This is a genomic window from Spirosoma sp. SC4-14, assembly GCF_037201965.1.
Lineage (GTDB): Bacteria > Bacteroidota > Bacteroidia > Cytophagales > Spirosomataceae > Spirosoma.
Genome location: NZ_CP147518.1, coordinates 3,364,042 through 3,421,712, shown reverse-complemented (window position 1 = coordinate 3,421,712; position 57,671 = coordinate 3,364,042). Strand labels below are relative to the sequence as shown.

The window sequence follows — 57,671 nt, the reverse complement described above, 5'->3', positions numbered from 1 at the left end:
TTATCTCAAAACCCTGTTCTTTCAAATTGGTATTTCCAATCAGAAATCGCTAAGCTTGCAATAGTCATCACTACTAAATTACTGGTATACTAATTTCATTCTATTCGTTGTGTCCACCGATAAACACTATCAGGTTGCGTTAACCCTGGTTCCGGGCGTAGGCAGCATTCTTATCCGTCAATTAGTTAGCTATTGTGGTTCGGCAACCGAAGTTTTCCGTTCACCTCTGGCCCGTTTGATGAAGATTCCCGGCATTGGCGAGGTAACGGCACGCGCCATTCTAAAATCCGATGTTCTGACCGACGCGGAACGCATACTCAACAGGCTCGAAAAAATGAATGCCTCGGTTTTGTTTTATACTGACAAGGCGTATCCATCGCGGCTAAAATCCTTATATGATGCCCCTGCCCTGCTCTACGTTCAGGGATCGGGCAATCTGAATACAGCCCGCACGGTGGCACTGGTAGGTACCCGGCAGGCAACCGACTATGGTCGACGCATCACCAATGAGATTATTGACGTGTTAACCCCCTACGGCGCAACCATTATCAGCGGTCTGGCGTATGGTATCGATATTTCGGCGCACCGGGCCAGTCTGGTACACGGTGCGCCAACTATTGGCGTTATGGCGAGTGGGCTGGACATCGTTTATCCGAATGTGCATCAGAAAACCGCGCAGGAAATGCTTGTGCAGGGCGGTTTACTCACCGAAAGCCCACCTGGCACCAAGCCCGACGCGCACCTGTTTCCGGCTCGTAACCGCATCATTGCCGGGTTGAGCGACGCCATTGTGGTGGTAGAAGCGGCTGCCAAGGGAGGGGCCTTAATTACGGCAGAGTATGCCAACAACTACCACCGCGAGGTGTTTGCCGTACCAGGTCAACTCAATCAGGCGTTTTCGGCGGGATGTAATAAGCTCATCCGGGAAAATAAAGCACAGATTTATACCAGCCCCAGGGATATCATTGAAGCTCTCAACTGGGATATTACGCCCAGCACATCGGTACTAGCCAGAGATAAAGCGGGTTCGGCAAATACGCAGATAACGCTGCCCCTGGATATAACCGAAGAAGAAAGCCAGATTGTAGCCTTGCTCCGTCAGTCGGCTGATTTACATATCGATGACCTAAGCTGGAAGACCCAGATTCCGATGGGTCGGCTGGCGTCGTTGCTGCTGAATCTGGAGTTTCGGGGATTCGTCCGGTCATTGCCGGGGAAAAAATATTCGATTGTGTATGTCTAACCGGCTTATTGGTTTCCCGCTTACTTTTACAATCTGAATACTCAATCTTTGTCGCCCATGCATTTTCTCCGACTCCGCTTTACGGCTTTTTTTATTGCCTTCATCGTATCGCTTTTGCCAGCACCTGGTCAGGCCCAATCCAGCAAAAAAAAATCGGGCAATCCGGTTTTTCCGGGCTGGTATGCCGATCCTGAAGGTACCATTTTCAATAACCGATACTGGATTTACCCCACCTATTCGGCCCCCTACAACCAGCAGGTATTTTTTGACGCTTTCTCGTCGCCCGATCTCGTAACCTGGACAAAGCATAGCCAAATTCTGGACACGACAGCTATCAAATGGGCAAAGCGGGCCATGTGGGCACCGGCCATTATCGAAAAAAACGGTCAGTATTTTCTGTTCTTTGGTGCCAACGATATTCAGAACAACAACACCATGGGCGGCATTGGCGTGGCCGTGGCCGATAATCCTGCCGGTCCTTTCCGCGATTATCTGGGCAAACCGCTGGTTGGGCAAATCATCAATGGTGCGCAACCCATCGACCAGTATGTATTTAAAGACAAGGATGGACAGTACTATCTCATCTATGGCGGCTGGGGGCACTGCAACATTGTTCGGCTGAAAGACGATTTTACGGGTTTTTTGCCCTTTGCCGATGGAACTCTGTTTCGGGAAATAACGCCTAAAAGCTATGTGGAAGGCCCGACGATGTTTGTCAGACATGGGAAATACTACTTCATGTGGTCGGAAGGTGGCTGGACGGGCCCCAACTATTCTGTTGCCTATGCGGTTTCTGATTCTCCGTTTGGACCTTTTGAACGGGTTGGCAAAATTCTTCAGCAAGACCCCGCCGTGGCTACCGGAGCAGGCCACCATTCGGTTATTCAGGTTCCGGGTACTGACGAGTGGTATATTGTTTACCATCGTCGCCCTTTAACAGAAACCGACGGCAACCACCGCGAAACCTGCATCGACCGGCTTTATTTTGACGAAAAAGGCGCTATCAAGCCCGTTAAAATCACGGTTGATGGCGTTGAAGCCCGATCGTTAAAGTAATAGTTTCTGACGGTAACCATAGCCTAAATTTGACCGGTAAGACTGGCATGTGAGTAAGCAACTGATTACCTTTAAACTACTGCGAACCAACATAAAGTCAAACTAAACCACAAAGTAGTTATGGGCAAAGGCGATAAAAAGTCACGAAAAGGTAAGATTTCAATGGGCTCGTATGGTAAAACCCGACCGCAAAAACTGCATAAATCAACGGCTCCCAAGCCGGAACCCAAATCGGAAGCGTAGCCAGAGCACAGCAACTGCTGTACAATAGGTTCAAACAATGAACCCTGCCATGAATCATTCGTTGGCAGGGTTCATTGTTTTATACTGTTCTGCGGCTAAGGCAAACCGCTTTCAACGTGTTTTTGCTTTGTTGGGCCTGGCAGGTTTTGGCGGCTCAGGTTCCGATGGCTCCGGCGAAGGAACAGGTTCTTTACGACGGCCTCGCCCTTCCCAGAATGCAACAAAACCAATCAATCCAATCAGCAATACATTACAAACCAGATCGATCATATCGCCGGTTCGGGCCAATGGCGGATCAAATCGAAACTCAATCGTATGCTTTCCGGCCGGTACGCGCATCGCCCGCAGCACATAGTTAGCGCGGAGGTGCGGAGCCGGTTTGCCATCGATAAATGCCTGCCAGTCTTCATTGCCCCGGTAATAGACCTCCGAAAAAACCACCAGTCCATCACGAACAGCATTGGCCTGATAGATGAGTTTATCCGGACGATAGCTGGTCAACTCAATGGTGCTGCCGGTATGATCCATTGTGGCAGGCAAATTGCCCAGTTCGGCCGCAAACCGCTTATCGACCACAGCCGAATCGCGGGTGTTGAGGGTTTTCATGGCGGCCATTTCGTCGTCGGCACTGTTCACCTGCTGCACCGTTCCAACAAACCAGGCGGCTCCCAGCACATTCGGATTTGGCAAGGCAACTGGTCCGGCAGGAGCCTGTTGCGGATTGTTAGGATCGGACTGACCTTGCTGAATTACATATTTCGCATTCAGCATGTTCAGGATATTCAGGAAGTTCGACTGAAAGGCGAAGTTAATCAGCTCATTATAGCGACGAAGCCGGGTTGTGTTGTAGCCGCCAATGGACCGATGGAAATACGATGCCCGGTTGCTTTCCATAAACGACTCGGTCTGATCCATCACCCGGAAACCAAGGCTCTTATCCTGCAAAATCTGTTCATCGGCCGCTGTTGGCTCAAAGACGGCTGCAGCCTGTGCTTTCGTAACAAAATCGGCATTATTCAGAAACCGCTTATCGACCGCAAACAAATCGAAGATCACAATCGCCAGCAGAACCGGATAGAAAACCGCCGACTTGATTTTGTTGGTCAGAAACAACCACAGCGTTCCGGCAGCCAGCAAAATCAGAATAACCGACCGGAATGCATCGGCCCGCAACAGACTCTGCCGATCGGCAATGAGTGCCGTCTGAAACTCTTTAGCGGCTTCGCCAAAATACCGCGACAGCATATCGAGATCGTTAGGCTTCTGAAAGGAAAACAACGCGCCCCCTGCAACGGCCATCACCAGTGCCACCCCAGCCGTAAGTGCCAGACTGATGAATAATGGCTGGCGTAACTGAGGCAGGGTAAGTTTCTCGGTCACAATAGTCTGAACGCCCAGCGCAGCCCCGGCTGCCAGAAATAACTGTGCCAGACAAAGCGCCATCGTCATGGCCCGAAATTTATTCAGATAGGGCAGATAATCGAATAGCAGTTCGTTGAAGAACATCAGGTTTTTGCCCCAGGCGAGCATAATCATCAGCACGGCCGCACTCAGCAGCCACCAGCGGATAGGGCCACGAATCACGAACATCCCCAGCACAAACAGGAACAGCAGGGCGGCTCCGGCATAGGCTGGCCCGCCCAGAATAGGCTGATCCCCCCAATAGGTTGGCGCTCCTAACTCAGCCATTTGTTTGGCCGCTCCCGGATCGATACCCCGGTTCGTCATGGCTTTATAAAACTCCGAATCAGTCGTTAAGCCCCCGGCTGATCCACCACCGTATACGTTTGGGACGAGAAGGGTAAAGGTCTCGGCTTTGCCGTAACTATATAAAAAGGCATAATCTTTATCTAATCCCCCTTTCGATTCGCTACTGGGTGATTTCCCATCGGGATTGGTGATTTTGGCCGTTAGTTCCGACTTCCCACGAATGGTTTCCTGTGTATACTGATTAAGCACCAGCAGTCGCTTCCCGAAACTACCGGCCGCCAGTAGGCCAACTAATACCAGCGTTGCCAGCCCCAGACCAAGCTGACGTCCTTTGCCTGCGCGCAACAGCGCAATGCCTTCAATAAGGACATAGAGCCCAATGGTCATGAAGAGGTAATAAGTAATCTGAATGTGGTTGGCTCCCAGCTCCATACACATAAATAACCCCGTTAGCGCAGCCCCCAGCCAGTAGCGACCACGCAAGGCCAGGATCACCCCGGCCAGCATACCGGCACCGTAACCCAGCGCAAACAGCTTCGAGACGTGCCCCGCTTCGAGGCTGACAATACCGAAGGTACCAAAGCCATAGGCAGCCGCTCCCAGCGCCGAAAGCCAGGCATTACAGCCCAGTACAACCAGCAGAATATACATACTAAGCATGACCACGAAGATGATACTTGCCGTGTTGGGCAGAATACTGACTACCCCCATGACGGCCTTATAGACCAGAATATAGGGGTAATAGAAATCAATCATATAGCTGGGCATTCCGCTAAAGAGCGCATCGGTCCAGAGCGGTTTTTCGCCCGTTTGCTGGGTGATTTCCCGGATTTCGCGGGCGGCTGCAGATGCCTGCTGCACATCGGGCATGGAAAGCGTTTTACCCGAAAGTACTGGCGAAAAGTAGATGAGAGCCAGTACGAAAAGCCCCAGCACGGCAATCAAATGCGGGCGAAGGCCAGTATGCCGGAGCGGTTGAAAAGGGGGTTGATTGGTCATAAAAACAGACAGTACGTAGCCCAAAGATACGCGTTTGTCGTAAAACGGAGGTAGCTCCGGCCGGATTGTTGTTTTTACGTCCTATTCAGAATAGCTGCACCCTATACTTGTAAATACCTACAGGTCTGTCTGATTGATCCGACGTATAGCCCTATTGTTTCTACCATTCTATTCATAGAAGTTCCTGAGGAAGGTCGATCTACAATTTCAGGACTGCGGACCGAATTTAATTTCGATTCTCCTGAGCCTGCCAGATTAACAATGTAGCGTTCAGATGTGCGGTTTCTTTCAGTTTCATCGTGAGCATTTGCCGCTGAACCTGATACAATTCTTCGTTCACTGGTTTGGGGGGTTCGAACGCGGAAATTTTCGCGGTCAACTCCTTAATTTTCTCACGACGCTTGCCCTCTTCATAGTCGCTTAGACCTGTTTGATTCGTATGTTCGTATAGGTCTGCGCGGTGTCGTTCCAGTTCTGCTAGTTTCGCGCGGTACTTAATTTGTTCGGCCCGATGCTGTAGATCGAGTTGCCGAATCTGGTATTCGGTTGCTGAATTGTCGATGGCCATTTGCCGGAATCGTGCTTGATTCAGGAAATGACCAGATGATTCGTTGTCTTTGTTCATAATCGTATTTTCAAAATAAGCAGATCTTTCGTTTTAAATCTGCGTTTGCTGACCAACCTCTTGTCAATCTATCTGTTGGTGGAGTTTACCATGAAAGAAGGTAAATTAGTCGCTTATTTGATTGAAACCTGAGTTAACCGCATACCTAAAGCACGTACAGCATCCTCAATTTTCCTGGCCTGTTTGGCCGATGCGTTTTTCGTCCCTGAGGCATACTGCCGCATCAATCCTGAGTTGATACCCGCTAATTTGGCGACAGCGCTAATCTTTAACGCATCGAAAATCTGGAACAAAGTGGTCAGGTCATACTCGATTGAGTACTCAATGTCGTCAACCTTCACGTTTTTCCAGGATGAACTTTCCTGCCCTTCGTGCTGAATAAAATCAGCAATTAACATTTTTAAATTCTGAATTACCTCTTCTTCCATATTCGCAACGGTTGTCAATAAGAAATCGTCAGTACTTATACTTCCTGCAATCTCTTCATCATCTCCTTTTTCGATGACGATGCTTAAATGTTTTGCGTTCATTTTGTAATGAAATTAAGATATATACGTTTCAATCCATCTATTCGTGGAAGTTTCTCTGAAAGTTCAAAGACGGCCTCTTTGTGGCTAAAAAAGCTGTCCAATAGGTTGAAAATAATCGTCTAAGCCTTGACACGTAACGTGCCAAGGCTTATCTTTATAGTATTATACACCAACCGAAAAACTTGAAAAAGAAAGATTTAGACCAATTGGTTGCCTTACATACGAGGTTGCTAAGTTTGGCCAAACAACAACTCGACAACTTCTACGAAAATATGTCAGACGAGGAACAGGGGCGCTGGCTGAATGAATACCGCAAACAAAGCCAGATCCTTCGCTGGCTGAACGAGCAACTACCTGACTCAGACGAATAACTAACCGAGGCTTCGGCCCCATTTCCTATATATTTATGGCAACGACAACACTAACGCCCAATCTATCGGATACATTAGCTAATATACAGGCCAAAACTGAGGAAACATTAAAAGTCATTACCCCTTTGGGTTTTGTGCTGGATACTAGCGAATGGCTAACGATTACACGCTATGCTCAAAAATATGGAGTAACTACGCAATTAGTGAACAAATGGATAGAGCGTGAGGTTATCCCTGCCGATTGCGTAGAAACACTAACTGAACTCAATAATATCAAGCTGGTTAAAGACCAGGCTTACCGTTAACCGTGTAAACACGGTTGTTGTATGATGCCGAAATGCCCCCGCTTTTAGTGAGGGCTTTTTTGTTGTTGAGTAAGCCTGAATGATCGTTAAGTAAGTCACCCTGTACATAATCATACTGTTTCAATCCATCTATTCGGGGAAGTGCCTCTGAAAGCCCGGCTCGTATTGAGGTCGGGCTGTTTTTTTACCGTGTTTCAATCCATCTATCTGTGGAAGTGCCTCTGAAAGCAGATAACTCTGTTCCCTTTTTCATAATCGTATTTTGTTTCAATCCATCTATCTGTGGAAGTGCCTCTGAAAGAAGCCGCTTCTTTCGCGTGGAACTTCGAAAAAGTAGAATGTTTCAATCCATCTATCTGTGGAAGTGCCTCTGAAAGAGCTAACTTAAAACCGGCAGGCCAGACAGCCAACCGGTTTCAATCCATCTATCTGTGGAAGTGCCTCTGAAAGTTTTTAGGTCGTTGGCGTGACGGTCTGCCAGTTCCGGTTTCAATCCATCTATCTGTGGAAGTGCCTCTGAAAGCGTGTGTTCAGCACGAAGGTATTTACGCGGCTACCTAGTTTCAATCCATCTATCTGTGGAAGTGCCTCTGAAAGAGGATATGATGGGATTACGGATTGCTACCGAACTGGCTAAGTTTCAATCCATCTATCTGTGGAAGTGCCTCTGAAAGTGGTATCAGCTACCAATGCCTGAACCATCAGGGTACGTTTCAATCCATCTATCTGTGGAAGTGCCTCTGAAAGTGTATTCTTGAATTTTGCAATATTCCTTTTCAAGAAGGTTTCAATCCATCTATCTGTGGAAGTGCCTCTGAAAGATGAAAATAAACTCATACTGTAGACCAACCGAGTCCAGAGTTTCAATCCATCTATCTGTGGAAGTGCCTCTGAAAGGGCCAGGTCTACCGCCAAACATGACTACTGGTATGGGTTTCAATCCATCTATCTGTGGAAGTGCCTCTGAAAGGGCCAGGTCTACCGCCAAACATGACTACTGGTATGGGTTTCAATCCATCTATCTGTGGAAGTGCCTCTGAAAGTTTCGTCTCATTTTCGGCTTCATAACGAACCAACCCAGTTTCAATCCATCTATCTGTGGAAGTGCCTCTGAAAGCCATTCTTGTCAATCTGAATAATCGGGGTTGTACATCGTTTCAATCCATCTATCTGTGGAAGTGCCTCTGAAAGAGCCATTGCCCCTAGCATACGCAGAAACAACTTACCATGTTTCAATCCATCTATCTGTGGAAGTGCCTCTGAAAGATCCGGCACGATATGAGCAAGACAATTACCAACTACGGTTTCAATCCATCTATCTGTGGAAGTGCCTCTGAAAGAGGAAAAACGTACTGGGTGCCTGCTGTGCTGTTTCGGTTTCAATCCATCTATCTGTGGAAGTGCCTCTGAAAGCGTAATTTCTTGTGCTTTTCCCAGAAATGGAATGGCCAGTTTCAATCCATCTATCTGTGGAAGTGCCTCTGAAAGACAACAGCTATACGCCATAACCGCCGAGGCAAACGAGTTTCAATCCATCTATCTGTGGAAGTGCCTCTGAAAGCGTAATTTCTTGTGCTTTTCCCAGAAATGGAATGGCCAGTTTCAATCCATCTATCTGTGGAAGTGCCTCTGAAAGACAACAGCTATACGCCATAACCGCCGAGGCAAACGAGTTTCAATCCATCTATCTGTGGAAGTGCCTCTGAAAGTAGTACGCCTGTGCATGGGCTATATAGTACCACTTAAGTTTCAATCCATCTATCTGTGGAAGTGCCTCTGAAAGGTGTTATTAACTTGCCTGCCGTTGTTAATAATATTAGTTTCAATCCATCTATCTGTGGAAGTGCCTCTGAAAGCCTGGTAACCTCTTTAACCTCTTTGCCAGCATCGTGTTTCAATCCATCTATCTGTGGAAGTGCCTCTGAAAGTTTCATGTCGTGCAGGGACGGTCTAGCATGTTCGAGCTAGTTTCAATCCATCTATCTGTGGAAGTGCCTCTGAAAGCAGTGTAGTTTGCAGTTTTCCGACTGTCTGTGGGTTGAGGTTTCAATCCATCTATCTGTGGAAGTGCCTCTGAAAGAAAAATGAGTTGGTTGCAGAATTAGCGGCAATGCGGGTTTCAATCCATCTATCTGTGGAAGTGCCTCTGAAAGTTCACCTTAAACTATCGAACAATCGTGGGATATACCAGTTTCAATCCATCTATCTGTGGAAGTGCCTCTGAAAGAATAGAGCATAATAATCTAATCGAAACCATTGATACCCAGTTTCAATCCATCTATCTGTGGAAGTGCCTCTGAAAGAACTTCCCACAGAAGAAGCATGCAATGCGCTGGGCATGTTTCAATCCATCTATCTGTGGAAGTGCCTCTGAAAGGCACATGGTCGGTATTCTCGAACGTTCGACCAACAAGTTTCAATCCATCTATCTGTGGAAGTGCCTCTGAAAGAGGATTATACTCATTATCACAAGCGATTAACTGAATTAAGTTTCAATCCATCTATCTGTGGAAGTGCCTCTGAAAGGTCAGCCCAACCCTTGCACAACTGATAAATAGAATCAGTTTCAATCCATCTATCTGTGGAAGTGCCTCTGAAAGTCAGACCCCCCAAGTGGTCTCAGGAAGACCAGATGATGTTTCAATCCATCTATCTGTGGAAGTGCCTCTGAAAGAATAGAGCATAATAATCTAATCGAAACCATTGATACCCAGTTTCAATCCATCTATCTGTGGAAGTGCCTCTGAAAGATTCATCAGCCACAAGCATTTTTAATCCGGAAACAAGTTGTTTCAATCCATCTATCTGTGGAAGTGCCTCTGAAAGCTGCCCGATGTAATTTGTTTCGATGGAGTAAAGGGATGTTTCAATCCATCTATCTGTGGAAGTGCCTCTGAAAGGCCACGTGAGAGGGAAATCCTGATTTCCAGTGTAGAGTTTCAATCCATCTATCTGTGGAAGTGCCTCTGAAAGTTCTGGGATGGAGCCGCCACGAGGTACAGGAAAATGGGTTTCAATCCATCTATCTGTGGAAGTGCCTCTGAAAGGTCCACCCATCCCAGTCGATTGGCCTTTTCTATGCACGTTTCAATCCATCTATCTGTGGAAGTGCCTCTGAAAGCCGTACAGTCGGTTAATTTTCGGTTTGCCACTGAACGTTTCAATCCATCTATCTGTGGAAGTGCCTCTGAAAGACTGCATCCATGTTCTTGATTTGATCGAGCGTTACACCGTTTCAATCCATCTATCTGTGGAAGTGCCTCTGAAAGTTACCTCACGACCGGGCCGCGCAAATGTGTAGTGTAGTTTCAATCCATCTATCTGTGGAAGTGCCTCTGAAAGTTTAGATATTCGTGTTGCTCACGTTCGCTTAGGCAGTTGTTTCAATCCATCTATCTGTGGAAGTGCCTCTGAAAGTGTTGGGCGGTGGATTTACAAAATAATAACTGACTAACGTTTCAATCCATCTATCTGTGGAAGTGCCTCTGAAAGACTGAAACCCAGTCAGTTTGAACGTTCCAATAGTAATGTTTCAATCCATCTATCTGTGGAAGTGCCTCTGAAAGTTTGTGGTGTATGATTAGTTTTTGGTTAAGAAGGGTTGGTTTCAATCCATCTATCTGTGGAAGTGCCTCTGAAAGTAAGCCTGAATGGGTTTATACTGTAATTGCTCTGCCTGTTTCAATCCATCTATCTGTGGAAGTGCCTCTGAAAGGGCCTTTCTATTTCCGTACTTGCCGGAGAATTACGAGTTTCAATCCATCTATCTGTGGAAGTGCCTCTGAAAGCAACCGCAAGCCCGCAGCCGCCTAGCGAGCCGATGGGTTTCAATCCATCTATCTGTGGAAGTGCCTCTGAAAGACATCCAGTCGGTTTGGGTAGTCGGCACCGGATAGGGTTTCAATCCATCTATCTGTGGAAGTGCCTCTGAAAGGCTTCGTCAAAAGCAGATTTAAAGTCGTCACCCGTAGTTTCAATCCATCTATCTGTGGAAGTGCCTCTGAAAGCCGTCTAGACGCATAAACTCCTGTCTAATAATCGGTTGCACGTAAATCAACCCACCTCTTTTTAATCGAATCCAATAAGTCAATGAGCGTTTTTCAGCCAATTCAACTCCATTTTCCGGAAACATAACACTCAGTCTACCAGACAATTAAACCCACTTTTCGCACAAACAAAAATAAATTCGGACCCGGAACCGTACCAGACTTACTTAATACACAAATTTCGGTAGGTGCAAGATACGCAACGCGCCTTAGCTTTAGTCGCTTTCGGAAAGAAATTCCGGTCAATTATTTCCAGTATCGCCGTTGCCGCTTTCTGCACATCTGCTTTATTCTCGGCGGTAATCGGAATCTCTTCCACCCGATTCTGACTACGTGTATAGACCAGAAAACCACGTGTCACCGATCGCCCGAAGTTTTCTTCGATCAGCCAGGCATAACAGTATAATTGCGTCCGGTAGGTATCGTAAATCCGGTTTTTAAACTCCGCAAACTTGTAATCGAGCGGTGCCATCGTTCCGTCGGCCAATTCAAGCACTTCATCGACCCGACCGCGAATCAAATCATTCGTTAAATACTGGTCCAAATACTTATTCACCACGCCAAGCCGTCGGCGAAGGTAGTTTTTGTTCTGCTCCAGTCGCTCGTCGTGCAGGTGTCGACCCTTCATCACTTTATAATTGTGCTCCTCAAATTGCGGCACCGCCAGCACATATTCGAAATATGTGAAGCGTGGGCAGAACAAATACTCAATGATATGCGAAGGCGTGAGAGTCATAAAAAAAGTAGGAACGATTCCATTTGTCAGAAAAATAAAGCGCGAACCTCATCCGAAACCAGATTTTTGTCGAATGCCTGCCCAAGCAGATCCGTTTGTCGAAGCTCATCTTTACTCATAGGAAAGATGTACACTTTATCGCGGTCAACATCGATCAGATCTTCCAGCTTAAGCCGAAGCGTATCTTTTTCGTTTGATGTCAATGTGCCCAGAAAACAAGAGAATTGTACCCGATACAATCCAGCCTGCTTGCAAACTTTAGCCGCCTTTGTGCGACTACGATCCTTCTCAATATCGTATAAAACCCAGACGAGCATAATCTTAATAAGCGAAAGTATGAAAGAGCGAAGGAGTTATGACTAATGCAGCTACTCGCTCATTCACTCTTTCGCTCTTTCACTCTTTAATTTCTGTGCAAACTGGTGAGCATCAAGCTGGATGCAATGATTACGCGTCAGGTTTCGGCCATTGTATCGAACCGGATCAGCATCCATAAACGTATTGAAAGCCGTAACCAGCAGCAATTTCCCTTCCTTATTGAGCGATACCCCTATCCCACCCTGCCGATTGACAAACTCCTCGACATGCGCCTTGTTGATCTTCTTGGCCGTGAACAATCGAAAGACCGTCTCATCGGCAAAAATTCGGTACGGCTCAATAAAGTCATACACCATACTCAACTGGTTGTAATCGTCGCGGTGCATAAAACCCACATACGGGTCAATCCCCGCCACAATCAGACACTTCTCTACCTGCCCATACAGCATCCCATACGCATAGTTCAGCATGGCGTTGAACGCATCACCGGCCGGACGAGAACTTCGCCCCGAAAACCGATACTCAGCGGGCAACACGTAGCTCAGGGTCTCGAAATACAACCGCCCGGCTGTGCCTTCCAGCCCCCGCAACGTATCGGCAATGTCGGCCACACACCCGGCATCCAGCGTTCCAATCGACATGCCCAGGGCTTCCATCCGGGTCACTTTATCATCCAGAAAATGAGCATGTTGCGGACGGTGCTTTTTCAATCCTTTCACGAACGCCAGTTGATTGTCGATCTTGGTCAGCAACCACTTCTTCACCCACATCACGCCCGATGGCCCCAGACTGGCCACTAGCTGCTCTTTGCGGATACGGGTCGTACTGCCAAGTTTCGAATGCCACACCCGCCCAATCGGATCGCCCGACTGCTCCACAAACAGAATATCGACATTGTTCCGCATAGCCAGCCGCACCGCGTCGGTACTCAGTGCGCAACCCGTTGCCAGCACAATGCCCGTTACTTTCGCGGCCGCGTATTGTTTGTGTTCAACAACGCCCTCACTGTTCTTAAATCGAATGTCGAATAACTCTTCCTTGACGTGGACGTAGGTGCCGTAGGAGTTGATATGGAGATGCATAGGTGCAAAGAGCGAAAGAGCGAAAGAGCCAAAGAGTGAAAGAGTGAAAGAGCGAAAGAGTGAAAGAACGAAGCTGCGAAACACATTCAATAACCGTTGTGGCAACCATTCACTCATTCGCTCATTCACTCATTCACTCGTTGAATAGTCCCAAACCCTCTCGAAACAGACTTACCTAATCCGATACCGTCGGGCAGTTGTACATTCGTGACGAACGACCCCATAAAGGCCAGCATCGACTGGTTTTTGAACTGCGTATGCGTAACCGAACGGATGTTGAGCTTCACCAGTATACGCTCCATATCGGGCCGGAACGCATCGGCCGATTTCAGAAACGCCAGGATGTTGTTCCGCAAAATCCGCTGAAGTTGCTGCTGCCGCCCATCGTCGTCCAGATCCATGTGTTCGCGGTAGTTGGTCTGGTTGAGCGCCATCCAGAGCGTCTGAAACCGATACGTCAGCAGATCGCCAACGGGACCAACGGGAGCCTGCTCATGCCGAATATGCTTGGCCAGTACCGGAAACGTGTAGCCCTGTCCGTCGCCACAGTCGATATCGAGTTGGCGGACCCGCAGAAACAGTTGCGCCAGCAACGTAGCGCCTTCGCCCAGCCCCACCAGCGTCGGAATCCGGTCGAGGACTTTGTACTGCACCAGCGGATAGGCATACCGTAGCCTGCCATCGTCGTAATGGTTATGCAGCAACGGCGAATGTTCTTTGAAGAACTCACCAAAATACCCCCGGAGCTTGTGCGCATCGCGGGTACGGAGCGCAATTTCAGGAAACGTAATGGTCGTTAACGGGAGGGTTGTAGGCTGGGTGGTGGTCATATAGTTACAGTTAGGGGCTGTAAAATGGGAATATAGCCTGTATTATTCCGAAAATCATCAGGAGCGTAAGAGTAACAGGTAGATGGATTCTGCAAGTATGACACGTAAAAGAAATGATTCTTTTCACCGTCAAACACAATACTTTTGTCATTACGCGGAACAGGTACGTTAACTACATATTCGTAAAATCGGGATTTTATAAGGGCAAATTCACGCTTACGTTCGTAAGGTTTCAATTCCTGTTTTTCACTGATTGCTATGTATTGATTCCATAGTTGTTCTGCTTCTTCATTTAACTGAATGTAAACAGACTCCGTATTTTGCTCTTCGACAAACTGAAACTCCCCTACTTTTTTAAACTCAAGTGCCTGTAAGGCTGTCAGTTCAGGCGAAACCAATACATCAGCCTGCTTTTTCACTTCTTCAAAATAAGCCTCTATTAACTCAAGATAGCTGTGTTCATCAACCTCAGTTATGGACTTCAATACGTTTGCGGTTTTTACTAAAAGGTCACCTCCATAGACCATACCACTAGCCCGTTTCATCTCTGCAATTGCGTATAGATACACTTCACTAATTCCCTCCTTTTCGTTGTAACGATTCGCTCGCCCAGCCGCCTGAATAATGGAATCTAATGGAGCCAACGCCCGAAAAACGGTATGAACAGAGACATCAACACCAGCTTCTATTAGCTGAGTGGAAATAATGACCTGCTGCTTTGCTCCTCTGTAGTTTTTAATTCGATCAATGATTCGCTTACGTTCGTAAGGAGTAATAAGCGTAGTTAGGTAATACACGTCCGTTGTCTCCTCATCCAGAGCGTCGGCGGTAATTTTAAAGCAGTCTAAAGTGAATTGCTTTGTGTTCAGAATAACCAGTACATTTTTGTCGGCCTGATCTTGGCAATACGTAATTACGTCCTGCACAAAATCAGCAAAGCTTATTTCCTGCTGAGCGCGATTAATCAGTTTAGTCCGGTTGAAATGTTCATTTCTGAAATACGTTCGATAATGCGGGACTAGCTCAGTAATTTCTTTTCCGGGAATAAAAATTAATGGCTGCGTGGCAGACATCAGAATAAAGTAGCAGTTATATCGTTCACCCAGCGTTACGAATGCTTGCCGAATCAGTGGCCATAATTCATAGTTTATCTGCTGAATTTCATCCAGAATTATTACTGAATTAGCTAGATTGGGCAGCTTAAGTAATTTGGTTTTATCGTTAGAAAATAGCGATTCCAGCAATTGTACAAACGTAGTTACGACAATGCCTGATTGCCATGTCTCGATCAGAAACTGACTTTTATCCTGGTCCAGAACATCATCGCCAACTTTGTAGGCAGGCTCAGCCAAATGATGATGTTTGAGCAAGACATCAGAAGAAGGCTTTTCAAAAACATCCTGAAAGACGCTGAAATTTTGATCAATAATAGATGTAAAGGGGATCGTAATAATAAGCCTACCTGTTAACGCACCCAATTTTTGCTGAACAGCGAGTCCAACAGCCAGCGATGTAAGAGTTTTACCAAGTCCTGTAGGTAAGGTGATAGAATACAAGTGCTGGTCAAGCGAAAACACTCGGTCAAGCTCTGACAGCGTTTCCAGATAAGCCTGGTTTTTAAGCGCATCCAGCGTTGTCTGGGGACTATCAAAACCCTTTTTTTGGCGGTATGTATCTAACGATGAAAGCGAAGGTCCACCAGATTCCGTTTGTCGAACACCTTTTAGAATAACGTCTGATTTATCGGAGAGTAATAATGACCCATAAAATAGCTGATGCCAGTAATAGTATCTGGTCTTAATCTCTCCCGATAGATCAGCATAGTTACCCAGATCAAAAAAATCCAGCTCAAAATCACCATATTCATTAACATATTCGCGACGCTGAATGTAGCCTTTGAACTGTTGCCAGTTGAACTGAAAATCGATGACTCCCAACAGTTCATCAAGAATTGACTGTATAAGTATTTCGTCATCAAACACCTCTATCTGTTCGGATAAAACATCGGCTTTGGCCTCAAGAGAAAGCTCTACTGTAAAATCATTTAGGTTACCATGATGTCGTTTCACAGCAGTAAAAACCAAATAGGGTAATAATTGACGATCCGTTTCCGTCAGTTCAAATCGCATCAGGTACTGTTCAACCACCTGTTTCGCCAGTAACGATGATAGAAGAGCATGCTCTTTGGGGCCTATAACCTCATGATTAACAGTCAATAAATAATGCTGAAAATAACGGGTGCCTTTAGCAATATCATGTGTTACGCCCGCTAGGTATCCTAAATCCGAGAGTAGCCCATCAGGTAAACCGAAATCTGTTACCCGACTCCGTAAAAAATAACGACATGAGTCAGCGACTTGACGTAAATGATCGATCAGTGGAACATCAGGATGTGAATAAAGCATTAGAGGAATAAAATATTGCCAAAATCAGGCGTTTCAAACCATTCATCCACTCGCACAGCAACGGCCCCGCCGTCAGCATCAACCAAAATCTCTCCATACCGAGTTACTACACGTTCATGACTTAGCTCCATAGGCATCGTTTCGACGTAGTAATGCGCTGTTTGATTAAACTCAATCGGTTGTTCAGCGCTCAGTAAAGACAAATTTACGGCCGATTTTATGGGGGTATAACCTGAGCTCGCACTACGTATAGAAATCTGTGTTTCAAGCGCATTATGAATCATTGCCGTGAACTGGCTTAGTCCTAAGTAGGGTGTAAAGTGATGATTACGATTTAATAATCGCTTAGCCAGTTTATCCATTAATTCATCGTCCCGAAGCCGCACAAAAACTCGAAACACCGGATTTTTTAGCAACTCAAACTCAATTTGAGTACGTCCGCTTTTCTTAATTTCAAAAAACGAATTACCGGTATCCAACAGATTAAAACCCACATTTACTCTTTTAACGGGCGCTAATAGTTGTACCGTAAGATTGCAGTTAGCACCGCTAAATAATTCCTGAACCGGTATCACGTCATGGGGAAAACGGCCAGCCGCCGTTTCGCGCTCGACGCCTAAAATAGCTCCAAGTATTCCAGTTAAGGCTGTACGAGTCGGAATTGGGTACGTTAGAGGTGAAGTTGTGGTGTTGAATTTGCGAAAATGACCATATTCGCCCGACAACTCAAAAACAATCAGGCGGTTATCATTCATAATGTTAGGAGACCGTTGGTGAGCGGTTGTGATGTTTTTAAACGAGGGTCAATGCGCACAGTTACACTACTAACTTTGTCTTTGTGAGCTGTTAACTCAGCCAGTAAAAACGATACATCAAGCGTGTAATCATCAGTGCTACGTAATTGCATTTCGTTTTTATCCGTTATCAGTTTCAGACGTTGGCGTAGTCCTCCAATGTAATACGGCTCGTTATAGTCAACAGTCAATAGTAATAAGGGAGTTTGCCCAAATTTGGAGCGCGATATTAGATTCTTAGTACCTTCCCATATACCTTCTAACAACAAGCTCTTATCGTCGTCGGTCATTTGTGAATAACTAGCTGCTTTCTCATTAATGATGCCGTTGAAACCAATTAAGGCGTACGGTACTTTGTATTCTGTTCGAAAAGTAGCTTGTCCTTTTTTGTCGCCTGACGCAAAGGCACCTGTCCCCTGCTCAGTAATAATATCTGTTTTATTAATCGATTTACCCATCTGAAACTGAGTAGGCCCAACGAGTGTAATTGAGTCTTTATCAAGTGGCAAAACGCCCCCAAATGTTCGAACATCAATGCATTGATCCAGTACGGTCTGCTGACTTTCCTGAAAGGCTTTTGCCCGTCGTTTCCCATCCGATACGTAGGTTTTATCACCATCCTGATATGTCGTTTCTCGTACAAAAATATCTTTCCCGTTGGTGCCGTTATACCCTTTGTATTCATACCAGTAATCGCGAATGGTACGTTTTAGCCGCACGTCCGATACTAACACACGGTTCTCTTCGGAATCGTATCGAGGCCGATTTTCATTTAGGGGGTCGCCGTTTGGATTGGCATTTTCAATTTCGTAGAGAAACAGAATTTCGGTGCGTTTAGTGAGCATAGCTTACATGGGTTTAGTTATTAGAGCTAGAGGTTGTGTTCGTTTGAGGGGCTTCAATTCGGAAACGACTGGCCATTTCTATACCAGCCACAAAATAGAAAGACAGTTCGTTATTGGAGATAGCAGGCAGTCGGTGGCTATTTAGCGTAAAATACTCACTAATAATTTGACTTAGAGAATCGTAGCGCTTGCCATAATCACGATACTGAGCCAGTTTAGCCATTGTTTCGAGGTAAATTGTCTTCAGCGTTTCAGGATTAAGGTTGTAACCTTTGAGCTTTTTCTCAAATGGCGTGTTGCCTAACTCTCGCTGTTGAATGTTCAGTAGTAAGCGAACCAGTACACCCACAGCGAAGATGCCTACTTTGTAGTCATCATCCAGAAAATTGGTGTTATCAGCCACGAACTGCCGAAACTTGGTTTCGTCAAATGCTCGGCCATACTTATCTTCTGGCTTTTCGCTAATATCCTCTTCGGGAAGCATTGTTATGAATTGGTTTGTGGTTATAAGTTTCAAATGCGCGAGGTAGTTTAACACAAAATGAGCCTTTAACACGGTTAATCCAACCGGTTCAACATACCCATCTGATGTTTGGGCTTTATTGTAATTTGCCCGGATTACTGCCATAAATCTGTTATACAGTGTCTGTCTATTAATTGAACGACCAACAAATACGTCATTGACAATACCATAAAAATCATCTTCATAGAATTGCTTTAATAGGCCAAATGAAAATGTCAGATTCTGTGGTTCGTTCTTAATCCGGTAAGAGTTCTTGTAGATTGACTCCTTATTGATGATATCGGGTACTGTTGAGAATAGTATTCGAAAACGAGAGGGAACAATCTCTTCCAGCAACAGTCTGATTTTTATAGCTTTAGTAGTAGGGTTTTCCTCAAAAAACAGAAGATTTAGTGTAAAATAGTTGGCTTCCTTACCAATTTCCTGCATAATTCGATCTTCAACCCGCTTCTCTTTTGAAGCTTCCGCCAATTGAAACTCAAGATTAGTAATGAGTTTCAGCGCCTTCTCTAAACCACCTTTATCCGAACTCAACACTGTTTTCGGAATGGCATAATAACTGCTACCGTAAAAGTACTTTTTGAGTTTTTGGGCTATGTATTTCTGGCCGTATTCAAAGTCAAGTGAACAGTCAGAACAGATTGGATAGTTTTTCCAGTTATTACGTTGATTGAAAAAACCGCTTACCATTCCCGGTTTATCTACGGTTGCATATTTGAAAGGCGACGCGAAGCCATGTAACAATGGCTTTTGTTTCAGGCACACCGAACAGAGTTGATTGCTACCTTGTGAAGTAACCCCATATTTTTCTGATTTACCCGACGTACCACTTAGCAGTATCTGTTTCTGAAAAATCGGGAAATCAGCCAGGTACCGTCTTACATCGTCTGATTCGAAACAGATAGTCAGACCAGAAGATTGTTGTCGCTTCTTATCCATTTGATTATAAGCGCCCTGCAAAGCAGCTAGCACGCTTGCATAATCAATACTCAACCGATGCTGTAAAGCCAGCAGGAGATTTAAATCATCCTGATAGTTTTCAACCCGACATAACGCAATTGCATTCTTAAGCTGAACCGTGAGTAACGTGTTCAACTTCTTCGATAAATCACCTGCTTTTGTCGTGAACGTAATATCTCCGCCACGGGGAGAACCGCCCCGATACAGGTATTTTGGATACGTTGTTTCACTAACTTTTTCTACATCTACGCCCTCAAAAAGACATGATAGCTTTCCATCCTGTTCGTTGAGAGAGAAGATAGCCACAATCATGTCGTAGTTGACGCCCGGAAACATATTCTGGACGTACAGTTTATAGGGTTCAACTTGCCCACTTGCCTGTAGAGCCAGTTTACCAATAGCGGCAATTGCCTTGTCCTGCATATTCCTCCTCGTATTTTATATCAGCAAAGTAAATCCCCTGCTTTGTCATATTGTGTCAATCGGAATCAGTCGCGAAAGGTGAATCGAAAATCACCATAATTTTTTCGCGGCCCGTTCGCGCAGATAGTCGCGGAATGCTTCGTCTACTACTTCTATTTCGCCGGGCAAACCAAGCACGAATCGCCCGATGCCCACATAGCTCCGAACTTCGCCCCGGAAACGATACGGAAACGCTTCGTCATCATACAGTTCCAGAAACGGGCGGCAAAGTGGTCGCTCTTCCAGAAGAAGCCTGTAGGCACGTCCGCTCAGGTGAAGCGTCAGCAATAGCGGCTCTGGCCCCGACCACCCAAACGCATCCAGCACTTCACCCGCCGTTACGCAGGCGCAGGGCGTGTCGAGTATCACTACATCGTCCATACGCCTGATTTTGAAGCTTTTTTCTTTACCTTCTTCCGGGTCGTAGGCTTTCAGCGTAGCATAATGATCGGCAAAGCCCACAGGTTCTACAATCCGGTCGGCAATGGTGTCGGAATTGGTCGAGTGATAGCGCAATAAGCGAACCTGTCGGCCCTCGCGCAAGGCCGTTGCCAGCCGCTCGACCACCAGCGCCTGATGTCGGTCGAGTAGTTCATCGGCGAAGGGAATCAGATCGGACGTCAGGAAGAGTTTGCGCCGGATGCTGTCCGTGAGCGGAAGGTCGGCCGGAAGCGACGAAAGCAGCCGATCTACCAGCGCCGACTCGTCGGCCGTAAACGCCGGTCGTCGGGTAGCGTCGGCCTCAAACAGAAAATAACGCTCCTGCTCGTCTTTGTCGATCAGATACCCTAATTGCTGTAAGGTATCGAGGTAGCGGTAAACCGTCCGTTCGGAGGTTTCCAGCGTCCGGGCTGTTTGCGAAACCGTACGGCCGGGCCGGTCGGCCAATAGCCGAACAAACTTCAATAAGCGAAGCAAGTGGGGTTGAGCAGACATTACGTGTGGTTGGTAGCCAGTAAGTTTGGCATTTCCGCTCAAAACAGAAATTAGTCACCACAAATAGAAATCTATATTTACTTATCGGTGGATCGCTCGCCCGTTCTGGCTTTGCAGCGCTGCTAAAGATGCTATTCTTTCGTACATTTCTGGCTACGATCTCCCCTATTGAATCTTGGAAAAAGAAGCCCTAAAAAAAACCGTATTTCACACCTGGCCATTGCCCGACGAGGCTTGGAACGCCTTTGCCGATTGCTGGCACCCGGTCAGCTACCGGCGCAAAACCCTGTTGACCAGCGCTGGCGAAACTGAGCATTACGTTTATTTCGTGCTCGATGGCGTTCAGCGGGCGTTTTATCAGGGCGACGACGCCAAGGAAACGACCCTGGTTTTTTCCTATACCGGATCGTTTTCGGGGGTTGTCGACTCGTTTCTCTTACAGCAACCCTCCCGCTATTATCTGGAAACCCTAACGACCAGCCATATGCTACGACTGTCGTTTCCTGATTTTACGCGGCTGATGGATACTTATCCGGCTATCGAACGCTGGGTGCGGCTGGCCACAGCACAGGTGCTGGGCGGAGTGCTCGAACGGCAAATTGAGTTAGCATCTTTCAGCGCAGAGGAGAAATTTCGGATACTCCTCACCCGAAGTCCGCACGTTCTGCAACTGATTCCGCATAAATACCTGGCCTCTTACCTGAGCCTCGATCCCACTACGTTCAGTAAACTGCTGAAATCAGTCCGGCTGTAACGATCAGATAGACACAAGGAATGGTCGCGCCATTATTTCCATAGCCAGGCAAAAATCTTGGTCCAGACCAAGATTTTTTGTTGTGTGTTCCAGTAGGTTTGGGGCATAAATCAAGCTACCATGCCACGTTTTACAACAAACTTATTGTTACAGGATCTATACAACGATGTAGATGCCCTTCAACGGATTATCGAGCAGGAGTTCAGGCCATTGACCGAAGCTCAGTTACGTCAGGCCCCTGCTCCCGATCAATGGAGTATTGTGCAATGTCTCGACCATCTGAGCAGCTACGGGTTTTATTATCTGCCGCTTATGGAGAAAAGCATTCAAACTGGCCAGCAGCAGTGTCTTCTGCCTCAGGAAACATTTACGAGTGGCTGGTTAGGGAATTATTTCGCCGAGACGATGCAGCCGGGTGCCGATGGAAGCATTCGGCTGAAAATGAAAGCAGTGAAGAACCATACGCCACAACAACAGCTCGACACAGAGGCTGTTCTGACCGAGTTTTTGCGACAACAGGAACGCCTGCTCCAACTGCTCGAACGGGCACAACAGGTTGACATTAGCAAATTACGCATCCCGATTTCCATTGCCCGCTGGATCAGGCTAAGCCTGGGCGACACGTTTCGGTTTCTGATTGCGCATGAGCAACGGCATGTTTTACAGGCACAGCGTGTACGCCATCAATTATTCAGCCAGAGGGCGTTCAGTGAATAAACGACTCAACAGTTCAAACGCAAAAGCCGATCATCGCTGGATGATCGGCTTTTAACCGATACATTCATATAATTTATACCGACAGAATGTCTTTTTCCTTGGCGGCAAACACGTCATCGACACGCGCAATAAAGGCATCGGTCAATTTTTGAACACGTTCTTCACCCTGTTTAACGGCATCTTCCGAAACGCCTTCTTTCACCAGTTTACGAATGTCTTCGTTGGTATCTTTCCGGATATTACGAACGTTTACTTTAGCTGTTTCAACCTCCTGTTTCACTTTCTTAACGAGGTCGCGACGACGTTCTTCGGTCAGGGGCGGGATGCTCAGGCGAATAATTTCACCGTCGTTATTAGGAGCCAGCCCCAGATTCGAATTACGAATTGCTTTTTCGACATCACCAATAATTTTCCGTTCGAAGGGCTTAATAGCAATGGTGCGGGCATCGGGCGTAGTGATGGAGGCAACCGTATTCAACGGCGACAGCATCCCGTAATATTCGACCTGAATACCGTCGAGCATCTGCGGTGATGCCTTTCCGGCCCGAATTTTAGTCAGTTCAATGGCCAGGTGCTTAAGCGCCTTCTCCATCGTATCTTTTGCATCGTCGAGATATAGCTCGATCTCTTCCATTGTTGTGGTTTGTAGTTTACGGTTTATGGTTTACGGTTTATGGTTGCGCTGCGTTAGTAAGATGTGCGCTAAAAGGCGGAGCAACCATAAACCATAAACCGTAAACCATAAACGTTTTATACTGTTTCTTCTGGTAATTTAGCCGTAATCAAGGTGCCGATATCTTCGCCCTGGACAAGCCGGAGCAAACTACCGGTTTCATTCATGTTGAAGACGATGATCGGAAGGTTGTTCTCCTGGCATAGCGTAAAGGCCGTCAGGTCCATAACGCTCAGTTTCTTTTCATAAACGTCGTCGAAGGTGATGCTTGTATACCGCGTAGCCGTTTTGTCCTTAACCGGATCGGCCGTGTAAACACCATCTACTTTGGTACCTTTCAGAACAACATCGGCTTCAATTTCGATGGCCCGCAAAGCAGCCGTTGAATCGGTTGTGAAATAAGGGTTACCGGTTCCGGCACCGAAAATGACGACCCGGCCTTTTTCGAGGTGCCGCACTGCCCGCCGACGAACGTATGGTTCACAGACCTGTTCCATTTTAATGGCCGACATCACACGGGTATACAGTCCATGTTTTTCGAGCGAGCTCTGAATAGCCATTGCGTTAATAACGGTAGCCAGCATTCCCATATAATCGCCCTGTACCCGGTCGATACCTGATCGTTCGCCCGATACGCCCCGAAAGATATTACCCCCACCAATTACGATGGCGACCTGAACGCCCATGTCGACCACCTGCTTAATTTCATGGCTGTATTGTTCAAGTACAGCCGGATCGATGTTGTAACCATTAGGACCCGCCAATGCCTCTCCGCTCAGTTTGAGCAGAATGCGTTTATAGTTCGTCGAAGGTGTCATGAGGAGAGATTTTGGGTGCAAAGATAGAAAAAAGCATGGGGCATGGAAGCTAGCCCCCGGAGATTTCCGATGGGTTTTTATTCTACGACCGATCGCCTTACTGATACTTAAGCCGCAAACTCAATCAGCACCTGGCCTTTTTCGACCCGATTGCCTTTTTCGACCCGAATGGTTTTTATAGTACTATCGGCGGTGGCTTTCAGCACGTTCTCCATTTTCATCGCTTCCAGAATCAGCAGGCTATCCCCCTTTTTCACTGTATCGCCGGGTTGGCTGTTTATCCCCACAATAAGCCCCGGCATCGGTGCTTTCAGATCATTAATTTTTGCATGGGCAGCACTACTGATGCCCATTTTTTCGAGCAACAGATCGAACCTGTCTTTTAGCTGAACCTCCTGAATGTGGCCATTGATTTTCAGTCGAACCATTTTTTCGGCGCTGTTCAGTTCAAGAACTTCGGCCGTATAGGAACGATTCTGGTGCAGAATATGGAACGTGCGGTCGGTGAGTTTGACAAAATCCCAATCAAAACTGTTGCCATTGACCTGCGGGGTGTCGCCGGTAAAATCAATGGTAATGACCTGGTCATTCAGGGTTGTCTGATACATGGTTTATGCGAACGAATGAAGCAGAAAGCGATAACGTCTTCCCGAACAGCTAAACTATACACACAACGCCATAAACCATAACTTTTTTCAGGACTTATTGATGAGCCATATGCCGAGCAGGCAGATGCCCAAGCCCATAAACTGAACAGGATAGATCCGTTCGCCATCTAAAACACCCCATAGCAGTGCTACTCCGGGCATTAGATACGTAACCGATGCGGCAAACAAAGGCGATGCCAACTGCACTATCCGGTTAAAAATTACCGACATCACACCCGACCCCAATACGCCAAGACAGATTAGTGTTGCCAGCGAAACGCTGGCCGTGGGGAGCATCAGCTTCGAAAAGAAATCAGTGAATACTAATATTACAAACGCAATTGGCCCAACAAACGCAAAGATCCAGGCCGTCGATACCAGGGCTGGCATATGGCTCAGAAACCGGCCAATTATGTTAATATTGATGCCATAGCACAACGTTGCCAGCACTACCAGCAAGGCATAACCGTTTACGGAAAACGTGCCGGTGGCGCTATAAAAAATCAACAAAACCGAACCAGCCAGCCCGAGCAGAATTCCCAGACTCTGCCAGATGCGCAATACCCGCCCGAAAAAAACAACGCCAATCAGCAGGGTGAACAATGGGCTGAGTGCGTTCAGAGCCCCCGCCAGCGAACTGTTGAGATGGGCTCCCGCTTCGGCAAACAGAAAAGCCGGTATCAGATACCCAAACATGCCCGCCCCCAGCAACGCCAGCCAGCGGCTCCGTACCGACATCCGGATGTCGGTATTGCGGGCCTGCACCCCCAAAAAGGGCGAAAAGAACAGGAAGGCGAAAAAAATACGACCAGCAGCTACCTGATCGGTTTCAAAAGCAACCAGGCTCCGCTTGATCAGAATGAACGAACTGCCCCACACCAGTGCCAGAATGAAAAGTAATACCCAGGCTAAGAGTGGTCGTTTTTGGGTCGATAATGTTGTTTCTTGTGTAGAGATTGATGGCATACATAGTCAGGTTGTGTATTTTCCCAATAGCTAATGGCCAATGACAAGTAACCAATGATTAGTAAACAAACGGCCTGATTTGCAAGTAAGTTCGGTCCAGAATCGACGCTGGCTGGCTTTTACCTGCTAAAATGAACCAGTAGTCGATAACCGTTCAATTGCTTTTATTGGCAGACTTTTGTTGCCCGAACACAACCTCAACACAATGCATACTGACTTCCAGCCCGATCTGGCACCCATTACCCAACACCTGCGGGCTATGTTTGGCTCCCGTTTATTAATTGCCGCCGTAAGCCATTTGCACGTATTTGATTTATTGGCCAATAATCCGCTTAGTATTCAGCAGGCAAGTACCAGTCTTGGTCTTGCCGAACGGCCAGCTCTGGTGCTGTTCCCGGCGCTGTGTGCGATGGACCTGCTACGCATCGACCAATCGGGTAAGTTGACCATTACTGAACTCGGGCACTTTCTTATCCAGTCGAATGTACCTAACCTGACTGGCTATGTGGGTCTGGAAAGCAATGATCCGGGCGCTCTCGACATGGCAATCCGGCTCAAAAACGATGGTCCGCTGGACACTCTACAGGGTATTTCGTTCGTGAAAGAAGGCGAAGGTCCGTCACCTATGGACGATCTGGAACTGGCCCGCAGCCTTACGCTGGGATTGGCCGGACGTGCCCGCCGACTGTCGCCCATTGTGGCCTCCAAACTCACCAAACGCGAAGGGCATTTACTGGATGTTGCCGGAGGTACGGGTTTTTACACCTACGAATGGTTGCTGAATAACCCAACCTCAACGGCTACCCTTCTGGACCGGCCAGCCGTTCTGGCGGTAGCGGCAGAACTTTTAGACGAACTAGTTATGAGTGGTCGGCCCGGCACCGAAACACTACGCGAACGAATAACGTTTTTACCCGGCGACATGCTAACCGACGAGTTACCCAAAACCGATCTGCTTCTGGCAGCCAGCCTCTTTCACGACTGGCCGACGCCAACCTGCCAACGACTGGCCAATCGGTTCGCGGCTGCCATTCGTCCGGGGGGTGAACTTTGGGTCCACGACGCATTTCTGAACGACGAACTCGATGGACCACTCGCCGTGACGGACTATTCGGCGCAATTGTTCTGGAATACCAAAGGGCGCTGCTACAGCCGGGCCGAGTATCGTGGCTGGTTTGAAGAGGTTGGTCTTGTTCCGACAGTCCACAATATTCCTACACAAATGGATTATGGCCTCATCTGGGCACAAAAACCATCGGTTTAAGTGTTGTCATTGGAGAATACAGGGCTTTTTGATAAAAATGCCGTAGGCATGTCACCGTAGTAGCTCTTTAGTGAGGTTGTGTATTTGTAGCTCTGTAAGAGCGGCATGATTCCGGCAGATATCGCTCCTACGGAGCTATAAAAACAGGAAAACTACTACTAAGATGCCCCCACTACGTGGTTATACGTTTTAAAGCCCTGTTGGAGAATAAGCTAATGACCTGATAACAAAATACAGATAACGAAACAGCATGGACGTAGAAATTTGGAGTGATGTGATGTGTCCGTTTTGCTATATCGGCAAGCGCAAGTTTGAACAGGCCCTCAGTCAGTTTCCGCACAACGAACAAATCAACGTGGTCTGGAAGAGTTTTCAGTTGAATCCAGCGATGAAAACCGATCCCGGCAAAAATATTAATGAATACCTGGCCGAAGTGAAAGGCTGGAGTGTCGAGCAGGCCCGCCAGATGAACGACCGCGTTACGGCTATGGCGCAAGAAGTAGGGCTGGCCTACGATTTTGACCGGGCTATTGTTGCCAATTCGTTCGACGCTCACCGGCTGATTCAACTAGCCAAAACGAAAGGACTTGGCGATGCTGCCGAAGAACGGCTGTTTCGGGCTTATTTTACCGAAGGACGAAACACGGCCGATCATGCCACCCTGCTTGAATTAGGAACAGCTATTGGTCTCGATGCAACTGAAGTGCAAACCGTACTGGCAGGCGATGCGTTTGCCGATGACGTGAATCGGGATATATATGAAGCGCAACAGGTAGGGGCCAGAGGGGTACCTTTCTTTGTATTGAACCGTCGCTATGCGGTTTCGGGAGCCCAGGCCCCCGAAACGTTTCTCGGCGCGCTGAACACCGCCTGGGCCGAAACAGTTACTACAAGCTAAAAGCGCGTTGTTATACCGTATTCGCAACGCTTACAGAACAATAATCCCCGGTGAGCGTTGCGAATCAGCTTAATAACCTTTGCGATAAACCAGTTTTAGATTTTCTGGCTATTCTGAATAAGCGCCACATAGAAGCGGATCATGTTCTGGTAATCCTTAACGCCGATTCGCTCATTGGTGCCATGAATCGTTTGCGTTTCGGCATCGTTCAGCGGCACTGGCGAAAACCGATAGATGGCCGATGTTACGCCCGCATAAAACTTGGAATCGGTAGCGCCCAGCATGATGTAGGGCGCTACCACCACATCTGGAAACACACTCCGAATCGTTTTGTGAATCGTCATGAAGGCCGGACTTTCCGGATCGGATACCGGAGCCGGATTGTTGCCTTTGCCCAGCACACTAACGGTGATGCTATCGTTTTCGATGACCTTTTTCACGTGCTCAATTACGCCATCGACCGTATCGCCGGGCAAGATTCGGAAATTAATGGTGGCAGTGGCATCGATTGGCAAAACGTTATCCTTCGCTCCTGCCCGAAAAATGGTGGGAGCCGTTGTGGTTCGGATCGATGCATTTCCCGATTTGGTTTCCGACATTGTGCGCTCAATTAATGGCGCAAACAGCCACTGATTGGCAAACACAACCCGTTGGCCAAACGACACTTCCGATGCCAGATAATCGAGTAAGTGCGACACCCCGCCATCGAGCCGGGCCGGGAATGGGTGTTTCTCAAGTTTACTAACAGCTTCGGCAACCATACCAATGCTGGTTTGGGCGGGTGGCATTGACGAGTGTCCTCCTTTACCTATGGCGGTTAACTCCAGACTCAGATAGCCCTTCTCGCTGATTCCGACCAGGGCTACCGGCTTTTGCAACCCCGATACTCCATCTGTTTTAATAACCCCTCCTTCATCGAGCACATACTCTGCCGTAACACCGCGCTTTTGCAAAGCAGCCGCAATCGTCTGCGCTCCCCGCTTCCCCGACGTTTCTTCATCCTGACCAAATGCCAGCAACAGCGTGCGCTCCGGCTGGTAATTAGTCCGCAATAAATACTCCACCGATTCCATCAGGGCTATCACGCTCATTTTGTCGTCGAGTGTGCCACGTCCATATAGATACCCGTCCGCCACAATGCCATCAAACGGAGGGCGTTTCCACATCCGCTGCGTTCCCTGAATAACCGGCACCACGTCGTAATGTGCCATCAACAAAACCGGTTTCAAGGCCGGATTTCGGCCTTTCCACTCAAAAAGAAGCCCATATTGATTAAACGTATCCCGCGTCAATCGCTGATGGATAAGCGGAAAGGTCGTTTGGAGGTAACGTAGAAATTTATCAAACTGCGTAGTGTCGGTCAGCGAATAATCCGTATAGGAAACCGTCGGAATCCGAATTGCGCCAGCCAGCCGGTCAATTGCTGAATCAGGCACAATTATTGAAGGAGCCGGAGATACGTCTGCTAGTTGATGCGACGTTAACCGTAAGGTATTGACCAGCAAAACGAGGAGAAGTAAAACAAAAAGGAGCCCAATAGCCCGTAACACTATTTTCATATTAGTTTAGGTCGGTTATAATCCAGATGCGCTATGCCTTCATTGACGATCGTTAGTGATTTGCCGCCTGCTCATCTGGCTTTTCCGATGGCAAATTATCCGCTCTAACTACTCATCATAAGTTAAAATGCAATAAGGCCAAAAAATCGATAAGTACGTTTTAATCAGGGTTAAACCACTATTTTTCTGTATATTGTTCATCTAAATTCAGATTCAGAATCCAAATCGAGCCCAAAAGCGTATAGATCTTTAGTCAGAGCTTTCGTAGTCAGTTGTGCCGCATTACTTTGTGACGCAAGAAGTATATATGGCACAGCTACTACGAAAGCCCTGACGCTTTAGTCAAGAACTACGTATGCTTCAGGCTCTGCTCATTTCGAATAACATTGCGGGATTGTCAGACTATTATGTCTCCAACGACCTGATCACTTATACCGTTGTCAGCATAACCCAGGATTTTGATCCCGACCTCACTCCTTTCGATGTACTGGTTGTACCAAACGGCTCCGATCACGTTGCCATGCTTAAGCTTAGGAACAAGGTGCTCGATTTTTTGAATGATGGCAAGGCGCTGGTCTGTTCTGACGGCTGGTTTACAAACTGGATTCCGGGAAATCAGTGGATAATGGACAATTCGAAACGGACTATCGAAACCCGTTATTTCCTGAAAACGGATCGGTATCATCTCACTGATGGCGTTGACATCAACGAGCTTATCTACTCGCATGGTATGAGCGGATGGTGGGCCTGTGGCTACATCGAGGCTGCTCCTGGTGCCGATATTGTGATCGATGATACCTGGCAACGCCCCATTGTCGTACTCGATGAAGTTAGTACCCGTGGCATCATTTTCATGACCGCCAGTGGCCCTCTGGCCGATGTGACCTATGCCGGAAAACAGGACGTGGCTCTTGTAAAACTATATCGCAATTTCCTCCGGCTGCTATCGTCTAAACCTGTTGTAGCCTAGGTCTTTTCAGTAACTCAGTTTCTTGTCAACTATGCAAACGATCGGACTTATTTTTAATGGGGTATGGTCGCACTATGCGATGGCCACCGCCCCCAAATACCGCGACATTTATAAACTCATTTATGTTTACGACCTGACCAGCAACGCCGTGGCCGGACTGGATGCGCTCGTAATCCCTTTTCAATCGAATCAACAGGAACTGGCCAGTCGCCAGGAAGTCATCTATTCGTTTCTGAATCAGGGAAAGAAAGTATTTGTTGAAGGCGATAGCACGGCCGACTGGCTCGATGCTCAGTGGGAAGATCGACCGGTAAACAACTATTGGTGGGTAGAAACCCCCAACAATCCGCCCGTTTCAGCAACCAATTACCATCATCCGATTTATCGGGGGCTAACTCCGCGTCAGGCCTGCTGGCATACACACGGGGTTTATACCCGGATTCCACCCCAGGCCGAAATAATACAGGCCAACCCGGAAGGTGATGTAATTTCGTGGGAAACCAGTCAGTATGGCGGTACACTTTTTGCGACTACCCTCGACCCTATTGTTGAACATGGCGTGCAGCAGATTAGTCACCTCGACAATTACGTCGATAAGTTAACAGAATGGCTATCGGGCATTAAGCCCACACCCGGCAAAATGACGATCGACAAAGCAATGTATGGCGAAGGTGCCGTTGCCTTTTTATGACCCTACCCGGTAAAGAAAAGCGGGTAAATGGTCAACCTGTTGTACTTTCGCTCTATGCTTGATGTTCTTGGCTTATCGAAACGATTTAACCAATCGTCCATTCTGAGCAATGTATCTTTTGAGTTGCCAGCGGGCGAGGTGTTTGCTGTGCTGGGTCGGTCGGGTTGCGGCAAAACAACGTTGTTGAAGATTCTGGCAGGGCTTGAATCGGCAAACGACGGCGACATTCGAATGGACGGAAAAAGTATATTGACCATTCCTCCCGAGCGCCGTCAGATCGTTTATTTATACCAGGAACCGCTGCTGTTTCCGCATCTGAACGTATTTGAAAATGTAGCCTTTGGTTTACGGATCAGAAACGTCGACAAAACGAGGGTCGATCAGCAGGTAAACGACTTATTAGCGGATCTGGAACTTAGCGATCAGGCTCAAAAACACCCAGGTCAGCTATCGGGTGGGCAACGACAGCGGGTTTCGTTTGGCCGGGCACTAATCATAAAACCCCGTTTGCTGTTATTAGATGAACCTTTTGGCAATTTAGATGCTCAGACAAGAGCCAGTATGCAGTTGTTGTTTGGCCGGGTAGCTCAGCAATATTCGATGACCGCCTTGTTCGTTACCCACGACATTCGGGAAGCGCTAACAGTCGGTACGCGCTTCGGCTATCTCGACCGGGGCGTCATGACTTCGTTTGATACCATCAATGAGTTCGTAGCCGATCCACGGACCGGCGTCAATGCCGAGCTGAATTTCTGGGAATCTATTCAGCTTAGATCAACTTCCCTTTAGGAAAAAAGTCATTGGGCACCGGAAAAGCATCTGACCAATGACTCATGATAGAAAACAGCAAGGCAACAGGCGAAGTCCAGTTCTACGGCACTTGCTACAATCAATACAGGGCAACGGGCAAACAGAGAACATACCGGCTTTTCCCGGCTTAGCCTTCACAGGCTTTCTTTGGATCGAAGTATCTCTGTTTTACGACACCTGTACTAGCACTAAATACTTTTTTCGCACTGCCTGTCGACAGCGGCACGAGTTACTCAAATCACTAACTCAAACACCTTCTTAAGAGTCGTTTCTCCTTCTTCGAGGTTTTGTAAAACATCGAATACTTTATCAGACCATCCGGCAATCAGATAGACATCATTCTGTTTTACCCGAAGCGGGGCCTGCCCATATCCAGCCAGATCGAACACGTACAATCGGGCTTCCGGAAACAGTTGCTTATACATAGCCCACGTATACGCTACGGTGTTTTGGTTATTCTGGTTTTGCGTTTTGCTGTCCCACAGTTGCCTTCCTGATTGAAGACTTTCGCTTTGTTGTGGGTTAAAAAGTTGAATTTCATGGTTGTCGATAGACATAATTTATAAGCGGTTAGCTATTGGGCATTGGTTCAAATGACGAACTACTACCCGATTTGCCAGCTTGACAACACAAAGATTTATGGCTTCTGCGCAGCCTTTTTGCGTTGTTACTTTTTTTTTGACACTATTTTTAATTGTTCATTGCGCATCTTGCCCGTGATGCCGATGCAACATTTCTGTTTTTTCCTCCTCCTTGATTTGATCAATTTTACGTCCCAATTCTATGAAAGCTGGTAGTAATCGGGCAATCTGGCTCGACTATCTGCGTGCGTTTGTTACGCTACTGGTTGTAGCCCATCATGCCGCTATGGCTTACCCTACCTACGGCTATTTTAACCCTGCACAATACATTCTCTCAACCGCTCCCGTTGTCGATCAGGCCCGCTGGCTGGGTATGGATGTGTTCATCGGCTTCAACGATTTGTTTTTCATGCCACTTATGTTCCTCATCAGTGGCTTATTTGTTTATCGGGGGCTTGAGCGGAAAGGCACACAGGCTTACTTAGCCGATCGCGCAATTCGGCTAGGCATCCCGTTTCTGATAGCCGAATGCGTACTAATACCGCTGGCCTATGTACCTTCCTACTACCTGGCTACTCACTCGTTTACGCTAGAGCAGTTCATTAGCGATTACATTGTCCACCAGCAATGGCCCGTCGGTCCTCCCTGGTTTATCTGGCTTCTGCTGGTTTTCGACGGCCTTGCCGTACTGATTTATCGAATTTCGCCAACGATTTATCCAGTGATGGGGCAATGGTTTCTTCGTCAGGCCAGTTCCCCAATCCGATTTGGCATCATCCTTTTCGGCCTAGTTGCCCTGAGCCTGATTCCACTTAGTCTGTGGGTAGGCCAATATACCTGGATCGGCCGGTGGGGGCCATTCGATTTCCAATTGAATCGACTTTTATTTTACCTGCTGTTCTTTTTGTTGGGGAGTTGCCTGGGCGCTACTTCCTGGGAGCCGTTCTTTTTTTACTTTGGTAAACTGTTTGGCAAAAACTGGCTATTTTGGGTTGGCCTAAGTATAGGATGCTACGTTTTTTTTCTGGCAGTTTCAGATTTTGGTACCGCTCAGGTCAGGCAGGGAAATCTGACCGAAACCCAGGGCTTTTTCTTCTATGACCTGGCATTTGTAGGTAGTTGCCTGGCCAGCATTGGCGCTTGCCTGAGCATTTTTAAACAAATCTTCACCCGGCCAGTCCGATTCTGGACAAGTGTATCGGCCAATGCTTACACGATTTATATGGTCCATTACGGATTTGTCACCTGGCTTCAGTTCGCCCTTCTTTGGGTCAACGTGCCAGCTTTCGCCAAATTCATTTTTGTCTGTATGGGTGCCGCTAGCCTGAGCTGGCTTTGCAGCAATCTACTCCGCCGAAACAGCTACATTGCTCAGTTGCTGTAAACACCCTGCCATTGGCCATCAACCGCTGCCGGTGCCCGGTTGCTACCAACTAATGTTAATAATTCTTTAATGGCAGTTTGTTTAAAGTGTTATAATTATGCCGTACTTTTGTAAAGTAACTTAACAAGTTTTCCTTACAAAATGAGCACTACCCAAGACGATACTCATCTACCTTCCGACCTGCGGATGGTTCTGTCACGGCTCGTAAAAAAACTGCGTAGTAAGTCGCCAACCCACGAAAAACTCTCGCTGACAGAGCGGGCTGTCATTAAGCAGCTCAACGAACATACACAAATGCTACCCAGCGAACTGGCCCGGCAAGAAAAGGTCACTACGCAGTCGATGTCACAGATACTGAATCACCTTGGAGACCTTGGCTATATTGTTCGCACGCCATCAGAAACCGACAAGCGTAAGGTAATGATCTCGCTGTCGGAAACCGGCCAGGCCCTTCTGACCAATGCAAGGCATGAAGGCAATGAATGGCTGAACAAGGCCATAACTCAAACCTGCTCGCCAGAAGAACAGGCTATCCTGCGACAGGCTCTAGGCCCATTAGGCAAACTGGTCGACTTCGATTAAAAGAACTAGTTAACATCAGCAAGTTGTAACCGATCAACCCATCAACAGTATGAAATGGTATCAGTATCTTGCCGCCTTTTTTGCTGGCCTGTTTTTAGCCAATGTAGTTCCTCATTACACGCACGGCGTTTCTGGCGATCCATTTCCAACGCCATTTGCCAATCCACCCGGCAAGGGTCTGTCATCGCCAACTGTCAATGTACTCTGGGCCTGTTTTAATCTGCTGGTGGGCTATGTTCTGCTACGGGTAAGCAACGTATCTCCTCAGAATAAGCTATCGATGCTGCTCCTGTTTTTAGGTTTCGTAGTGATTTCGATCATGGCGAGCATAACCTTCATGGATAAGTTGACTCCCTGAGCTTTTAGCGATAAACGAGTGGATACCAATAAATCCGCTCAGGAATTTACTGATTGATGAGCTTCCCCGACCAGTCAGCAATACAATCATCAACGTTATGAATCTGACTACATTTCGTGCTTTTAAAAGCCGTAACTATCGATTGTTCTTTACCGGCCAGTCGATCTCCTTACTGGGAACATGGATGCAGAAAACCGCCGTAAGCTGGGTTATCTATTCCATGACGCACTCCAAATTTATGCTTGGCGTGAGTGTATTTGCCACCCTGTTTCCATCGGCCGTGTTTACGTCCATTGGCGGAGTTGTATCGGACCGGTATAATCGGCACCGGGTTTTGCTGTTGACGCAGGTTCTGTCGATGGTTCAGGCCATTTTGCTGACGCTGGTGGTTTTCTTCAAGCACTATGCGGTTTGGGAAATTATTGCGTTGAGTGTCGTGCTGGGCATTATCAACGGCTTCGATGTTCCTGCCCGCCAGTCGCTGGTTTACGAAATGGTCGACGATAAAAGCGACCTGCCCAATGCCGTGGCGCTGAATTCTTCGATGGTCAATTTATCTAAACTGCTAGGTCCTGCCATTGCCGGAATCGCTATCGAAAAACTGGGCGAAGTCGTTTGTTTTGGTCTGAATGCCGTCAGCTTTATTGCCGTTATTGGCTCCTTACTGCTCATGAAACTGCCAGCGTACGTGCCGAAGACCCATACCAAAAACATTCTGGGCGAACTAGCTGAGGGGTTTAGTTATATCCGGCAAACGCCTTCCATCCGCTACATAATCAGTATGCTGGGCCTGGTTAGCTTGCTGGTGCTCCCTTTTACAACACTGATGCCCGTTTACGCAAAAGACGTCTTTCACGGTACGGCTTCAACCTTCGGCCTAATCGACAGCGCCATTGGTCTTGGTGCCTTTATCGGAGCCATCTTTCTGGCCTCACTTAAAGCCGGAACAAACCTCAGCAGAGTGCTCATGATCAACACCTTTGTCTTTGGCACGGGCCTTATTCTATTCTCCTATACGCCCTGGTACCCATTGGCACTGCTGTTTATTGTGATTGGCGCTTTTGGCATGATGTCGCAGATTACGATTAGCAATACCCTGCTGCAAACTCGCGTAGCCCCATCCATGCGAGGACGAGTGATTAGCCTCTATGTCATGGCTTATTCCAGTGCCTTACCCATTGGCAGTTTGCTTGTGGGTGCTATTTCACAGCACATTGGCGTACAGAACACTGTGCTGTGCCAGGGGATTCTAGCCCTGCTTATTGGCGTTCTGCACCTGCGTTTTTTTCAGAGAAATAAGCTTAAACAATCGGCATCCGCCTTACCCACTACTTCACCCACTGAAGTTCCTATATAAGTCTGATTCTTTTTCGTTTTTCAAACCTAACAGTAGTATGATCACAGCTCTCGATCCCCAAACAGCTCTCGTTTTAATCGACCTCCAAAAAGGTGCACTTAGCTACCCGTTATTAATCCCCGCCAGCACGCTGCTCGGCAATACAGCCAAACTGGTATCTGCTTTTCGAAACGCCAATCTACCAGTAGTAATCGTCACTATTGATCCGTTGGGTGGCCCTACACACAATATTCGTCGGGATACTCCGCTAAGACCACGGTCGTCTTACACTCCGGAATCACTGGAACTAACGTCAGAAATTAAGCCGGAGGCCAACGATATTTTAATTACGAAACATACCTGGAGCGCCTTTTACGAAACGGGGCTGGATGAAGAATTAAAACAGCGGGGCATTACGGGAATAGTGCTGGCGGGCGTTTCGACCAGCATTGGCGTAGAAAGTACCGCTCGGGCTGCCAGTGAACGGGGCTATAATATTGCATTTGCGCAGGATGCCATAACCGATGTGGTTGCAAGTGCGCATGAGCACAGTCTGAAACTAATTTTTCCGAGAATTGGTGAAGTCGGCGATACCGACGCCATTATTGCTGCCTTAAACTAGTCATTTGGCACTGACACACTACTCAGTAGGTGAAAAAAAGACGCCCGGTAGTATGGGGCGTCTTTTTTTCACCTACTGAGAGAAATAACCGATGGTCAATGGCTTAAAAAAGAGTGTCAAGCAGCAGATATCCGTTCAGGCCGATAATAATGACAGCCACTACCCACGATACACTTTTTAGCCAGCCAGGATTTACAAATCGGCCCATTTTCAGCTTATCGCTGGTGAACGACACTAATGGCACAACGGCAAAACTCAGTTGCACGGATAAAATCACCTGACTAAACACCAATAGCTCGGATGTACCATGTTCGCCGTAAAGAATGGCAACAACCAGAGCCGGAACAATTGCCACCAGTCGGGTAATAAGTCGACGGAGCCAGGGTTTAACACTTAAGTTTAAAAAACCCTCCATCACAATCTGCCCGGCCAGCGTACCGGTCAGCGTCGAGTTTTGCCCCGAAGCCAGCAATGCCACAGCAAACAATACGCCCGCCAGTTTTACGCCCAGAATCGGGTCGAGCAGCCGATGTGCGTCGGTGATGTCGGCCACGTGCTGATTACCGGAAAAATGAAATGTTGCCGCCGATAAAATCAGAATGGAAGCGTTGATAAAAAAAGCCAGAAAGAGCGAAACGGTAGAATCGATCGTAGCAAATTTAATGGCCGACTTACGTCCCTCATTGTTGCGGTCGAAATTGCGGGTCAGAACAATACTGGAGTGCAGATAGAGGTTATGCGGCATAACCGTTGCGCCCAAAATTCCGATAGCAATATAAAGCATACCCGGATTTGTAACGACTTCCGGACGCGGTAACAGGCCGTTCAGCACATCGGCCACTACGGGTTTCGAGACAATAAGTTCGTAGCCAAAGCAACCGATAATCAGAAAAATAAGGCTCGCCACAATACGTTCGAGCGTCTGAAAGCCTTTATTCTGGAGGTATAACAGCAACAGTACATCGAGTCCGGTAATGAGGATACCAACCGTTAGCGGTAATCCAAACAACAGGTTAAGGGCAATAGCCGAGCCTATCACTTCGGCCAGATCGGTAGCCGCAATGGCAATTTCGGCCAGTAACCAAAGTCCAACCGCCACCGGACGGCTGTAGTGGTCACGACAGGCCTGTGCCAGATCGCGACCGGTAACAATACCCAGTTTAAGCGCCAGGTGCTGAAGAAGAATGGCAAATAAATTAGAAATCAGCACAACCGATAGCAGCCGATAGCCAAACTGTGCTCCACCGGCAATGTCGGTAGCCCAGTTACCGGGGTCCATATAACCAACGGCAATCATTAGCCCTGGGCCAAAATAAGCCATCAGGGTCTTAAAAAAACCACTATTCTTTGGCACATGGATGGAACTGTGGACATCGGGCATTGAATTTTCCAGATTATCCCGCTGCCATCCTTTCATGGTTGTATTCGTAGCCTCCATATTCATCATATACGCTAAAAATCCGACTTCAGATGATAAAACCTATGCTGCCCAGCATGGTGCGTAGACCAGGGACAACGCAGGTCCGGCATCGGACACTCCTTTTTTTTTCTTACAACGCTCAAATATAAGGATTGTTGAAATATTTTTTTAGACTAATCTAAATTTTTAGAAAGTTTAACATTAAAACTATCTTTGCGGTCAAACTGTTTCATGCTACTTCATCGTTTTTACTGAGTAGCCATTGTTTATGCAGTCATTTACCGAAGAAAACTACCTGAAGACCATCTATTCGCTCGCTTCCCGTCAGGAGGGCGAGGTGAGCACCAGTGCCCTGGCAGAAATGACAGCTACTAAAGCGGCTTCAGTTACTGATATGCTTCGTAAACTGGCCGACAAACAACTGATTCATTACAAAAAATACCAGGGGGTACGGCTGACCGATGAAGGCGAACGACTGGCCCTTCAGATCATTCGGCGTCATCGGCTCTGGGAGGTCTTTCTGGTCGAAAAATTAGGCTTTGGCTGGGCTGAAGTACACGCAATAGCGGAAGAACTCGAACACATCCGGTCTGAAGAGCTGGTGGCCCGGCTGGATGCCTATCTGGGTAATCCGCAGTTCGATCCACACGGTGATCCCATTCCTACCCCCACTGGCAAAATGCCACAAACCGAATATCGAAAACTATCCGACGTATCAACTGGCGAAGATGTTCGGCTCATGGCTGTGCTCGAACACTCAACCGAATTTTTGCAACACCTCGACCATTCCCGGCTAACGCTTGGCTGTTCGGTTACTGTAGCCGAAATCAATGCGTTCGACAAATCTGTTATTCTTCACATCACGAATGGTCAGCCCGTATTTGTTAGCCACGAAGTCGCGAAGAATTTATTAGTAAACTGAGTTTTCTGTTCCAGTTTCTGGCTTGTTTAGGAGCCACAGCCTGTAACAAACGGAGAACGCCATGATGAGCAATGAAACTACTCGACAAGTATATATTAAAACGGTTTCTGCAAACCTACCTGTTTGTAGTTATGGTTATTGTGCTGGTTGTTGTCATGATCGACTATACCGAAAAGGTTGACAATTTCCACAAAACCAACGCCCCGGCCAACGAGATTCTCTGGCACTATTATCTCAATTTTATTCCCTATTGGGCCAATTATATCAGCCCGTTGATGGTGTTTATTGCAACGGTTTTTCTGACCTCACGGCTGGCCGCGCGTACGGAAATTATTGCTATTCTGAGTAGTGGTGTCAGTTTCATACGACTGCTGTTTCCCTACGTGCTGGGGGCCACTGTACTGGCTGTTCTGACCTATTTTATGGTCAACTACATTATTCCGAAAGCCAATAAAACCCGGATTGCCTTCGAGATTAAGTACATTAACGAAGCCTTCACCTACTCGCACCGCAATGTCCATCTGAAGATTGCCCCCAATGTATATGCTTATCTGGAGAGCTATAATAACCAGAGCAATACGGGCTATAAGTTTACCCTGGAACGGGTCGAGGGCAATCAGTTAAAGCAAAAACTCACTGCCGACCGGATTGAGTGGGACCCTAAAAAGAAAAAATGGGGCGTTTATGACTACAACATCCGCAACATCAACGGACTACAGGAAACGCTCACGCCCGGCACCCGGATAGATACCACTCTGAATCTCAAACCCGACGATTTCAGTTCGGATTTTAACCTATACGAAACCCTGACCCGCCCCGAACTAAACGATCATATTGATCTCTTACGCAGTCGTGGCTCCGACGGTGTTGAAACATACTTACTCGAAAAATACAGCCGGGATACCCGCCCCTTTGCCATTATTATTCTAACGATCATTGGAGTCATTATGTCGGCCCGAAAAAGTCGCCGGGGTGTAGGCTGGCAGGTAGCTCTGGGATTTTTTCTGGCATTCACATACCTGCTGTTTTTTATGCTCGCAAAAGGCATTGCCGAATCCGGTAATCTAAATCCAATACTGGCGGTCTGGCTTCCTAATATTATTTTTACGTTCATCGGCGTATTCCTTTACAACACTATTCCGAGATAATCTTTATAAAAGATGAATTATGAATGATAAATGATGATGCGTTGCAGGTTACTCATCATTCATAATTTTCAACCTGGTATATGTCGCATAAGCCCACGTTTTCCGACTATTTTCAACTCCATTTTATTGTTCTTATCTGGGGGTTTACGGCTATTCTGGGAAAACTACTGGAACCCCTCGACTCGTCGGCTGTGGTTTTATTTCGGACTGCACTTGCGGTTGTTGGGCTTGGCGTTGTGCTGGCAGCCCGCAGGCAAAGTTTTCGGGTGGCTCGCCGGGACTACTGGCGTTTATTTGCCACAGGCTGTATTATTGGACTTCACTGGGTACTTTTTTTCATGGCAGCCCGGCTGGCCAATGTGTCGGTCTGTCTGGCTGGCATGGCTACCAGTTCGCTCTGGGCCAGTTTGCTGGAACCGCTGATTCTGCGCCGGAAAGTTCAACTCATTGAAGTTGTTCTGGGAGCTGTGGTCATGGCGGGGCTATACCTTATTTTTCAGTTTGAGTTCGATAAAGTAATGGGTCTGATCGTGGCTATGCTCTCGGCCATGTTAGCCTCTCTCTTCACCATCATTAACAGTCGTTTTACCCACCGGTACGATTCGCTGGTTATTTCACTTTATGAGATGATCGGCGCATCGGTCTGTGCATTGGGGCTTTGGTTCATAACACAGGCCCTCGACCCACGGGAGGCCATTTCACCTATTCAGTATATACCCCAGACAACACTACAATGGTTATGGCTTTTGATCCTGTCGATGGTCTGTACGGTCTATGCTTATTCGGTTGGTGTGGGCCTGTTACGAAAATTTTCACCGTATATGGCTGTCTTAACCGTAAATTTGGAACCTGTGTATGGGATTTTACTGGCTGTAATGATTTTCGGCGATGCTGAACGTATGACTGCCGGATTCTACCTGGGCACACTTGTTATTCTGGCTGCGGTTGTTGCCTACCCGCTCTGGAAAAACAGGCCCAATAGTCAGAAATCTCAACTACCTACACCGTTATAATACTACATTCATGACTAAAATTTCGCCAATAGCGCGTTCCACTACGTTTATTCTTCTAATTCTTTCTATTGTCGTTGCTCTACCACTCATCGCCCTTTCTTTCTACAATCACCCATCTCCTGCCGACGACTATTGCTTTGCCAGCACATCGATGCAGTATGGTTTCTGGCAATCGCAACAATTTTATTATGATGGCTGGAGTGGTCGCTTTTTTCATAATTTTCTCGTACACGGCAGTCCACTTACCTACGGTTGGTATGGGGGCTATAAAGTTTATCCTGTTATTCTGCTCTGTTTGCTGGCACTAGGTTTCTATGCGCTGGCAAGTCAGTTTTTGCATGGCTTTACCATAACAGCCAAACTGGGGCTGGCTGCCGGGCTTTTCGTTGGCTTTATAGCGACGCTTGCCAGCCTGTCAGAATATATGTACTGGTATGCCGGTATGGCCTGCTATAGTTTATCGACTGCTTTTCTGCTGTTTCTGTTAGCCACACTGATTGCCCATCAACGACGTGGTTTTGGTACTCTGCCGGGCTACCTTCTTCTGGAAAGTTTCCTCCTTGTCTGTATCATTGGTTCCAGCGAAACCGGTATGGTGATGGCCATGTCGGTTCTGGGACTCATTGCGTTTGCTGGTTTACTACAAAATCGACGCATATCGGCTACTACCCTGATTCTGTTTGCAGTTGGTGGCATTGCCTGTTATTATCTGATAACGGCTCCGGGCAATGCCGTGCGGATGGGCTCAAACCCCAATAGTGCGAATATACCAAAGACACTCATATCGGCACTGAAGTTTTCGGCTGGCTATATTGTCCAACAACTATTTCTGACACCTTTGCTGCCCCTCTCCCTTTTGTATTTACCACTTACCTATAAACTAACCGGCAACAAACCTCTTCCCGCTTATCTTCGGGTGCATCCTTTTCTGGGCATGCTGCACGGCGCGGCCACGCTGATCGCGCTTATTTCCCTTCATTTCTACGGAGTAGGCGTTGCTCCGGCACTACGCCTAGTCAATATTTTCAACCTGATGTTTTGGCTTAGCTGGACCTATAATCTTACCTTGCTGATCGTAACAGTTCGCCACCGGATTCAGGTAGAGACCTGGACGCGATATTCTCGTCCAATAGCCATGATCACACTTATCTGGACAGCCCTTGCTATTGGTGCTGGCCCTGTACTGCCCTTAGCCTATGGCGACTGGCTGAGTGGGCGCGCCAGTCGCTATGATCAGGCTATGCAGGAACGATACCAGCAAATGACTCAGTCTGAAAGTGATACTGCCTTGATAAAACCATTGCCCGACCATCCGGCATCTATGTTTCTGGAGGATGTAAAAAATGACCCTAAACACCTCTGGAACCGTTGCTGGGCCGATTATTACCACAAAAAAACGATTGTATTACAGGAGAAAGCAGCCCTTACTACTCACTAACAACGTTTGCCTGACCTCCTGTTAATTACTCCAACTATGTCTGAAATTTTAGATTTTGTTGAACCAATAGCCTCCCAATCAATTAACCATGCTGCACTCAAATCAACACCCACCGAAACACACTTATGTATGTCATCCATTTGCATTGTTATTCCCTGCTACAACGAAGCCAATCGATTGCCTGTAGACGTTTTCCTTGCATACTTAAGCCAAAGTACCAACGTAAATTTTTGCTTTGTCAACGACGGTAGTACCGACCAGACCCAATTTGTCCTGGAAACGATGCGTGAGCAGTGCCCGGATCGAATTGACGTCCAAAACCTTACTCAAAATAAGGGGAAAGCAGGAGCCGTTCAGTTGGGTATGTTAAAAAATGCCATCAAGCCATTCGACTATATTGGTTTTTTCGATGCAGATTTAGCAACGCCACTCAACGCCATAACCGATTTGACTCAGGTGCTCGACTTCAATCCAGCGCTTGATCTGGTAATGGGGTCACGGATTAAATACCTAGGCAACAACATCCAACGCAATCCTTTCAGGCACTACGCTGGACGTGTTATTGCCACCGTGATCAGCAATATCCTGAAGCTTCCGGTTTATGATACCCAGTGCGGAGCAAAAGTATTCCGACAGAGTGTTGTTAACAATCTGTTTGAGAAACCATTTATCAGCCCGTGGCTATTCGACGTCGAAATACTGGCCCGGCTCATCCAGCATCGGGGTCGACTAAATGTCATGAGCCACATTGCTGAGCAGCCCCTCAAACAGTGGATTGAACAAAGTGACTCCAGAATAGGCTCAGAATACATCTCTAAAATGTGGTACGAACTGTACCGGATTCAACGAACTTACCGAAACGCATGAATCGACTATACCGACTGCTGGCAACACCTCCCCTAACAAGCGTGTTACTGCTGTTGCCGATCGCCGGTTTTTTTATTTACTTTTTCACACTTCGTTACAACATTCCCTGGTTCGACGATTTTGAGAATATTCCTTATTTTCTGGATCGTTTTCTGGGTGCGCCCTCCTTTCATGAAGCAGTGTCGGCACTGTTGCGCCCAAATAATGAACACCGGGTCGTATATGCCCGACTTGTTGTTCTGGCACAATACGCACTGACGGGCGGCATCAATTTTGCCAATCTGATGTTGTGGGGAAACGCCGGGCTGGTACTCATTTTCTATCTGCTCTACCGCGCTCTCAAACAGCAGGAACTTAGCCCGCAGACAGCCCGGGTAGGTTTGTTAATAGCTCCACTCCTGCTCTTCACGGCCCAAACCTACATCATGACGTTTACGGCCATTTTTTCCTTACAATATCTTACCATCATTACTCTCGTTACGGCAACCTTATTTGTGCTTGCTACCGAACGGCGTTCCTATTTTACCGTAGCTATAGGGCTGGGATTGCTCAGTACGTTTAGTATGGGTAACGGGCTTCTGCTCTGGCCTGCCGGGGCCTGTATGCTGTTTATCCAGCGTCGGTGGATTTCGCTGACAATCTGGATTGCGACAGGAATACTTGGCGGGTATCTCTATTTTCTGGGCTATCCGGTTCAGCAGGGTAATGCCGAAGGGTTTAGCTATGTTCTTGAGCACCCGCTAAAAACCCTGGCCGGATTTTTGATTTTTGCCGGAAGCCCTTTCGATTTGTTTCCGACTCTTCCCGAAACATATCGATTTTATCTGCCATTTCTGGCGGGTTCCATTTTAATAGCAGGGCTTGGCTATTGGCTACTAAAAACACTATTCAGCTCCCGAAAAAACAACTCGTTTTTCGAAACATTTATTCTGGGATGCCTGCTGTTTCTGGTAGTAAATATTGCCCTGATTGCGTTTTTTCGGCTTCGGTTTTATTTCGGTATGGCACTTCATATTCCTTACCGAATCTATGCCCTATCCTTATGGGCAGTTGCCAGCGTTCTTTTATTCAGCCAATTAACCAAAACTGCCCGAACACGCTTCTGGCCACTCGTCTGGGGTGTGTTTTTGGGGCTTAACCTATTCACCTATTATACCTATTTACCCGAAGCCATTGAGCGCCGTAAACATATGCAGGGCCTCGCCTTCAATCAGCTCCATAGCGCCATTGGTCTGGGAGGAAGCCGCAACTCTAATTTAGCTCAGTATATTGCCAGTCTGATCGACCTTATGGCAAAGCGAAACTGGTATCATTTGCCCGATCCAGCTATTACCCCCGACGAACGGAAAGTGCTGCTACCTGTCAACAAGACTGCTTCGCTTAATCCATTACAGATCAAACGCGATGGCGATTATATTGTCGTTGAGAGTAATGAACCCAATTATTCTGTTGGCCTACATCAGGGAATCTACCTCGTCATGCGGTCAGATCGGCATGTTTATCTGCTGGATGCCGTCAAAAAACGCCCAGCCTCGTTTAAACCGTGGCAGGTTGAACCCGGCTTTTTTACTCCAATGCCCATTTATATGATTCAATCGGGCCGCTATCAGTTAGGCGTGTTCCGAACCTACCCCGACCATAGCGAACTAGCGTTTGGTAATCAACAGGTTGATGTACCCTAAACCCATTTTTTCGATGTACATACCAGCCACAACCGTGCTATACGATAAGTCGTCTGGTCATTTTTTAGGATAAACCTCTATTTTTGCCGCTCAAACCACCCATCACGTTGGAGAATAAATCCCATTTGCTGCCCGAGCGTATAAATGTTGTCATACCACTATTTAATGACTGGCTGGCTGTAGGCTTGCTACTCGAGCGCATTCAATCGGTTGTTGACAAACCGTTACTCAGCCGACTGGCCTTCCTGATTGTAGACGATTGTTCCGCTATAAATTACGAAACGTTGCCAACAGGTGTTGGACAGTCGTTGTCTATACTTCGGCTTTATCGAAATGTTGGACATCAAAAAGCCATTGCCCTCGGATTGGCTTTTCTGGCCGATCAGCCCGAGCTATATCCAACCATTGTCATGGATGCAGATGGCGAAGACCGTCCCGAAGATATTCATGAACTCGTCCATCGAGGGACCGAGAAACCAGGCCATGTGGTTTTTGCACACCGGGCCAAACGCCACGAAAGTTTGACCTTCCGCCTGTTTTATTCGGTCTACAAATCGGTGTTCAGGCTGCTTACGGGCAAAGTTATCACCTTTGGTAACTTCAGCCTGGTACCGGCCAGCCAGCTACGCAAACTGGCTCATGTATCCGAAATCTGGAATAACTATCCGGGCGGGGTTATTCGATCCCGATTACCCTACACGGCCGTACCACTGGAGCGCGGCCGTCGGCTGGCGGGCGAATCAAAAATGAATTTCGTGTCGCTGGTGTTGCATGGATTGAGTGCCGTTTCCGTTCTGATCGATACCACCGCCGTACGACTGGCGTTATTCTGCGTCATGATGGTTGTGGCCTCGATATTGGGAATTTGCGGGCTACTGTATCTGAAGTTTTTTACCAATACATCCATTCCTGGCTGGACGAGTTATTTGACTTTCTCCTTCCTGATCGTCATTTTACAGGCATTTTTGATTTCGCTACTACTGGTCTTTATTGTGCTTTCGTATCGAATACAGCCACAATTTATACCGGCACGCCAGTTCAGAGACTTTGTTGAACGGCTCGAAAAAGTGTATTGAGCATAAATAGGCTTACGGTGACTCGTTTGGGTCTTTTCTTGATTCGTTGCGCTTCCCAACGGTGAACAGTACCGACCAAAAGCCGTAAATCATAAACGAGCGTTATGTTTATTGTCTACATAAAAACGGCGGTATCGGTTGCGCTTGGCGTGGCCCTGTTGCTTCTTCTCTGGCAACGAAGTAAAGTAACTCAGGTTCTACAACAAACCGGCACCTGGGTTCTGGATAGTTGCTGGCTTGCGCTGCGGCTGGTGCCGTTTGTGATTACCTACATTGTTCTGGGCTACCAGCCACAGTCTGATGTAGCAACGTTTTATTACCCAATCGGGATGTCGGCCTTGCAGGGTGGAATTCCGTACCGCGATGTATATAGCTGCTATTCCCCTTTGTTTGGCTATTGGCTGGCTCCGTTTTTAAGTCTCTGGAGCGATATGCGGATGGTGGTTCTGGCGATGCTGATTGTGGAGGGGTTGGCCGTTCGGCTCACGTTTCGGTATTACCAGACGCACGAATCACTGGGCGAACGGTTGTTCCGGGGGGTGTTTTATTATTTACTGCCGCTTCCATTTGTGATGAGTGTCTTTAGCGGCCAGGAAGATGTCATTCTTTGGCTGTTTGTTGTTCTGGCCATTCCGCTGATGCAATCGCGTCCTTATCTGGCAGGGTTAGTGTTAGGCCTGGGTATGCTGGCCACAAAAGCCGTATTCATTCTATTGCTTATCCCAATCTGGCTGCTTTCCCTCCGCAATACCAGGTTTGCAGTTCAGTTCACAGCCGGCCTGCTAACGATTGGCCTACCGGTTGCTTTATTTATTTTCTGGAAAGCCGGTCCATTGTTTCTGGAACAGCAGTCGCACGAAGGCGACTATCTGAAAGCCCCCAACTGGCGGTCGCTCCTCAACCCGTTTCTGTCCGATGGCGTTCGGGCAGCCAACAATTTATGGAAATGGGGGGGGCTGGTACTAACCATGCTGATTATGCTGGCTGGCGTCTGGCGGATCGATAAAAAGAAAGGCCGCTGGGCTTATAAAGACTACATCCCCTTTCTCTACATCCTGATATACAGTGCAATGAGCGTGATTCAGCAAAATGCAATCAGTAATTACGCCTATCTGTTTATGTTGCCGCTGGTATTTACGATGACTAATTTCCGGCATACCGGATTTTGTATTTGCCTGATCGGCTTTACTATTCTGGCGGCTATTCACCCATCGTTATGGTGGCGGCTTGGTGAGCCGTATTACGATCGGCTCAGTGCATTAGGCAATCCGGCAGCTGCACTCGACTATGCCATTGAACTCTTAATAGTAATTGGTTTTATTTACTACGCCATTCAGGCCATGAAAGCGCTACGGAAACAAAAACCAGTAGCGCAGGCCGAGACATATGCTATTTAACTCGCTTCAGTTTCTCTTATTTTTTATTGTTGTAACCCTAACGTACTTTGGGCTGAAGTGGCAGGGGCGCTGGATGTTGTTGCTGGTAGCCAGTTGCTACTTCTACATGGTCTTTAAGCCAGCCTATATCCTGATTCTGCTGCTGACCATTGTTATCGACTACATTGCAGGAATCTGGATCGAAAAATCGAGTGGAAGTGCTCGCCGATGGCTTCTGATTGTATCGCTGGTTACCAACATCGGTATTCTGGCTTTCTTCAAATACCTGGGCTTTTTTACCGAAAACCTATCCCTGCTGTTCGAGCAGATACACATGCCCGAACTGTCGGCACAGGTCTTCAATCTGGGCAACCGCCTTTTTATTCGAGTTCTCCGTTTCTTTGGCGAAAGTGGCATTGCGTCCTTTAAAGACAATATGAGCATTCTGCCCGTTGGCTTGTCGTTTCATACGTTTCAGGCCATGAGTTACACCATCGAAGTATATCGGGGCAATCAGAAAGCCGAACGGCACTTTGGCATCTATGCCCTCTATGTGATGTTCTATCCGCAATTAGTTGCCGGACCAATTGAACGGCCGCAGAATGTATTGTGGCAGTTTCATAAAACCTTTCCTTTCGATGCGGAGAATGTGAAGGCTGGACTCATGCAGATGGCTTTTGGCTTTTTCAAGAAAGTGGTCATCGCCGATCGGTTGTTTATGCTGGTCGACTATGCCTATGCCAATCCGTCTGAGCACAATGGCTTAACGTTGTTAGTGGCCACGTTTTTCTTCACATTCCAGATCTATTGCGACTTTTCTGGCTATTCAGACATTGCTATCGGCGCGGCACGGGTGATGGGCTTTACGCTGATGGAGAACTTCCGAACGCCCTACATAGCCCAATCCATTTCAGAATTCTGGCGTCGCTGGCACATTTCGCTGTCGACCTGGTTCCGCGATTACCTCTATATTCCGCTGGGAGGCAACCGCAAAGGCGAGTTCCGGCAATATCTCAATATGCTGATCGTATTTCTGGCCAGCGGCCTCTGGCACGGCCCCAACTGGACGTATGTAATTTGGGGGGGGCTAAACGGGTTTTATCAGGTTTTGGCTGTTCTGCGCGACAAACTGCTGGCCCGCCTTGGCTTTATCCATATTCCGCCCCGCCAGATCACTTCTCCTGCCAGTGAACCGCATCCAAAATCGTCACCGGTCAGGGTTGTTGCCAACGTGCTGATTACGTTCGTACTGATTATGTTGACCTGGGTATTTTTCCGGGCCCGTAGCGTGGGCGATGCGTTCCTGATTCTCCAACGAATTGCTACGCTATCGCCCAGTGATTCTATTGAGAGTCCGATGAACACAACGGAAATGTGGTTCAGCCTTTTTCTGATTGCTTTTTTGCTCGTGAAGGAGTATTTCTATCTCTACATTCCAACGCGCAATACCGTTCGCTTTGCCGTTCTTTTCGTACTGATCACGTTCGTAACATACCTCTTTGGTGTTTTCTCATCGAACCAGTTTATCTATTTTCAGTTCTAGAGAATCTCTTTAGCCCCATAAAAAAAGCCCGCCAGGACTGACGGGCTTTTTCAAAACAGACAACCGTTCGTTTATACTTCACCTTTCTTCATCGCTTTCACGGCATAGTCGGCTGCGCGGGCAGTCAGGGCCATGTACGTAAGCGATGGATTTTGCGTTGATGTGGAAGTCATGCAGGCACCATCGGTCACGAAAACGTTTTTAACCGCATGAAGCTGGTTCCACTTGTTGAGCATCGATGTTTTCGGATCTTTACCCATCCGGGCTCCACCCATTTCGTGAATATCGAGCCCCGGATTGCGATGATCATCACGCACACGAATGTTGGTGAAGCCTGCCGCCGTGAACATTTCTGTCATCTGCTCCTGATAATCCTTCACCATTTTATCGTCGTTGTCGTCGTAGGCAATCGCGATTTTCAGTTGAGGGATACCAAATGGATCTTTCAGGCTAGAGTCGAGCGCAACGTAATTGGTTTCTTTCGGAATAGTTTCGCCCATCATGTGCGAGCCTACATGCCAGCCTCCCAGCTCAGGATTTAGCAGATTCTGCTTCAGGTCGGCACCAATTGCATCCTGGTTTGAACGCGAAATACGACCCGCAGAGAAACCAGCCGCATAGCCCCGCAAAAAGTCGGTTTCCTGCTTATAAACATTCCGAAAACGCGGAATATAGGGACCGTTTGGCCGACGGCCATCGGTCGTTGAATCCAGATTCCCATCAAATTGAGCCGAAATTCCTGCCCGGTAGTTATGGAAGGCAACATATTTTCCGAGCACACCGCTATCGTTACCGAGTCCATTCGGGAATCGATTCGATGTTGAGTTTAACAATACCAGATTAGAGTTCAGCGCGGCAGCATTCAGGAAAATAATGCGGGCATAAAACTCCTGCATCTGTTTGGTGTTGGCATCAACGATTCGAACCCCGGTGGCCCGGCCTTTCTTCTCGTCGTAAATAATCGAATGCACCACTGAGTTTGGTCGCAACGTCATTTTGCCGGTTTTGGCCGCCCAGGGAATGGTAGAGGCATTACTACTGAAATACCCCCCAAATGGGCAACCGCGCTCGCAAATGGTGCGGTGCTGACATTGCGCCCGGCCCTGCTGGAGATGAATTGGTTGCGGCTTTGTGATATGAGCGGCCCGGCCCATAATCACATGCCGGTCTTTATATTTACCCGCTACGGCTTTCTGAAAATGTTTTTCAACGCAGTTCCATTCGTGCGGAGGCAGAAACTCCCCATCAGGAAGTGTATCAATACCATCTTTATTTCCAGTGATGCCTGCAAAGCGCTCAACATAGCTATACCACGGCGCCAGATCGGCATAGCGAATGGGCCAGTCGACCGAATAGCCATCGCGGGCAGGGCCCTGGAAATCAAAATCGCTCCAGCGCTGGGTTTGCCGTGCCCATAGCAGCGATTTACCACCCACCTGGTAGCCACGAATCCAGTCGAATGGTTTCTCCTGAATGTAGGGATGCTCAGCATCCTTTACGAAAAACTGCTGAGTACCTTCATAAAAAGCGTAGCACTTACTAACAATCGGGTTGGCATCTTTCACCTCCCGCGTCAGTTGGCCCCGGTGTTCGAACTCCCAGGGCTGCATCATGGTAGTTGGGTAATCGGTAACGTGCCGCACATCGCGACCGCGTTCCAGCACCAGCGTGCGCAATCCTTTTCCAGTCAATTCTTTGGCAGCCCAGCCACCGCTAATCCCCGATCCGATTACAATTGCATCGTATGTATTCTGCGCCTGCGCGTCAATATTCAGGTTTGCCATTATGATCAGTTTTTTAGGTTTAGGGTTTATGATTGCTTCGCTCATTTAGGTTCTGAACAAGCAAAGCAACCATAAACCCAACCCCTTATTTCGTTTGAGAAACGGCTTTGGTAGGAACAGGTACGCAGCCGTAGTAATGTCCAGGAATCATCTGGTAATGGGTGAGGTTGGTCATGACGTATTCGGAGTTCATATAGCCCCGGATTGTTAAGCCTTTCACCATTGAGTAGAATTCTTTTTGTGCAGGATCGGTCGATTGCGACAGTTGCGTAAGCAAGGTTGTTCGCTGGGTCGTATTGCCTTCTGCAAAAGATTTACCAAACGTTTTGCCGGCAAGTTCATCAACGGTTGTCAGCCCTTTGCGAAACGTATCCTGCGCAGACGGATCGTAGCAGTCGACAACAATTTTCTGGATAAACTGATGCACATTCAGTGCTTTAGCGCCTGGCGTATCGGTGGCCGGAATAATTGTTTCGACTATATCGGCCAACAGATCATCCTGGCTACGCGAGAGAAAGTTATGGGATAACTGGACCGTTTCGGCCGTCCAGCCTTTAGCCCAGCCTGGCAGACTGATGAGAGCACCAGCCGCAACTGCCATTGATTTAAGCGCACTACGTCGTTCCACAGCAGGTTATTATAAGTTCAATACATTCTTTCAAAGATACAAAAACAGATGAAATTAACCCAATATATCACCCATTTAAAAACAGCCTACCCTCAGCAATGCGGTTTTGATTTTCATTCACCTAAAACGGAAACTAGTAGTTTTTACTCATCCTTATTTTCTAACTCCACCTTTCTGTTTGGGCACCGCTTTTTTTCCTGGCCCCCAAATGGCCCGGCCAGGAAAAACGCCCGTATGCTCACCATCGTTCAGCACTTGTTTTCCATTCACGAAAACATGCTGAACTCCTATAGCATACTGAAATGGTTCGGCAAAGGTGGCCTTATCGGCAATGGTAGCGGGATCAAAAACGACAATATCGGCAAAATAGCCGGGCTGAAGCAGGCCACGATCAGGAAGTTTATGATTCATTGCTGGTAGGCTCGTTAGCCGCCGGATGGCTTCTTCCAGTGAAATCACGTGTTCGTCGCGAACATATTTCCCCAACAACCGGGCAAAATTTCCGAATGTACGCGGATGCACAACGCCCATCATTTTTCGGTCTTCCGACATCGATCCGGCATCCGATCCAAACGATACCCAGGGCTGGCTAATACCTCGTTTCACGTTTTCTTCCGACATTAGAAAATACGTAGCTTCGACCCGTGTTTTGTCAGCAACAATCAAGTCCATCACCGTTTCGATTGGATCTTTATGCCAGATAGTGGCTATCTGGCCCAGCGTTTTACCGTTATACTTCTTCAGTGAATCGACTTCGAAAGCCGTCAGGATAATGTTCTCGGGCGAACCGGCCAGTTCATACATATTTTCCCAGTCGTGGCCTTTTTGTTGTACTTCTGCCTTTAGTTTCTTACGGGTTGCGGAGTCCTGCAACCGTTTCCAGCCTGCCATAAACCCTCCGTTGAACAGGTAAGGAGGCAAACAGGATGTCAGCCCCGTTGCACCTGCGGTATAGGTATACATGTTAGCCGTAACGTTTTGCCCCTGCCGCCGAGCCGTATTGATGAGATCGATGGTCGACTGCATTTTAGGCCAGTTTCGTTGCCCCGATGCCTTAAAATGATACAGTTCAACCGGCACTTTAGCTTCCCTACCAATTTTGATCAGTTCGGCTACCCCTTCTTCGAGCCGATCACCTTCACTGCGTATGTGGGCAATGTAGCGCCCGCCATACCGACCTGCTTCCTTACAAAGTGCAATTAGTTCGTGGGTATCGGCAAACGAATTGGGCGGATAAATAAGCGCAGTAGTAATGCCCAGAGCACCCTCCTCCATGCCTTTGCGAACAATTGCCCGCATCCGATTTAATTGGCTGGGCGTTGGTTTGACATCGGCCTCACCCAACACAACCTGACGCACCTGCGCAGCCCCCAGGTAAGACGCAATGTTGGGCGTAATTCCTTTGTTCTGCAACTTGGTCATAAACTCCGCCAGTGTGGTCCAGTCGCAGGTCAGGTTGTAGGGTTTCAGGTAAAGATTTACCTGCTGACGCATTTCATCGGTACTGAGCGGCCCCCAGGAATCCTCGCCAAAGACTTCCGTTGTGATGCCTTGTTTGGTGTCGCTCATCGAATGACCATCCCGCAAAAATTCAAGCCCGGTATGCGACAGCACATTGATAAAACCAGGTGCCACGGCTTTCCCTCTGGCATCGATGACAGTAACAGCTCTGGCCCCCGACAGCACACCAACCGCAACGATACGGTTGCCCCGAATACCAACATCGCCCGATTTGGGTGGCTTTCCCGATCCGTCGTAGAGTAACCCGTTTCGAATCAGAATATCAAATTGAGAAGGAACTGTTTTAGCTGGCTGTGCAGCCAGATACCCAACACGAATCAGTATCAGGACGAGGAAAGTAGAAAATCGCATGGCAGGTAGTAGAGTATATCTATTCTGAAATCGGGAAAATCTGACCATCACTGAATAAGCATCAGTGCAGCCAGGGTTTCGAGGCCTTCCCATAGGTAATTTACCATAACATTCTCGTTTTCGGCATGTTGATTATTATCGTAGTTGACTACCGGAACTGATAATACATTGGCTTTCAGGGTTTGTTCGAAGACGTACAACGGAAGGCTACCTCCCGCAGTCGGCAATAAAACAACCGGCTCCTTCGTAGTCGACTGAATGGCCTTTATGACCGACTGCGCAATGGGTAAATCCATCGGTGTTCGTTGGGCATTATAGCCAACGCCGGTTTCAACCTTTATGAGTTTTGGATACTGCTGCCGTTCGGCATCAGTTGGATCATGATCAATCACGTGGTAGCCCTGAGCACGGATATGTTCGACCACGCGCTGGGTTTGCCGCAACACATCGTTGCCGCGTACCAACCGCAAATCGAGTACCGCTTCTGCTTTTGCCGGAATTATGTTGCCTGCCATTGCACCTACGTTGGCACTCTGAATGCCGTTGATATTCAGAGTTGGGGTCATCAGCAATTCCATAAATGGCTTGCCGTTTCCGTCGGGTCTGGCAATGCCCAGTTCTTTCTTCAGAACTGCTTCCATATTCGGAACGGCAGCAATTGCCTGTTTTTCGCTGGCAGTCAATGGAGTTACATCATCGTAAAATCCCTTAATCAAAACGCGGCCATCGTCGTCTTTCATGCTGGCCAGCAAACGAACCAGCCGCTGCGCTGGATTAGGTGCCCAGTTGCCATAATTACCACTGTGCAGCGGGCGTTTAGGGCCATATACCGTTAATTCCATATTGACATCGCCCCGCACACCAAACTGAATTACTTTTTTTCCCGACACATGACGAGGTCCATCAACAATAATCCATAGATCACTCTGTAATTTGTCGCGGTGTTTTTCCAGAATGTCGCCCAGATGCGTGGAACCAACCTCTTCTTCCCCTTCAAAGAAAAACGCCAGATTAACGGTTGGCTTCATTCCTGTTTTTACCAACGCATCGTAGGCGTTCAGAATAGTTATGACACCAGCCTTATCATCAGCGCTCCCCCGCCCCGATAGTCGCCACGTTGGATCAATAGGATCGCCCGACTTGTAGGTAGTAACGATTTTGCCACCTTGTTCAATAGGAGCGGTAATAAACACCGGCCCGAAGGGTTCCAGGCCCTCGGCCCATTGCCGGGGGTTTACGGGCTGGCCGTCGTAATGGGCATAAAAAATAATCGTTTTAGTAGCACCTGGTGCTTTCACCTCTCCAAAAACGGCGGGCGTCGTACCTGCTTTTTTTCCGTCGAGCAGGATAGCGGCAATGCCTCGCTGTTTCATCATGGAGACGATGTGAGCTGCATTTTTTCGAATATTTACCGAGTCTGACGATACGTTTGGAATGCTCACAAACTCCCGGTAGTCGGTTATCAGTTCGGTTTCGTGAGCCTGTCGATATTGTCGAATACGTTGCTGAACAGTCTGGGCGCAGCAAATCTGCCAGCCAATAAGCCCAGCCAGCAGAGCCAATCTTGTTTTCAAGGAATTATCAACTTTGGTTTATCAATCGTTTATCAACGGCAAAGCGCTTACCGCTCGGCCACTCCTTTACCCGAATTGTCGGGGGCTTTGTCCAGTTCAATTCCTCCCCAAACCAGCTTACCAACCTTTCCCTGCGTGTTAAGCACAAAGCTCACCGGGTCATTCCCGTTCCAGAACTGGTCATAAATAAACCGGAACGTATCGTAGTGCCAATGCGCGAGTTTGCCCGTCATTACTTTATTGACTGAGACCCGCAAACTACCATCCTGAAGTGTTACTTCGGCTTTGCCATACAAGGGGCTACTGTAACTTCCAACATAGGCCAACATAGGCAACGATGGTTTTGTATTGGGCACACGGGCACTATCGGCTTTTTGCTGGGCAAGTTTAGCCCGCTGTTTTATACTGCCATAGAGCTGCCGAAATTCGGCGCTCCAGTCGCGGGGTGTGCCTAACCCAAACTCATCGAAGGCCCGGTACATGATGGCATGGCGAAGCTCGGCATGATCGAGATTGCCCTGTACATAAACGGCCAGTTTCTCATCTGGCAACTGCCCATGAATGGCAATCATCCCCGTCAGGCTACCCGTATGAAAGTTTACCCGGTGTCCGCGATAATCGTGCTGGAACCAGCCTAGCCCATACGTTTTCCAGACGGGCCTGGTCAGTTGCTGGGTCGGATAAAACTGGCTATCAGTCACAAACGTTTGTGGTTTAAACAGTTCGGCCCAGGTGGCCGGTTTCAGGAGCGTTTTGCCATTATAGCGGCCGCTATCGAGCATACACTGCATCCAGGCCGCAATATCGTCGGGGCAGGTCCAGACCGATCCAGCCGGCCCAACCGCATCGACCAGCCCTTCTTCCTGCCGACTATCGACCAGCCGGATGGTGTCGTTTAGTTCGATATGTGGTTTCGCCCGATTCGCATCCGTCACCTCCCTGAACATGGCGCACGTCCGGCTCATGGCCAAAGGCTCGAAAATACGCTTCCGAATAAACAGTTCCCAGGGCATTCCACTCACTTTTTCGACCACTTTCCCAGCCGCCAGATACATGATATTCTGGTAAATAAAACTCGACCGGAATGAATAAACTGGTTTCACGAGCCGCATCCGATGCAGAATTTCGTCGGACGGAATTTGCATAGCCGCCCACAGAAAATCAGCATTTCCAACACCGGTGTCATGAATCAGCAGGTCCCGTACACGTAGCTCTCGGGTAACCGCCGGATCATACAATTGAAAATCGGGCAGATAATCGGTCACGGGATCGTCCCAATGCAGTTTCCCTTCGTCCACGAGCATACCCAGACAAGCCGCCGTCATGGCCTTCGTAGTCGATGCCATAGCAAAAAGTGTCTGCGTATCGACCGGTTCCGGTTTTCCCAGTACCCGAACGCCATAGCCTTTTTTAAACAATATCCGTCCATCTTTTACGACCGTAACGGTCATACCGGGCACCTGCCAGTCGCGAACCGCCTGCTGAACGTAACGATCAAACTGAGCAACGGGATCTGGAGTCGTTTTTTTAGAACGCCCGGTTTTGTTGGGCTGTGCTGCGAGAGGAAATCTGGCAAAAACAGAAAATAGCAGTAGGAATACGAGGTACGTCTGTTTCATATCAGGGCATTTATTTCCCCAAGTTAATGATTTATTGATGTAGCGCTCTACGGCGTGCCGACTCTGTGTATATTTGTTTTTACCCAATCATCAACGTATAACGAAATAATGATTTATCTGAATTTTCGACGGATTCTTTACGTTACCGCTTGCCTGGGATTCTTACTCATTTTCCTCACGGCTTTACCAGCACAGGCACAGTCTACCCCCAGCAAAGGCAGTAATGCACTGTCGGCCATTAAAGAAACGGACATCAAACGTGATCTTTTTGCGCTGGCGGGCGATCATTTTCGGGGCCGGGAAGGCGGCTCGCTCGATGAGCTAAAAGCATCGGTCTGGATTGCGGATCAGCTTCGGGCAATGGGGCTGCAACCGGCGGGTGACGATGGAACATTCTTTCAGTTTTTCCACATTCAGCGGACACGTATTACCGAAACCAGTCGCCTGACTATCGGAACCCATCAGCTTACGCACGGCCAGGATGCCTTTATTCTGGCACCAGCCATTGCATCGGTCGATGCGCCATTGGTTTTTGTGGGCAAAGGAACGCCCGAAGAGCTGGCAAAAGCTGATATTAAAGGCAAAGCCGTAGCGCTGGAATTTTCGGGAACGGCGCCAGCCGAATTGAGTTACCGCCGATTTCTGTTTGGCACCATGAATCGCAAGGCAGCAGAGCTGGTCAAAGCGGGTGCGCTGGCCGTTATCTGGGTTTCCAACGCTGATGCCCAATTCTATTTTGACCGCTGGACCACTGGGCTCGAACGAGGCCGTTACGACTTACCGGGCGGCCCAAACACCCGCGTTTTCTCGCAGGCACCTACGGTTTGGCTACCGGCCAGTGCATTGGAATGGATCAAACAGCCCGGTCAGCAATTTACCAACGTCGTCAATGTCGAAAGTTTTAACTATCCATCGGTCAATATAGTAGCGAAGGTTCCGGGAACCGATCCGAAGCTCAAAGACGAGTATGTGCTCTTCAGTACCCATCAGGACCACGATGGCGTTCGTCGGGCGGTTGCTGGCGACTCGATCTGGAACGGTGCCGACGACAATGCCAGCG

At 47.8% G+C, this 57,671-nt stretch carries 50 protein-coding genes and 1 CRISPR repeat array (1 of these 51 running past the window's edge); of the genes, 26 read left to right on the top strand and 24 right to left on the bottom strand.

Annotated elements, in window-relative coordinates:
• Positions 1–109 precede the first annotated feature (109 nt).
• Together dprA and WBJ53_RS13830 are read left to right on the top strand one after the other, a co-directional pair.
• Positions 110–1,243, top strand: a complete 1,134-nt coding sequence (gene dprA, locus WBJ53_RS13835; RefSeq protein WP_338876730.1) for a DNA-processing protein DprA — start codon at positions 110–112, stop codon at positions 1,241–1,243.
• Positions 1,244–1,300: 57 nt separating this feature from the next.
• Complete coding sequence (locus WBJ53_RS13830) at positions 1,301–2,299, top strand: glycoside hydrolase family 43 protein (protein WP_338876729.1); 999 nt, start codon at positions 1,301–1,303, stop codon at positions 2,297–2,299.
• Between the two features lie 354 nt (positions 2,300–2,653).
• Here WBJ53_RS13830 and WBJ53_RS13825 read toward each other — a convergent pair whose 3' ends face one another.
• The 3 genes from WBJ53_RS13825 to WBJ53_RS13815 all read right to left on the bottom strand — a co-directional run bounded on the left by WBJ53_RS13825 (position 2,654) and on the right by WBJ53_RS13815 (position 6,406).
• Entirely contained in the window at positions 2,654–5,251 is a 2,598-nt protein-coding gene (locus tag WBJ53_RS13825) for a hypothetical protein (RefSeq protein WP_338876728.1), read from the bottom strand.
• Positions 5,252–5,477: 226 nt separating this feature from the next.
• Positions 5,478–5,876: a hypothetical protein gene (locus WBJ53_RS13820; protein WP_338876727.1), complete on the bottom strand. Its 399-nt coding sequence runs from the start codon at positions 5,874–5,876 to the stop codon at positions 5,478–5,480.
• Positions 5,877–5,989: 113 nt separating this feature from the next.
• On the bottom strand, positions 5,990–6,406 hold the full coding sequence (locus tag WBJ53_RS13815; protein WP_338876726.1) for a hypothetical protein: 417 nt from the start codon (positions 6,404–6,406) through the stop codon (positions 5,990–5,992).
• A gap of 182 nt (positions 6,407–6,588) precedes the next feature.
• Here WBJ53_RS13815 and WBJ53_RS13810 point away from each other — a divergent pair, with 182 nt between their 5' ends.
• Together WBJ53_RS13810 and WBJ53_RS13805 are read left to right on the top strand one after the other, a co-directional pair.
• Positions 6,589–6,777: a hypothetical protein gene (locus WBJ53_RS13810; protein WP_338876725.1), complete on the top strand. Its 189-nt coding sequence runs from the start codon at positions 6,589–6,591 to the stop codon at positions 6,775–6,777.
• A 35-nt stretch (positions 6,778–6,812) separates the two neighbouring features.
• Complete coding sequence (locus tag WBJ53_RS13805; protein WP_338876723.1) at positions 6,813–7,082, top strand: hypothetical protein; 270 nt, start codon at positions 6,813–6,815, stop codon at positions 7,080–7,082.
• A 117-nt stretch (positions 7,083–7,199) separates the two neighbouring features.
• Positions 7,200–11,089: direct repeats of the CRISPR family, unit length 37 nt; unit sequence GTTTCAATCCATCTATCTGTGGAAGTGCCTCTGAAAG.
• A gap of 202 nt (positions 11,090–11,291) precedes the next feature.
• Here WBJ53_RS13805 and cas4 read toward each other — a convergent pair.
• From cas4 to WBJ53_RS13760, 9 genes are all read right to left on the bottom strand, one after another.
• Positions 11,292–11,864: a CRISPR-associated protein Cas4 gene (cas4, locus tag WBJ53_RS13800; protein ID WP_338876722.1), complete on the bottom strand. Its 573-nt coding sequence runs from the start codon at positions 11,862–11,864 to the stop codon at positions 11,292–11,294.
• Between the two features lie 26 nt (positions 11,865–11,890).
• Positions 11,891–12,181, bottom strand: coding sequence for a CRISPR-associated endonuclease Cas2 (gene cas2 / locus WBJ53_RS13795; protein ID WP_338876721.1), 291 nt, complete (start codon positions 12,179–12,181; stop codon positions 11,891–11,893).
• Positions 12,182–12,244: 63 nt separating this feature from the next.
• Positions 12,245–13,264, bottom strand: a complete 1,020-nt coding sequence (cas1, locus tag WBJ53_RS13790; protein ID WP_338876720.1) for a CRISPR-associated endonuclease Cas1 — start codon at positions 13,262–13,264, stop codon at positions 12,245–12,247.
• Positions 13,265–13,389: 125 nt separating this feature from the next.
• Positions 13,390–14,094: a CRISPR-associated endonuclease Cas6 gene (locus WBJ53_RS13785; RefSeq protein ID WP_338876719.1), complete on the bottom strand. Its 705-nt coding sequence runs from the start codon at positions 14,092–14,094 to the stop codon at positions 13,390–13,392.
• Positions 14,091–16,499: a CRISPR-associated helicase Cas3' gene (gene cas3, locus WBJ53_RS13780; RefSeq protein ID WP_338876718.1), complete on the bottom strand. Its 2,409-nt coding sequence runs from the start codon at positions 16,497–16,499 to the stop codon at positions 14,091–14,093. The genes WBJ53_RS13785 and cas3 overlap by 4 nt, the downstream gene beginning before the upstream one ends.
• Positions 16,499–17,254, bottom strand: coding sequence for a type I-B CRISPR-associated protein Cas5b (cas5b, locus tag WBJ53_RS13775; protein WP_338876717.1), 756 nt, complete (start codon positions 17,252–17,254; stop codon positions 16,499–16,501). The genes cas3 and cas5b overlap by 1 nt, the downstream gene beginning before the upstream one ends.
• Positions 17,251–18,138, bottom strand: coding sequence for a type I-B CRISPR-associated protein Cas7/Csh2 (cas7b, locus tag WBJ53_RS13770; RefSeq protein ID WP_338876716.1), 888 nt, complete (start codon positions 18,136–18,138; stop codon positions 17,251–17,253). The genes cas5b and cas7b overlap by 4 nt, the downstream gene beginning before the upstream one ends.
• A gap of 13 nt (positions 18,139–18,151) precedes the next feature.
• Entirely contained in the window at positions 18,152–20,044 is a 1,893-nt protein-coding gene (locus WBJ53_RS13765; protein WP_338876715.1) for a TIGR02556 family CRISPR-associated protein, read from the bottom strand.
• Positions 20,045–20,134: 90 nt separating this feature from the next.
• The gene (locus tag WBJ53_RS13760) at positions 20,135–21,019 is read right to left on the bottom strand and encodes a WYL domain-containing protein (protein WP_338876714.1); all 885 of its coding nucleotides are present in this window, start codon (positions 21,017–21,019) and stop codon (positions 20,135–20,137) included.
• Between the two features lie 175 nt (positions 21,020–21,194).
• Here WBJ53_RS13760 and WBJ53_RS13755 point away from each other — a divergent pair, with 175 nt between their 5' ends.
• Complete coding sequence (locus tag WBJ53_RS13755) at positions 21,195–21,773, top strand: Crp/Fnr family transcriptional regulator (protein WP_338876713.1); 579 nt, start codon at positions 21,195–21,197, stop codon at positions 21,771–21,773.
• A 120-nt stretch (positions 21,774–21,893) separates the two neighbouring features.
• Positions 21,894–22,490: a DinB family protein gene (locus tag WBJ53_RS13750; protein WP_338876712.1), complete on the top strand. Its 597-nt coding sequence runs from the start codon at positions 21,894–21,896 to the stop codon at positions 22,488–22,490.
• A gap of 73 nt (positions 22,491–22,563) precedes the next feature.
• Here the strand turns inward: WBJ53_RS13750 and frr are convergent, their stop codons facing one another.
• The 4 genes from frr to WBJ53_RS13730 form a co-directional block, all read right to left on the bottom strand.
• The gene (frr, locus tag WBJ53_RS13745) at positions 22,564–23,124 is read right to left on the bottom strand and encodes a ribosome recycling factor (RefSeq protein WP_338876711.1); all 561 of its coding nucleotides are present in this window, start codon (positions 23,122–23,124) and stop codon (positions 22,564–22,566) included.
• Positions 23,125–23,240: 116 nt separating this feature from the next.
• The gene (pyrH, locus tag WBJ53_RS13740; RefSeq protein ID WP_338876710.1) at positions 23,241–23,981 is read right to left on the bottom strand and encodes a UMP kinase; all 741 of its coding nucleotides are present in this window, start codon (positions 23,979–23,981) and stop codon (positions 23,241–23,243) included.
• Positions 23,982–24,088: 107 nt separating this feature from the next.
• A complete protein-coding gene (locus WBJ53_RS13735; protein ID WP_338876709.1) occupies positions 24,089–24,589 on the bottom strand; it encodes an acetyl-CoA carboxylase biotin carboxyl carrier protein subunit in 501 nt (166 codons plus the stop codon).
• 87 nt (positions 24,590–24,676) lie between these two features.
• Positions 24,677–25,594 carry a DMT family transporter gene (locus WBJ53_RS13730; RefSeq protein ID WP_338876708.1) on the bottom strand — a complete coding sequence of 306 codons (918 nt, stop codon included), beginning with the start codon at positions 25,592–25,594 and terminating at the stop codon, positions 24,677–24,679.
• A 205-nt stretch (positions 25,595–25,799) separates the two neighbouring features.
• Between WBJ53_RS13730 and WBJ53_RS13725 the strand changes: the two genes are divergently transcribed.
• Together WBJ53_RS13725 and WBJ53_RS13720 are read left to right on the top strand one after the other, a co-directional pair.
• Entirely contained in the window at positions 25,800–26,858 is a 1,059-nt protein-coding gene (locus WBJ53_RS13725; protein WP_338876707.1) for a methyltransferase, read from the top strand.
• Positions 26,859–27,108: 250 nt separating this feature from the next.
• The gene (locus tag WBJ53_RS13720) at positions 27,109–27,756 is read left to right on the top strand and encodes a DsbA family oxidoreductase (protein ID WP_338876706.1); all 648 of its coding nucleotides are present in this window, start codon (positions 27,109–27,111) and stop codon (positions 27,754–27,756) included.
• Positions 27,757–27,851: 95 nt separating this feature from the next.
• On the opposite strand, the gene WBJ53_RS13715 is transcribed toward WBJ53_RS13720, so the two are convergent.
• On the bottom strand, positions 27,852–29,315 hold the full coding sequence (locus WBJ53_RS13715; protein ID WP_338876705.1) for a M20 family peptidase: 1,464 nt from the start codon (positions 29,313–29,315) through the stop codon (positions 27,852–27,854).
• A 355-nt stretch (positions 29,316–29,670) separates the two neighbouring features.
• Between WBJ53_RS13715 and WBJ53_RS13710 the strand changes: the two genes are divergently transcribed.
• From WBJ53_RS13710 to WBJ53_RS13700, 3 genes are read left to right on the top strand one after another with little or no spacing between them, the layout of a single operon-like run.
• Positions 29,671–30,285, top strand: a complete 615-nt coding sequence (locus WBJ53_RS13710) for a hypothetical protein (protein ID WP_338876704.1) — start codon at positions 29,671–29,673, stop codon at positions 30,283–30,285.
• A 31-nt stretch (positions 30,286–30,316) separates the two neighbouring features.
• Positions 30,317–30,976, top strand: a complete 660-nt coding sequence (locus WBJ53_RS13705) for a hypothetical protein (RefSeq protein ID WP_338876703.1) — start codon at positions 30,317–30,319, stop codon at positions 30,974–30,976.
• 54 nt (positions 30,977–31,030) lie between these two features.
• Positions 31,031–31,765: an ABC transporter ATP-binding protein gene (locus WBJ53_RS13700; RefSeq protein WP_338876702.1), complete on the top strand. Its 735-nt coding sequence runs from the start codon at positions 31,031–31,033 to the stop codon at positions 31,763–31,765.
• A 254-nt stretch (positions 31,766–32,019) separates the two neighbouring features.
• Here WBJ53_RS13700 and WBJ53_RS13695 read toward each other — a convergent pair whose 3' ends face one another.
• Positions 32,020–32,343 (bottom strand): hypothetical protein, encoded by a 324-nt coding sequence (locus WBJ53_RS13695; protein ID WP_338876701.1) that lies wholly within the window; start codon positions 32,341–32,343, stop codon positions 32,020–32,022.
• Positions 32,344–32,569: 226 nt separating this feature from the next.
• Between WBJ53_RS13695 and WBJ53_RS13690 the strand changes: the two genes are divergently transcribed.
• The 5 genes from WBJ53_RS13690 (at position 32,570) to WBJ53_RS13670 (ending at position 36,649) form a co-directional block, all read left to right on the top strand.
• The gene (locus WBJ53_RS13690) at positions 32,570–33,751 is read left to right on the top strand and encodes an acyltransferase (protein WP_338876700.1); all 1,182 of its coding nucleotides are present in this window, start codon (positions 32,570–32,572) and stop codon (positions 33,749–33,751) included.
• Positions 33,752–33,892: 141 nt separating this feature from the next.
• Positions 33,893–34,333, top strand: coding sequence for a MarR family transcriptional regulator (locus WBJ53_RS13685; RefSeq protein ID WP_338876699.1), 441 nt, complete (start codon positions 33,893–33,895; stop codon positions 34,331–34,333).
• Positions 34,334–34,382: 49 nt separating this feature from the next.
• Positions 34,383–34,691, top strand: a complete 309-nt coding sequence (locus WBJ53_RS13680; RefSeq protein WP_338876698.1) for a hypothetical protein — start codon at positions 34,383–34,385, stop codon at positions 34,689–34,691.
• 97 nt (positions 34,692–34,788) lie between these two features.
• Positions 34,789–36,048, top strand: a complete 1,260-nt coding sequence (locus tag WBJ53_RS13675) for an MFS transporter (RefSeq protein WP_338876697.1) — start codon at positions 34,789–34,791, stop codon at positions 36,046–36,048.
• Positions 36,049–36,085: 37 nt separating this feature from the next.
• Positions 36,086–36,649, top strand: a complete 564-nt coding sequence (locus tag WBJ53_RS13670) for an isochorismatase family protein (RefSeq protein WP_338876696.1) — start codon at positions 36,086–36,088, stop codon at positions 36,647–36,649.
• Between the two features lie 103 nt (positions 36,650–36,752).
• Here WBJ53_RS13670 and WBJ53_RS13665 read toward each other — a convergent pair whose 3' ends face one another.
• Positions 36,753–38,087: an Nramp family divalent metal transporter gene (locus tag WBJ53_RS13665; RefSeq protein WP_338876695.1), complete on the bottom strand. Its 1,335-nt coding sequence runs from the start codon at positions 38,085–38,087 to the stop codon at positions 36,753–36,755.
• A gap of 250 nt (positions 38,088–38,337) precedes the next feature.
• Between WBJ53_RS13665 and WBJ53_RS13660 the strand changes: the two genes are divergently transcribed.
• The 9 genes from WBJ53_RS13660 to WBJ53_RS13620 all read left to right on the top strand — a co-directional run bounded on the left by WBJ53_RS13660 (position 38,338) and on the right by WBJ53_RS13620 (position 49,134).
• On the top strand, positions 38,338–38,991 hold the full coding sequence (locus tag WBJ53_RS13660; RefSeq protein WP_338876694.1) for a metal-dependent transcriptional regulator: 654 nt from the start codon (positions 38,338–38,340) through the stop codon (positions 38,989–38,991).
• A gap of 71 nt (positions 38,992–39,062) precedes the next feature.
• The gene (locus tag WBJ53_RS13655) at positions 39,063–40,139 is read left to right on the top strand and encodes an LptF/LptG family permease (RefSeq protein ID WP_338876693.1); all 1,077 of its coding nucleotides are present in this window, start codon (positions 39,063–39,065) and stop codon (positions 40,137–40,139) included.
• Positions 40,140–40,219: 80 nt separating this feature from the next.
• Entirely contained in the window at positions 40,220–41,152 is a 933-nt protein-coding gene (locus tag WBJ53_RS13650) for an EamA family transporter (protein ID WP_338876692.1), read from the top strand.
• Between the two features lie 10 nt (positions 41,153–41,162).
• Positions 41,163–42,590: a DUF6056 family protein gene (locus tag WBJ53_RS13645; RefSeq protein WP_338876691.1), complete on the top strand. Its 1,428-nt coding sequence runs from the start codon at positions 41,163–41,165 to the stop codon at positions 42,588–42,590.
• A gap of 129 nt (positions 42,591–42,719) precedes the next feature.
• Positions 42,720–43,457 carry a glycosyltransferase gene (locus tag WBJ53_RS13640; protein WP_338876690.1) on the top strand — a complete coding sequence of 246 codons (738 nt, stop codon included), beginning with the start codon at positions 42,720–42,722 and terminating at the stop codon, positions 43,455–43,457.
• Positions 43,454–45,139, top strand: coding sequence for a hypothetical protein (locus WBJ53_RS13635; RefSeq protein ID WP_338876689.1), 1,686 nt, complete (start codon positions 43,454–43,456; stop codon positions 45,137–45,139). Before WBJ53_RS13640 ends, WBJ53_RS13635 begins: the two co-directional genes overlap by 4 nt.
• Before the next feature lie 107 nt (positions 45,140–45,246).
• A complete protein-coding gene (locus tag WBJ53_RS13630; protein ID WP_338876688.1) occupies positions 45,247–46,215 on the top strand; it encodes a glycosyltransferase in 969 nt (322 codons plus the stop codon).
• A gap of 104 nt (positions 46,216–46,319) precedes the next feature.
• Positions 46,320–47,612: a hypothetical protein gene (locus WBJ53_RS13625; protein WP_338876687.1), complete on the top strand. Its 1,293-nt coding sequence runs from the start codon at positions 46,320–46,322 to the stop codon at positions 47,610–47,612.
• The gene (locus WBJ53_RS13620; RefSeq protein WP_338876686.1) at positions 47,602–49,134 is read left to right on the top strand and encodes an MBOAT family O-acyltransferase; all 1,533 of its coding nucleotides are present in this window, start codon (positions 47,602–47,604) and stop codon (positions 49,132–49,134) included. Before WBJ53_RS13625 ends, WBJ53_RS13620 begins: the two co-directional genes overlap by 11 nt.
• Positions 49,135–49,205: 71 nt before the next feature.
• Here WBJ53_RS13620 and WBJ53_RS13615 read toward each other — a convergent pair whose 3' ends face one another.
• The 5 genes from WBJ53_RS13615 to WBJ53_RS13595 form a co-directional block, all read right to left on the bottom strand.
• The gene (locus tag WBJ53_RS13615; RefSeq protein ID WP_338876685.1) at positions 49,206–50,918 is read right to left on the bottom strand and encodes a GMC family oxidoreductase; all 1,713 of its coding nucleotides are present in this window, start codon (positions 50,916–50,918) and stop codon (positions 49,206–49,208) included.
• A gap of 85 nt (positions 50,919–51,003) precedes the next feature.
• Positions 51,004–51,519: a gluconate 2-dehydrogenase subunit 3 family protein gene (locus tag WBJ53_RS13610; protein ID WP_338877189.1), complete on the bottom strand. Its 516-nt coding sequence runs from the start codon at positions 51,517–51,519 to the stop codon at positions 51,004–51,006.
• A 180-nt stretch (positions 51,520–51,699) separates the two neighbouring features.
• The gene (locus WBJ53_RS13605) at positions 51,700–53,418 is read right to left on the bottom strand and encodes a D-aminoacylase (RefSeq protein WP_338876684.1); all 1,719 of its coding nucleotides are present in this window, start codon (positions 53,416–53,418) and stop codon (positions 51,700–51,702) included.
• A gap of 47 nt (positions 53,419–53,465) precedes the next feature.
• Positions 53,466–54,992, bottom strand: a complete 1,527-nt coding sequence (locus WBJ53_RS13600) for a M20/M25/M40 family metallo-hydrolase (RefSeq protein ID WP_338876683.1) — start codon at positions 54,990–54,992, stop codon at positions 53,466–53,468.
• 47 nt (positions 54,993–55,039) lie between these two features.
• Entirely contained in the window at positions 55,040–56,611 is a 1,572-nt protein-coding gene (locus tag WBJ53_RS13595; protein WP_338876682.1) for a serine hydrolase, read from the bottom strand.
• Positions 56,612–56,719: 108 nt separating this feature from the next.
• Here WBJ53_RS13595 and WBJ53_RS13590 point away from each other — a divergent pair, with 108 nt between their 5' ends.
• Positions 56,720–57,671 carry the 5' portion of a M28 family peptidase gene (locus WBJ53_RS13590; protein WP_338876681.1) on the top strand. 554 nt of this gene lie beyond the right edge of the window, so only the first 952 of its 1,506 coding nucleotides appear in the window; its start codon is at positions 56,720–56,722; the stop codon falls past the right edge of the window.

What these genes read in the sequence shown, in the direction of transcription:
- WBJ53_RS13830 (WP_338876729.1), top strand. Translation starts at nt 1,301, where the DNA reads ATGCATTTTCTCCGACTCCGCTTTACGGCTTTTTTTATTGCCTTCATC.
- WBJ53_RS13825 (WP_338876728.1), bottom strand. Translation starts at nt 5,251, where the DNA reads ATGACCAATCAACCCCCTTTTCAACCGCTCCGGCATACTGGCCTTCGC.
- WBJ53_RS13820 (WP_338876727.1), bottom strand. Translation starts at nt 5,876, where the DNA reads ATGAACAAAGACAACGAATCATCTGGTCATTTCCTGAATCAAGCACGA.
- WBJ53_RS13815 (WP_338876726.1), bottom strand. Translation starts at nt 6,406, where the DNA reads ATGAACGCAAAACATTTAAGCATCGTCATCGAAAAAGGAGATGATGAA.
- WBJ53_RS13805 (WP_338876723.1), top strand. Translation starts at nt 6,813, where the DNA reads ATGGCAACGACAACACTAACGCCCAATCTATCGGATACATTAGCTAAT.
- cas4 (WP_338876722.1), bottom strand. Translation starts at nt 11,864, where the DNA reads ATGACTCTCACGCCTTCGCATATCATTGAGTATTTGTTCTGCCCACGC.
- cas2 (WP_338876721.1), bottom strand. Translation starts at nt 12,181, where the DNA reads ATGCTCGTCTGGGTTTTATACGATATTGAGAAGGATCGTAGTCGCACA.
- cas1 (WP_338876720.1), bottom strand. Translation starts at nt 13,264, where the DNA reads ATGCATCTCCATATCAACTCCTACGGCACCTACGTCCACGTCAAGGAA.
- WBJ53_RS13785 (WP_338876719.1), bottom strand. Translation starts at nt 14,094, where the DNA reads ATGACCACCACCCAGCCTACAACCCTCCCGTTAACGACCATTACGTTT.
- cas3 (WP_338876718.1), bottom strand. Translation starts at nt 16,499, where the DNA reads ATGCTTTATTCACATCCTGATGTTCCACTGATCGATCATTTACGTCAA.
- cas5b (WP_338876717.1), bottom strand. Translation starts at nt 17,254, where the DNA reads ATGAATGATAACCGCCTGATTGTTTTTGAGTTGTCGGGCGAATATGGT.
- cas7b (WP_338876716.1), bottom strand. Translation starts at nt 18,138, where the DNA reads ATGCTCACTAAACGCACCGAAATTCTGTTTCTCTACGAAATTGAAAAT.
- WBJ53_RS13765 (WP_338876715.1), bottom strand. Translation starts at nt 20,044, where the DNA reads ATGCAGGACAAGGCAATTGCCGCTATTGGTAAACTGGCTCTACAGGCA.
- WBJ53_RS13760 (WP_338876714.1), bottom strand. Translation starts at nt 21,019, where the DNA reads ATGTCTGCTCAACCCCACTTGCTTCGCTTATTGAAGTTTGTTCGGCTA.
- WBJ53_RS13750 (WP_338876712.1), top strand. Translation starts at nt 21,894, where the DNA reads ATGCCACGTTTTACAACAAACTTATTGTTACAGGATCTATACAACGAT.
- frr (WP_338876711.1), bottom strand. Translation starts at nt 23,124, where the DNA reads ATGGAAGAGATCGAGCTATATCTCGACGATGCAAAAGATACGATGGAG.
- pyrH (WP_338876710.1), bottom strand. Translation starts at nt 23,981, where the DNA reads ATGACACCTTCGACGAACTATAAACGCATTCTGCTCAAACTGAGCGGA.
- WBJ53_RS13735 (WP_338876709.1), bottom strand. Translation starts at nt 24,589, where the DNA reads ATGTATCAGACAACCCTGAATGACCAGGTCATTACCATTGATTTTACC.
- WBJ53_RS13730 (WP_338876708.1), bottom strand. Translation starts at nt 25,594, where the DNA reads ATGCCATCAATCTCTACACAAGAAACAACATTATCGACCCAAAAACGA.
- WBJ53_RS13725 (WP_338876707.1), top strand. Translation starts at nt 25,800, where the DNA reads ATGCATACTGACTTCCAGCCCGATCTGGCACCCATTACCCAACACCTG.
- WBJ53_RS13720 (WP_338876706.1), top strand. Translation starts at nt 27,109, where the DNA reads ATGGACGTAGAAATTTGGAGTGATGTGATGTGTCCGTTTTGCTATATC.
- WBJ53_RS13715 (WP_338876705.1), bottom strand. Translation starts at nt 29,315, where the DNA reads ATGAAAATAGTGTTACGGGCTATTGGGCTCCTTTTTGTTTTACTTCTC.
- WBJ53_RS13710 (WP_338876704.1), top strand. Translation starts at nt 29,671, where the DNA reads ATGCTTCAGGCTCTGCTCATTTCGAATAACATTGCGGGATTGTCAGAC.
- WBJ53_RS13705 (WP_338876703.1), top strand. Translation starts at nt 30,317, where the DNA reads ATGCAAACGATCGGACTTATTTTTAATGGGGTATGGTCGCACTATGCG.
- WBJ53_RS13700 (WP_338876702.1), top strand. Translation starts at nt 31,031, where the DNA reads ATGCTTGATGTTCTTGGCTTATCGAAACGATTTAACCAATCGTCCATT.
- WBJ53_RS13695 (WP_338876701.1), bottom strand. Translation starts at nt 32,343, where the DNA reads ATGTCTATCGACAACCATGAAATTCAACTTTTTAACCCACAACAAAGC.
- WBJ53_RS13690 (WP_338876700.1), top strand. Translation starts at nt 32,570, where the DNA reads ATGAAAGCTGGTAGTAATCGGGCAATCTGGCTCGACTATCTGCGTGCG.
- WBJ53_RS13685 (WP_338876699.1), top strand. Translation starts at nt 33,893, where the DNA reads ATGAGCACTACCCAAGACGATACTCATCTACCTTCCGACCTGCGGATG.
- WBJ53_RS13680 (WP_338876698.1), top strand. Translation starts at nt 34,383, where the DNA reads ATGAAATGGTATCAGTATCTTGCCGCCTTTTTTGCTGGCCTGTTTTTA.
- WBJ53_RS13675 (WP_338876697.1), top strand. Translation starts at nt 34,789, where the DNA reads ATGAATCTGACTACATTTCGTGCTTTTAAAAGCCGTAACTATCGATTG.
- WBJ53_RS13670 (WP_338876696.1), top strand. Translation starts at nt 36,086, where the DNA reads ATGATCACAGCTCTCGATCCCCAAACAGCTCTCGTTTTAATCGACCTC.
- WBJ53_RS13665 (WP_338876695.1), bottom strand. Translation starts at nt 38,087, where the DNA reads ATGGAGGCTACGAATACAACCATGAAAGGATGGCAGCGGGATAATCTG.
- WBJ53_RS13660 (WP_338876694.1), top strand. Translation starts at nt 38,338, where the DNA reads ATGCAGTCATTTACCGAAGAAAACTACCTGAAGACCATCTATTCGCTC.
- WBJ53_RS13655 (WP_338876693.1), top strand. Translation starts at nt 39,063, where the DNA reads ATGAAACTACTCGACAAGTATATATTAAAACGGTTTCTGCAAACCTAC.
- WBJ53_RS13650 (WP_338876692.1), top strand. Translation starts at nt 40,220, where the DNA reads ATGTCGCATAAGCCCACGTTTTCCGACTATTTTCAACTCCATTTTATT.
- WBJ53_RS13645 (WP_338876691.1), top strand. Translation starts at nt 41,163, where the DNA reads ATGACTAAAATTTCGCCAATAGCGCGTTCCACTACGTTTATTCTTCTA.
- WBJ53_RS13640 (WP_338876690.1), top strand. Translation starts at nt 42,720, where the DNA reads ATGTCATCCATTTGCATTGTTATTCCCTGCTACAACGAAGCCAATCGA.
- WBJ53_RS13635 (WP_338876689.1), top strand. Translation starts at nt 43,454, where the DNA reads ATGAATCGACTATACCGACTGCTGGCAACACCTCCCCTAACAAGCGTG.
- WBJ53_RS13625 (WP_338876687.1), top strand. Translation starts at nt 46,320, where the DNA reads ATGTTTATTGTCTACATAAAAACGGCGGTATCGGTTGCGCTTGGCGTG.
- WBJ53_RS13620 (WP_338876686.1), top strand. Translation starts at nt 47,602, where the DNA reads ATGCTATTTAACTCGCTTCAGTTTCTCTTATTTTTTATTGTTGTAACC.
- WBJ53_RS13615 (WP_338876685.1), bottom strand. Translation starts at nt 50,918, where the DNA reads ATGGCAAACCTGAATATTGACGCGCAGGCGCAGAATACATACGATGCA.
- WBJ53_RS13610 (WP_338877189.1), bottom strand. Translation starts at nt 51,519, where the DNA reads ATGGCAGTTGCGGCTGGTGCTCTCATCAGTCTGCCAGGCTGGGCTAAA.
- WBJ53_RS13605 (WP_338876684.1), bottom strand. Translation starts at nt 53,418, where the DNA reads ATGCGATTTTCTACTTTCCTCGTCCTGATACTGATTCGTGTTGGGTAT.
- WBJ53_RS13595 (WP_338876682.1), bottom strand. Translation starts at nt 56,611, where the DNA reads ATGAAACAGACGTACCTCGTATTCCTACTGCTATTTTCTGTTTTTGCC.